The sequence below is a fragment of the Hydrogenophaga taeniospiralis genome, from assembly GCF_020510445.1.
Classification (GTDB): domain Bacteria; phylum Pseudomonadota; class Gammaproteobacteria; order Burkholderiales; family Burkholderiaceae_C; genus Hydrogenophaga.
Genome location: NZ_JAHBAG010000001.1, coordinates 831394 through 887258 on the forward strand (window position 1 = coordinate 831394; position 55865 = coordinate 887258).

Below are 55865 nucleotides of genomic sequence, written 5' to 3' on the forward strand. Positions count from 1 at the left end.
CACATTTGGTATTCAAGTATAGCCACCCGCGTCGTGCCAGGGCCCGGGAACAGGCCGCCGCAGATGGCGACGAAGCTGCTCTGATACCCCATTCGGAGGACGCCTGCAAGTCGCGGTGCAGCAAGCGCCGCTCAGAGCGCGAAGATTTTGCCGGGGTTCAGGATGTTGTCCGGGTCGAGCGCGCGCTTGATGCTGCGCATCATGTCCACCGCGCCCGTGCCGGCCTCGGTGAGCAGGAAGTCCATCTTGTGCAGGCCCACGCCGTGTTCGCCGGTGCAGGTGCCTTCCAGGCTGAGCGCGCGCGCCACCAACTGGTGGTTCAGCTGCTCGGCGCGTTCGCGCTCTTCGGGGATGGCCGGGTCGATCAAATAGCCGAAGTGGAAGTTGCCGTCGCCCACATGGCCGACCAGGAAGTAGGGGATGCCGGAGGCATCGGCCTCGGCCACCGAGTCGAGCAGGCAGTCGGCCAGGCGGCTGATGGGCACGCAGGTGTCGGTGCTGATGGCGCGGCAGCCGGGCTTGCTCTGGATGGCCGCGAAGTAGGCGTTGTGCCGCGCGGTCCACAGGCGCGTGCGTTCTTCGGGCGTGGTCGCCCACTGGAAGGCCTTGCCCTCGAAGTCGGCGGCGATTTCCTGCACCGTCTCGGCCTGTTCCTTCACGCTCGCGGGCGAGCCGTGGAACTCCATCAGCAGCATGTGTTCTTCGCGCAGGCCGAGCTTGCTGTGCGCGTTGACCATGCGCACGGTGTTGGCGTCGATCAGCTCGCAGCGCGCGATCGGCACGCCGAGCTGGATCACCTGGATCACGGTGCGCACGGCGGCCTCGATGGTGGGGAAGGAGCAGGTCGCGGCCGAGATCGCTTCGGGCAGCGGGTAGAGCTTGAGCGTCACTTCGGTGATCACGCCCAGCGTGCCTTCGCTGCCCACCATCAGGCGCGTGAGGTCGTAGCCGGCGCTGCTCTTCTTGGCGCGGGTGCCGGTGCGGATCACTTCACCGCTGGCGGTGACCACTTCGAGCGCCAGCACGTTTTCGCGCATGGTGCCGTAGCGCACGGCGTTGGTACCGCTGGCGCGCGTGGCGGCCATGCCGCCGATGGAGGCGTCGGCGCCTGGGTCGATGGGGAAGAACAGGCCCTCGCTCTTCACCGCTTCGTTCACGGCCTTGCGCGTCACGCCGGGCTGCACCGTCACGGTCAGGTCTTCGGCGTTGATCGACAAGACCTGGTCCATGCGGCTCACGTCAATGCTGATGCCGCCCTGCACCGCGAGCAAATGGCCTTCGAGCGAGGAGCCCACGCCGAACGGGATCACCGGCACGCGGTGTGCGGCGGCCAGTTTCACGGCGTCGGCCACGTCCTGCGTGTTCTGGGCAAACACCACGGCGGCGGGCGGTGGCACGTCGTACACCGACTCGTCGCGACCGTGCTGTTCACGCACGGCCTGTGCGGTGGAGCACTGGGCCTTGAAGCGGTCCTGCAGGGCCGCCATCAACGCGGCCGGTACCGCACGTTGCCGGATCTCCGGGGTCAGATGGGCGAGGTGTTCGGGGGCGTTCATGGCGGTCTCCGTTCTGGGCCAGTCCTGGGGCCGCCCAGTTTACCGCCGGGGTTGTGCGCCGACACAGGCACCGCGCAGAGCCCCCGATGGCCTGCATGGTGCCCCGATGGTTCAGGCCATCAGCCTTTGCTGTCTTTCATGGCGCGCATGAACTCGGCCATGGAAATGGCGCCATCCTTGTTGACATCGATCTGCGCGAAGCTCTCCGCCACGGCGGGCAGGCTCTTGGCCTCTTCGCGGCTGAGCGATCCGCTGGCGTCCTTGTCGGCGGTGGCGAACGCGGCGCTGATTTCGCTGTTGCTCACCGGGGCCTCGGGCATGGAGGACTGGGCGAACGTGGCGCCGGCCGTGCCCAGGGTGAGGGTGGCGAACAGCATGACGCTGCGGGCTTCAAACAGGTCGATTCGTTTGCGGTCAAACATGGGGTCTTTCTCCTTGGGTGTTGAACGTGAACCCGCCGTCGAGGTGGCGGGGCAGTCCATTTCAAGGGAAACGGGCCTGTGGGGCCAATGGTTTTGCCTGCGGTTGCCTCACTGACAGCTTGCTTGCCTCAGACACATTTCCCTGCCCGCTGTAACCGCACCCGAATCCCCTCCACAATGCGTGGATTCGCACCACCCCATCGACCAAGGAGACCCCCATGGGCAATCGCCTGACACAGATCGCCACCCGCACCGGGGACGCCGGCACCACCGGCCTGGGCGACAACACCCGGGTGTCCAAACACAGCCTGCGCGTGCACGCCATGGGCGATGTGGACGAGCTCAACTCGCACATCGGCGTGCTGCTGTGCGAAGCCATGGCCGACGACGTGCGCGCGCTGCTGGTGGAGATCCAGCACCAGCTGTTCAACCTCGGTGGTGAGCTCTCCATCCCGGGCTATGAGCTGCTCAAGCCCGACGCGGTGCTCGCGCTGGACGAAGCGCTGGCCACCTACAACGAACAGCTGCCGCGCCTGCAGGAGTTCATCCTGCCCGCGGGCAACCGCGCCGCGGCCCAGGCCCATGTGTGCCGCACCGTGGCGCGCCGCGCCGAGCGCGCGGTGGTGGCGCTGGGCGATGAAGAGGCGATCAAGGAAGCCCCGCGCCAGTACCTCAACCGGCTCTCGGACCTGATGTTCGTGCTCGCGCGCGTGCTCAACCGCATGAACGGCGGCGACGACGTGTACTGGAAAAGCGAGCGCCTGGCGCGCGGGGCCGCCGAGTGAACGCGGTGCGCCGCCCGCCCATGGCCCCGGTGCTGTGGGCTGCGCTGGCGCTGGCCGGCGCCCAGGCGCCGGCCAGCGCCGCGGGCCCACTGGAACGCCCGGGGGCCGACGCGCAGCGCGTCGGCCTCGTGTGCGAGGCGGTCTACCTGCCCGCGCGCGCGCCCTGGGTGCGCACCGTGGACATCGGCTACGACCAGCGGCGCGTGCGCAGCGTGCACATCGACGGCATACCGGTCTACACGTTCACGGTCCAGGGCACGCTGATCCTCACGGCGCTGGACAACGAGCGCATCCAGATCGACACCGCCACTCAGACCTGGACCAGCGATTTCCGGGGCCTGGCGACGGCGCAAGGGCGCTGCGAACGGGCCCGCTGAGGCCCCACCTTCACGACCGGTCGGCCGCTGGGGTGGGCGCCCGAGGCCCGACCTCCATTTCTGGGCTGTATTTGATCTGGCGCAAATCTGTGCCTGGCGATAAGCAGGATAGTACGCATCGCTTGTTTCAAAACAGGCATTAAAGTGCATCACATCCACCCAGGAGACCCCATGAGCTCAGAAGACACCTTGATCGAAGCCCCGGAATCGGTGAACAGCGACCGTTTCGTGGAAGTCAGCTACGACGACGCCATCCCCAACAACGTGGATCTGTCGTCCGACCGCACCCTGCTGCGTGCGCTGGAGAGCTGGCACCCCGGCTACCTGGACTGGTGGCAGGACATGGGCCCAGAGGGTTTCCAGGACGCCGACGTGTACCTGCGCACCGCCGTGGGCGTGGACCCGGCCGGCTGGGCCAAGTTCGGCTACGTGAAGATGCCCGAGTACCGCTGGGGCATCCTGCTGGCCCCCCAGGTGGAAGGCCGCACCATTCCCCATGGCAAGCACAAGGGCGAGCCCGTCTGGCAGGAGGTGCCCGGCGAGTACCGCGCGCTGCTCAAGCGGCTGATCGTGGTGCAGGCCGACACCGAGCCGGCCTCGGTGGAGCAGCAGCGCTACCTGGGCAAGACCGCGCCCAGCCTGTACGACATGCGCAACCTGTTCCAGGTGAACGTGGAAGAAGGTCGCCACCTCTGGGCCATGGTCTACCTGCTGGTGAAGTACTTCGGCAAGGACGGCCGGGAGGAATCGCAGGCTCTGCTGGAGCGCCGCAGCGGGCAGCAGGACAACCCGCGCATCCTCGGCGCCTTCAACGAGCGCACGCCGGACTGGCTGAGCTTCTTCATGTTCACTTACTTCACCGACCGCGACGGCAAGATGCAACTCGCCGCCCTGGCCGAAAGCGGCTTTGACCCGCTGAGCCGCAGCTGCCGCTTCATGCTGACCGAAGAGGCGCACCACCTGTTCGTGGGCGAGACCGGCGTGGGCCGCACCATCGAGGCCACCTGCGCCGCCATGAACAAGGCCGGCATCACCGACCCCTTTGACACCGAGCGCATCCGCGCGCTCGGCGTGGTGGACCTGCCGTTGCTGCAGCGCAAGGCCAACTTCCACATGAGCGTGACGCGCGACCTGTTCGGCTCCGAAATCTCGTCCAACGCCGCCGACGCCTTCAGCGCCGGCCTCAAGGGCCGCTTCAACGAAGCCAAGCTCACGGGCGACGACCACCAGTTGCAGGATGCCACCTACAAGGTGCAACGGGTGGTCGATGGCGAGCTGGTGTGGGAAGACGTGCCCGCGCTGCGCGCCATCAACAGCCGCCTGCTCGACGACTACATCGCCGACTGCCAGGGCGGCATCGACCGCTGGAACAAGGCGATCGAGAAAGCGGGCATCCACTTCCGCTTCACCCAGCCGCACAAGGGTTTCAACCGCAAGATCGGCGAGTTCGCCGGCCACGCCATCAGCCCCGCTGGCGAGCTGCTGGGCGCCGAGAGCTGGGCCGCGCTGAAAGACGAGTGGTTGCCCAATGGCGACGACATGGCCTTCATCCACTCGCTCATGAAGCCCTGCCTCCGGGCCGGCGAATACGCCAGCTGGATCGCACCCCCGCGCATGGGCATCAACCAGCAGCCGGTGGACTACGAGTACGTGAAGATCGACTGAGCGATCAGTCGATGCGAAGGCCCTGCGTGTCCGGCCGCTTGCCCGCGTTCAGCCGGATGCGCAGCGACAGGTCGGTGCGCGAGTCGGCGTTGTCCACCGCCTGCTCGGCGGTGATCTCGCCCTGCTGGTACAGGTCGTAAAGCGACTGGTCGAAGGTGGCCATGCCCAGCTCGTTGCTCTTGGCCATCGCTTCCTTGATCTCGTCGGTTTGGCCCTTCTGGATCAGATCGGCGATGTAGGGCGAGAGCAGCATCACCTCCACCGCGGGCACCAGCTTGCCCACCGCGCCACGGATCAAGCGCTGGCCCACCACGCCCTTGAGGTTGAGCGACAGGTCCATCAGCACCTGGCGGTGGGCCGCTTCGGGGAAGAAGTTCAGCACGCGCTGCACCGCCTGGTTGGCGTTGTTCGCGTGCAGGGTGGACACGCACAGGTGCCCGGTTTCGGCGTAGGCCATGGCGTGCTGCATGGTCTCGCGGTCGCGGATCTCGCCGATCATGATCACGTCGGGCGCCTCGCGCATGGCGTGGCGCAGGGCTTCGTCGAACGACTGGGTGTCCAGCCCGACCTCGCGCTGATCGACGATGGACTTGCCGTGGGCGTGTTCGAATTCCATCGGGTCTTCCACCGTCAGGATGTGGCCGCTGGTGGACTGGTTGCGGTGGTTGATCATCGCCGCCAGCGTGGTGGACTTGCCCGACCCCGCGGCCCCCACCACCAGCACCAGCCCGCGCTTGAGCATGGACAGCTTCTTGAGCACCGCCGGCAGCTTGAGTGCGTCCAGCGTTGGAATCTGCGCATTGATGTGCCGCACCACCACCGCCACGTCGCCGCGCTGGCGGTAGACGTTCACGCGGAAGCGGCCCAGGCCCTCGATGGCGATGGCCAGATCGCATTCAAGCGTGGACTCGAAGTCGCGGATCTGCGTCTCGCGCATGACCGAATAGGCCAGCCGCTGCACGCGGGAGGCGTCAAGCTCGGTTTCGGACAGGCGCTTGACCACGCCCTGCACCTTGATCGAAGGCGCGGCGCCGCTGGAGAGGAACAGGTCGGACGCCCCCTGATCCACCATGATCGACAGGTAGTGGCCGAGGTCGTCGTTGTGGGAGGCTGGGGTGGGGTCCATGGCGGGAGCTGTGAGGTAAGCCGGACTGTACGCCCTGCATATCGGCACGAACCAGAAAAAATGTCAACCCTTGCAGCCCAGCGCGCCCGTGTCATCCGCTGGGCCGGGTCGTCGGTGCGGCCGCTGCGCACCGGCGGCCGCGTCATCGGGATGGCGTGGCGCTGGCGGGGTTCAGTGGAGCGGGTAGCTCGCGCTCGCCGCGCCGAGTTGCGCGGGGCTGAGCTGCACGGTCGCCTTCGCGCCGTCCACGTAGTTCACCGTGATCAGGAACTTCGCGGCGCTGGACTGCAGCACCGCGCCGACGGGAACCTCGTACGCGTTCTCGACGTTGGTGGTGTCGAAGGCGAAGCTGCCGTGCGCTGAACTGCCGGTGTCCTGGTAGTCGATCGAGGCCACCCCGGTGGCGGGGTTGTGCACGCGCACGCGCGACCACCAGGGGTTGCTGCCGTCCTTGACGTTCAGCGTGGGCGCGCCGTCGGACACGCCGGGGTGGCCGCCGCAGGCCACGAAGCGCCACTGGCCCGCGTAGCGCCCGAAGCCGTCGGCCATCACCGCGCTGGGGGCGGTGCCCCCCAGGTCGATGCCGCAGTTGCCGTCGGGGCATTTGTCCACGATGCGCACGGTGGTGGTCTTGAGGCCCTGCGAGGTGAGCACGGTGACTTCGGCGCACTGGCCACAGACCTTGCCATGCTGCCACGGCCCCTGGCCATCGCCGGGCGCCACGTTGGCGTGGATGGCGGCGTAGGACTGGATGCTCGTTGAACCGTAGCCGCAGGCGCCGCCGTTGCTTGGGCCCGTGCTGTACAGGGTGACATTGCCCTCGCCCCCGGTGCTGGAGACGGTGGGCGGCACCGGCGTGGCCGCGTTGCACGAACCGGTGCACTGCGAGGGCAGGGCGCTGCTGGTGCCGGTGCCCGCGCCGCCCGTGCCGCTGTCGGTACTTGCGCTGCTGCCTCCGCCGCAGGCGGACAGCGCCAGCAACAGGGCGGCGCAGAGCGCGACAGCGCCGGTTTTCAGGCCCGAGACCCGTGTGGAAACGAAAGACCGATGCATGATCATCGCGGCGCCAGCACCGCCATGGTGATGCGCGAGACGCAGGTCAGCTCGCCCGCGTCGTTTGTCAGGTCGATCTGCCAGACCTGGGTGGTGCGGCCGATGTGCACCGGCCGCGTGACGCCGGTGACCCAGCCGCTGGTGGCGCCCTTGAGGTGGTTGGCGTTGATGTCCAGGCCCACGGCGCGGTGGCCTTCGGGGCAGCTGTAGGCGGCGCCGCAGCTGCCCAGCGTCTCGGCCAGCACCACGCTCACGCCGCCGTGCAGCAGGCCGTAGGGCTGCTTGGTGCGGGTGTCCACCGGCACCCGTGCGCGGATGAAGTCGTCGCCGACCTCCAGGAATTCGATGCCCAGGTGTTGCACGGCGGTGCCCACGTGGATGGCGGTGAGTTCTTCGACGGAGAGGGGTTTTTTCCAGAGGGTCATGGGGGGCTGAACGGGCGGTGGGTTGGGAGACGAATCGCCACACTGTAGCGGCCTCCCGCCGGCTCGCACAGCGCCGGGTGTCGCCTGCGCCCGCGCCGTGGCAGTGTCAGCCCTTGCGGCGCAGCGCCACCACCTTGCCCGACGCCGCCGCGGGCGGCAGCGCCCAGTGCGCCGGCAGCGCGTGCAGCACGGCGCGCGCGTCCAGCGAGCGGATCGGTACCGCGTTGTCCATGGGGATGCGGTCGTGCGCCTGCAGCGCCATGTAGCGCAGCGCGCTCACGCGCAGGAAGGACGCGAAATTGCCCACCCCGCCACGCGCGGCCACCAGCTCGTCGTACAACTTCTCGATCAGCTGCACCACCGCCATGCCGTCGCGCTCGCCGATCTCGCTGAGCACGTCCCAGTACAGGTTCTCCAGCCGGATGCTGGTGACCACGCCGTGCAGCCGCACCGAGCGGGTGCGGCTGGCGTAGCTCTCGGGGTCGGCGCTGATGAAGACTTCACACATGGCAGCACTCCTGCGTTGGCGGACGAAGCCGCATTGTCGGCGGCTTCGCACGGGGGATGCGCATCAATGCGTGATGCGGGTGCCCAGCACCGCCAGGAACTGCGCGATCCAGGCCGGGTGGGCCGGCCAGGCGGGTGCGGTGACGAAGGGGCCGTCGGTCACGGCTTGGTCCACCGCGATGGGGGCGTAGATGGCGCCCGCGAGCTCCACCTCCACTTGGCAGGCGGGGTAGGCCGAGATGGTGCGGCCCTTGATGTCGCCCGTGGCCGCCAGCAGTTGCGCGCCGTGGCAGATGGCGGCCACCGGTTTGCCGCTGGTGGTGAAGTGTTTCACCAGCGCCACCACGCTGGCGTGCATGCGCAGGTACTCGGGGCCGCGCCCGCCGGGAATCACCAGACCGTCGTAGGCCTCGGGCTTCACGTCGGCGAAGCTGGCGTTGAGCGTGAAGCGGTGGCCGGGTTTTTCGCTGTAGGTCTGCGCGCCTTCGAAATCGTGGATGGCGGTGTGGATCCAGTCGCCGGCCTTCTTGTCGGGTGCGACCGCGTGCACCGTGTGGCCCACCGCCTGCAGCGCCTGAAACGGCACCATGGTTTCGTAGTCTTCGCAGTAATCACCGCAGATCATCAACAGTTTCTTGCCCATGGGAGTCTCCTTGGAAAACGGGTTCGGGCTTCGATTGTTGGGCGGTGGGTGGCGGCTGGGGTAACAGCCCGTTGCTGCAGGGCTGAGGGTTTGCCCGCATCGGGGCCGGCGAGCCGGCGAAAAAAAGGCCTGCCGCCCCGGCGGGCGGACAGGCCGTGAGGTGCCGTGCGGCGCTCAGCCCTTGCGGTTGAGCAGGGCGTAGAGCCCGATGGCGCCGAAGGTGGCGGTACCGATGCCGCCGAGGGCGAATTCGCCGAAGCGCAGCGTGTAGTCGCCGGTGCCCAGCACCAGGGTGATGGCGGCCACGAGCAGGTTTTTGTTGTTCGAGAAATCAACCTTGTTGTCGACCCAGATCTTGGCGCCGGCCACCGCGATCAGGCCGAACACCACGATGGACACGCCGCCCATCACGGCCAGCGGAATCGCCTGGATCAGCGCGCCGAACTTGGGGCTGAAGCCGAGCAGGATGGCCATGATGCCGGCCACGAAGAAGATGGCGGTGGAGTAGATCTTGGTGGCGGCCATGACGCCGATGTTTTCGGCGTAGGTGGTCACGCCGGTGCCGCCCGCGCTGCCGGCCACGATGGTGGCCACGCCGTCGCCCATGAAGGCGCGGCCCATGTAGCGGTCCAGGTTCTTGCCGGTCATGGCGGTCACGGCCTTGATGTGGCCCAGGTTTTCCGCCACCAGGATGATGGCCACCGGCGCGATCAGCAGCATGGCGTTGCCGCTGAAGACCGGCGCGCTGAAGTTGGGCAGGCCGAACCAGGCGGCGCTGGCGATGCCGCTCAGGTCCAGCGGTTTGCCCAGCCCCAGGCCGTTGGTGAGCACGGCGTAGATGACGCTGGCGATGATCAGGCCCATGAGGATCAGCAGGCGCTGCAGCATGCCGCTGCTGAACACCGCCACCAGCGCCACGCAGACGAAGGTCACGCCCTGCATCCAGGCGTCGAAGCCGGTGGGCGCCATGTTCTTGATCGGGATGCCGGCCAGGTTCAGGCCGATCACGGCCACTACCGAACCGGTCACCACCGGGGGCATCAGGCGTTCGATCCAGCCCGTGCCGATGGCCTGCACCAGCGCACCGATGAGCGTGTAGACGACGCCGCAGGCGACGATGCCGCCCAGCGCCACGCCGATGTTGGCGTTCGGGCCCGGGCCGGCGTAGCCGCTGGCCGCGATCACCACGCCGATGAAGGCAAAGCTCGACCCCAGGTAGCTCGGCACCTTGCCGCCGGTCATGACGAAGAAGATCAGGGTGCCGATGCCGCTCATGAGGATGGCGACGTTGGGGTCGAAGCCCATCAGGATGGGGGCGAGCACGGTGGCGCCGAACATGGCGATCAAATGCTGCACGCCCATCACGGCGGTCTGTGGCCAGGGCAGGCGTTCGTCGGGGCCGATGACGCCGCCGCCCGTGAGCGTGGCCGATGATTTTTCCGTCCAGTGGAACAGACCCATGAAAACTCCTTGTTGTGGTGGTGAAACCGGGTGTCGGGTGGCCGCGATTCTGCCGGGTGGCCCGCAGGCCCGCACGCTGCGTTGCAGCAGGCGCGGGGCGGGGCGGGTGTGACGCAGGCGGGACAGGGCTGCGGCGATCATGGCGCCGCGGCCGGTGCGCGGGCCTTGATCCGCGTCAGGCCACGCGGAAGAAACGCAACTCCACGCGATCAGGCGAGCGCCGGCAGCACCTCACCCCGGCAGTCGCCAAAGCCGATGCGCGCCGCACCCGGCTTCTCGCACCAACCGCGCAGGATCACGTTGTCGCCGTCTTCCAGGAAACGGCGCTGTTCGCCGGTGCCGGGCAGATCAATGGCCACCGTGCCGCCACGGCTGAGCTCGACGATGGCGCCGGCCTCGGGCGGTGTCGGGCCGGAGATGGTGCCCGTGCCCAGCAGGTCGCCGGTCATCAGGTTGCAGCCGCCCACGGTGTGCTGCGTCACCATCTGGCCCAGGGTCCAGTACTGGTGGCGGAAGCTGGTGGCCGAGAGGCGGTCGGGGGCCACGCCTTTTGCGCGGTGCAACGCGGTTTCCAGCTGCACTTCGAGCTGCACGTCCAGGCCGCCGTGGTCGCGGTTGGCCGCGCCGTCCAGGTAGGGCAGGGGCTGGGGCTCGTCGGCCGGGTGGGCGAAGGGCACGCGGTAGGGCGCGAGCGCCTCCAGGGTGACGACCCAGGGCGAGACGCTGGTGCAGAAGTTCTTGCCCAGGAAGGGGCCCAGCGGCGCCATTTCCCAGAACTGGTGGTCGCGCGCCGACCAGTCGTTGAGCAGGCTCACGCCGAAGATGTGGTCTTCCGCCTTCTCCAGCGGGATCGGCTCGCCCAGGGCGTTGCCCGGGCCGATGTAGAAGCCCAGTTCCAGCTCGAAGTCCAGCCGCGCGCAGGGCCCATAGACGGGCGCCTTGGCGCCCGGGGGCAGGGCCTGGCCCATGGGGCGGTGGAACGGTGTGCCGCTGACCACCACGCTCGACGCGCGGCCGTGGTACGCGATGGGCAGCCACTGGAAGTTGGGGGTGAGCGGGTCGTCGGGCCGGATCACGCGGCCCACGTTGCGGGCGTGGTGGATCGAGGTGTAGAAGTCGGTGTAGTTGGCGATGTGCGTGGGCACGCCGTGTTCCGCTTCGGCCTGCGGCAACAGGCAGCCGTGCAGCAGGCCCACCACATGGGCGTCGGCGTCGTGGCGCAGCGCGGCGAACAGCGCGTGGCGCAGCGCGCGCCAGGCCACCGGGCCCATGGCCAGGAAGGGATTGAGCGCCGTGCCCGAGCAGGCCTGCGCGGCGAGTTGCGGCAGGCCTTCGAACACCCCGGCCCGGGCCGCGGCGGCCAGGTCGACGATCTGGTCGCCGATGGCCACGCCACCGCGAAAGGCCTCGTCCGAGCCCGCGCGGCGGAACACGCCGAAGGGCAGGTTCTGGATGGGAAAGTCGGTGCCGGCTTCGTTGGCCGAGGCCAACCAGCTGCGGGCTTGGGCGTCGTGGGTGTGGTTGAGTTCCATGGGGTGATTCCTGTCAGTTGTTCACGCTGCCGCAGCACCACTCACCTCGCATGGAGAGGCCCAACCGGGGATGCCGCCGAGCCGGCTTTGCCGGTCGGCTGGCATCGCCCCCTGGGGGGTGACGCCGAAGGCGGCGCAGGGGGGTCACAGCTTCTCGTCAAAGATCGCGACCGCGCGCGTCCAGCCGGCCGAGGCCCCACGGATCTTGTGCGGGAAGCAGCTGATGATGAAGCCCGTGGGCGGCAGCGCTTCGAGGTTGTGCAGCTTCTCGATGTGGCAGTAGCCGATGTCGCGCCCGGCCTTGTGGCCTTCCCAGATCAGGCTGGCGTCGTGCGTCTCGCCGTACTTCTTCGCGGTGTGCACGAAGGGCGCGTCCCAGCTCCAGGCGTCGGTGCCGGTCAGGCGCACGCCGCGCTCCAGCAGGTACATGGTGGCCTCGTAGCCCATGCCGCAGCCGGCGGCCACGTAGTCCGGGTGGCCGTAGCGCGAGCCCGCGCGGGTGTTGACCACCACGATCTCCAGCGGCGAGAGCGTGTGGCCGATGCGCTTGAGTTCGGCCTCCACGTCGTCGGCCGTGACCACGTAGCCGTCGGCGAAGTGGCGGAAGTCCAGTTTCACGCCCGGCTGGAAACACCACTCCAGCGGCACGTCGTGGATGGCGATGGCGGGCTTCTTCTCACCCAGCGCCTTGTCCATGGTGGAGTGGAAGTGGTAGGGCGCGTCGAGGTGGGTGCCGTTGTGGGTGGAGAGCTGCACCAGCTCCACCGCCCAGCCTTCGCCGTCGGGCAGGTCCTCCTTTTTCAGGCCGGGGAAGAAGGGTTCGATCTGCTCGAAGGTGTGCTCGTGGGTGAAGTACTGGATCTTGGGCGCGAAGGCCGGCGGGTCGCTGAGCACGTCGTTTTCCAGAAAGATCGAGAGGTCGACGAATTTGCGGGGCATGGGGGACTCCTTGAAAACGGGTGGACAGTCAGGGGCGCTGCCAGCGCAGCAGGCGCCGCTCGGCCAGGGCCAGCGCGGCGTTGCTCGCGAAGCCGATGGCGCCCAGCAGCACGATGCCGGCGAACAGCTCGCTGGCCTGGAACGAGCGCGCGGCCAGCAGGATGGCCTGGCCCAGGCCGGCCTGCGAGGCGATCATTTCACCGACCACCGAGACGATCAGCGAGACCGTCATCGACAGCCGCATGCCCGAGAGGATGTCGGGCATCGCGTTGGGCAGGCCGATCTTGGCGATGAATTCGAGGCGGCCCAGCTGCAGCGCCTGCGACACCTCGCGCAGCCGCACATGCACCTGCGCCAGGCCGTGCAGCGTGGCCAGCAGCACCGGCCACATGGAGCCGAAGGCCACCACCGCCAGCACCATGCCGCCCGAGAGGCCGAACAGCGCGATGGCCAGCGGCATCACCGCCGAGGCCGGCAGCGGGCGGATGAATTCGAGCGTGGGCGCGATCCACTCGCGCGCCGCGCGCGAGCTGCCGATCAGCGCGCCCAGCGCGATGCCCAGGGCGCTGGCGAGCACCCAGCCGAGCAGCATGCGTTGGAGCGTGGCCCGGGTGTAGGCCAGCAGGTCGCCGCCCGCCAGGCCCTGCACCAGGCTGACCAGCGTGGCGGCCGGCGAGGGCAGGAAGGCGCGGTTGACCCAGCCGCTCTGGCTGGCCAGCCACCACAGGGCCACGAAGCCGCCGAGCACGGCGATGGAGCCCGCGGCGCTGCCGAGGGCGTTGAGGCGTTTGAAGGATGGAAGGCTCATGCGGTTTGCTCCCCCATGCGGCGCGCCACCCGCTGCTGCAGCGCGAGCGCGCCGGCGTTGACGGCGTAGCCCACCCCGCCGATCCAGGCCAGCCAGCCCAGCATGAGCGCCGGGTCCAGGCTCTGCTGCGCGATCATCATGGCGTAGCCCATGCCGTTGGGGTTGGCCGCGATCTCCACCGTGACCGCCACCACCAGCGCGATCGCCACGCCCAGGCGCAGCGCCACAAAGAGGCGCGGCACGATGGCCGGGCCGACGATCCAGGCGAAGCGCTGCAGCGGCGTGAGCTGCAGCGCCCGCGCCACCTCCAGCAGCCGGGGCTCGACCTGCTGCACCGCCGCCTGCGTGAGCACCAGCATGGGCCACAGGCAGGCAAAGGCGATCACGCTCACCTCCATGCGCAGGCCGAAGCCGAACACCAGCATGGCCAGCGGGATCAGTGCCACAGAGGGAATGGGCCGCGCGACTTCCACGCTCAGGTAGGCCGCTCGCGCCGCCCGGCGCGACAGGCCCAGCAGTGTGCCCAGCAGCAGCCCGCCGAGCGCGCCGATCAGCAGGCCCAGCGCGGCGCTGCCCAACGTGAACGCGGTCGCGCTCCAGAGCGAGCCGTCGGTGGCCGCGCCCGCCAGCGCCTGGAGCGCCGCGCTCGGCGGCGCGATGGCGTCGCTGCCCTGGCCGACGGTGCGGGTCCACAGCTCCAGCGCGCCGATCAGCACGGCGGGGAAAACGAGGGCCTTCATGCATGCCCCAGGTAGTGGTAGAGCTCGCGCCGCAGGCGCAGGAACTCCGGGTGCTCCTTGGTGCCGATCTGGTCGCGCGGCTGCGGCAGCGGCACGTCGATCACCGCCGCCAGGCTGGGGCGCTCCGGGGTCGGGTTGGCGCGCAACGCGATCACCCGGTCGCCCAGGTACAGCGCCTCTTCCAGGTCGTGCGTGACGAACATGACCGTCAGCCCCTCTTCGCGCACCAGCCGCGCCAGCTCGTCCTGCAGCGTCTCGCGCGTCATCGCGTCCAGCGCGCCGAAGGGCTCGTCCATCATCATCACGTCGGGCCGCTGCGCCAGGCAGCGCGCGATCTGCACCCGCTGCTGCATCCCGCCCGAGAGCTGCGCCGGGTACTTGCTCGCGTGGGCGCCCAGGCCCACGGTGTCCAGCACCTTCGCGATGCGCGCGGGCCGCTCGGCCTCGGGCACCTTCGCCGCCTCCAGCGCCAGGCTCACGTTGGCCGCCACGCTGCGCCAGGGCAGCAGGGCGCGGCCATAGTCCTGGAACACGAAGGCCACCTCGCGGCTCGGGCCGGTGATCGGCCGGCCCTGGCGCATCACGGCACCGCTGCTGGGCGCCACGAAACCGGCCGCGGCGCGCAGCAGCGTGGTCTTGCCGCAGCCCGAGGGGCCGATCACGCAGACGAACTCGCCGCGGCGCACGCTCAGCTCGGTGGGCGAGAGGATTTCACGGCCGCCGAGGGTGATGGCGACCTGATCGAAATGCAGAACGGTTTCGGACACCCGGGCCTCACTTCGCGATCAGCCGGGCCACATCGGGTGTGGTCTTGAGCATCTCCTGGTCCTTCATCAGGCCGACCCAGTAGTTCAGCTGCTTTTCCGTGACGATGGGCGAGGGCGGGGAGATCTGCACCTTGGCCAGCACCTCGGGCGGCAGCTTGATGTATTTGCCAACGGCCGCGCGCACGGCCTCGTTGTTCCTGGGCTGCAGCATGAAGGCCGCGCCCTGCTGCACGCCCTCGCGGAAGGCCTTGACCGCAGCGGGGTTCTTCTCGGCCCACTCGCGCCGTGCGGTGTGGATGATGGTGGGCTGGTTCTCGGGCAGGAAGGTCGAGTAGTAGCTGGCCACGTAGCCCGCGCCGCTGTCGGTGATGCGGCTCATGAACGGGTCGGCGCTCACCACGGCGTCGACCGAGCCGCCGCGCAGCAGGTCGCCGTGCTGCGGGAACGAGGCCTCGATGAAGTTCACCTTCTTGTGGTCCACGCCTTGCTTCTTGAGCCAGGCGCGGAAGGTCACGTGCAGGAAGGCGCCCAGGCCGGGCACGCCGACCTTCTTGCCCACGCAGTCCTGCGCGGTGCGGATGCCGCTGCCGGCCTTGGCCACCAGGCCGAAGCCGGTGATGGTCTTGGAGGTGGCGCCGCCACCGGCCACGACCACGTGGTCCAGCCCACCGTCCACCGACTGCAGGAACACGCTGGGCGTGGGGCCGCCGATCTGCAGCGAGTCGGCCTGCACGGCGGCGGGGATGGTGGAGTTGATGGGGATGAATTTGAGCTCCACCTCCAGCCCGCGCTTCTTGAAAAAGCCCTGCTCGGCGGCGACGAACACCGAGGCGAAGTCGGTCACGGCGGTGAAGCCGAACACCACCTTGGGCAGGGTCTGGCCGAGCGCCGGCAGGCTCGCGGCGGCGGGGAGAGCGGCCAGTGCGGCCAAGGCGGTGCGTCGTTTCATGCGGGTCTCCTACGGGATGGTGGGGTGGTTTTTTTCGGGACGGGGAAAGTGGGGGCGGGCAGGGCGGCCTGCAGGCCGCCCACGATGAATCGCACGAGCCGGTCCGCGGCTTCGGGGTCGCCGGCCCGGCTCTGGTTCTGCGACAGCCGCGTCACCCGGTCGTCGACCAGGTGGTGCAGCAGGGCGCCGAGCGCGAACTGGTAGCCCCAGGCCACGTCGGCCAGGCGGGCGTGCGGCAGGGCGGCGTGCATGGCGGCGATGAAGCGGTGCGCCATCGGGTCGAAGAACTCGCGCAGCACGCGGTCGGCTTCGGCGCTGCCGTAGGCCAGCTCGCGGCCGACCAGTTGCGCGTAATAGAAACCCTCTTCGCTGTTGCGCAGCCGGATCACGGGCTTCACGAAGGCCTCGACGATGCGGGTCAGCGTCTGCGGGTCTTGCGGGTTCGCCGCCGCCGCGTCCAGTGCGGCCAGGCGTTCCTCGATGGTCTGGTTCCAGTGCGCAAAGATGGCGTGGAACAGCTCGTGTTTGGGGCCGTAGTAGTAGCCCACCAGCGCCAGCGGCACGCCGGCTTCTTCGGCGATCTGCCGGATCGTCACGCCGTGGTAGCCGCGTTGCGCGAACAGCTTCTCGGCCGCCAGCAGGATGGCCTGCTGGCGGTCGGGCCGGGGGGCGCCGCGCGAGGGCGCGGGTCTGGAGCGGGTGGGGGCGGGGCCGGTGACCATGGCCGGTATTGAACGGTTGTACAAAAATATTGAACATCCGTACAAACCCTTGTGCAGCTGCGGCAGGCCACGAACCAGAATGGCGCACCCTAGGAAGCCGTCCGCATGAACCCCACCGCGCCCCACATCCCCCAGATCCGCCTCTACCAGCAATGGCTGGCCGAACACCGCGGCCTGCATTTCGACAGCTACGACGCGCTCTGGCGCTGGTCCACCACCGAGCTCGACGCCTTCTGGCAGAGCATCTGGGACCACTTTGAACTGCGCTCGCCCACGCCGCACACGGCCGTGCTGGCGAACAACGTGATGCCCGGCGCGCAGTGGTTCCCGGGCGCGCAGGTGAACTACGCGCAGCAGGTGTTCCGCCACGTGGCGCCCGCGCACGCGGCGGGCTTCATGGCCATCGAGAGCCGCAACGAGAAGGGCCGGCGCGTCGAGCTGTCGTGGCCCGAGCTGCGGCGCCAGGTGGCTTCGCTCGCGCTGCACCTGCAGGCCCAGGGCGTGCGGCCCGGCGACCGCGTGGCGGCCTACCTGCCCAACATTCCCGAGACCATGGTCGCCTTTCTCGCGGTGGTCAGCATCGGCGCGGTGTGGAGCGTGTGCGCGCCCGACATGGGCACCAACGCGGTGCTGGACCGCTTCAAACAGATCGAGCCGGTGGCGCTGATCGCCTGCGATGGCGTGACCTACGGCGGACGGGACTTCGACCGCCTGGGCGTGGTGGCCGAGCTGCGCGCGGCCCTGCCCACGCTGCGCCATGTGATCCTGCACACCAACCTGGCCGAGGGCCCGGACGCGGTGGACCGCGCGCTGGCAGCCGCCCAGCCCTGCGCCGCGTTCAGCACCGCCGTCGCCCGCAGCGACGCAGCGGTGCAGGCCTTCGAGCCGCTGTGGCTGCCCTTCGACCACCCGCTGTGGATCGTCTACAGCAGCGGCACCACCGGCCTGCCCAAGCCCATCGTGCACGGCCACGGCGGCACCATGATCGTCGCACTGGCGCTCAAGACCCTGCACAACGACGTGGGCTGCAGCTACGCGCCCAACAGCTGGGGCGAGCGCTACCATTGGTACAGCTCCACCGGCTGGGTGATGTGGAACGCGCAGGTCAGCGGCCTGCTCAACGGCACCACCTGCGTCATCTACGACGGCAATCCGGGCGGCAGCAAAGAGAAACCCGACTGGACCGTGCTCTGGCGCTTCGCGTCCGAACTCGGCGTGAGCTTCTTCGGCGCCGGCGCGGCGTTTTTCGCGAACTGCATGAAGGCGGGCGTGGACCTGGCGGCGTGTGGGGATCTGTCCCAGGTGCGGGCGCTGGGAACGACGGGATCGCCGCTGTCCGAGGACGCGCAGAACTGGGGCACGGCGCAGTTTCGCAAGCTGCGAGGAAGTTCACTCCCTCTCCCTCTGGGAGAGGGCGGGGGTGAGGGCCTCGCCGCGCCCAGCCCTCACCCTGACCCTCTCCCAGAGGGAGAGGGAAATGAAGCCGGCGACATCTGGTGGTGCAACATCTCCGGCGGCACCGACTTCGCCGGCGCCTTCATCGGCGGCCATCGCGAGCTGCCACAAACCCCGGGCCGCATGCAGTGCCGCCTGCTGGGCTGCGCGGTCGAGGCCTGGAACGAGCAGGGCCAGCCCGTCATCGACGCCGTGGGTGAACTGGTCTGCGCACAACCCATTCCCTCCATGCCGCTGTATTTCGTGGGCGACAAAGACAACCAGCGCCTGCTCGGCAGCTACTTCGACATGTACCCGCCCGGCCACGGCAGAAAGCCCGGCGGCGGTGATCTGGACAAGGAAGCCGGCGCCGTCTGGCGCCACGGCGACTGGCTGCGCATCCACCCCGACGGCTCCTGCGTGATCTACGGCCGCTCCGACGCCACCATCAACCGCCACGGCCTGCGCATGGGCACGAGCGAGCTGTACAGCGCGGTCGAGGCGCTGCCCGAGGTGCTGGACTCGATGGTGGTGGACCTCGAATACCTCGGCCGCGAGAGCTACATGCCGCTGTTCGTGGTGCTGCGCCCGGGGTTGGCGCTGGACGATGCGATGCGCGAGAAGATCAACGCCGCCATCCGCACCGCGCTCTCGCCGCGCTTCGTGCCCAACGCCGTGTTCCAGGTGGCCGAGATCCCGCGCACCCTCTCGGGCAAGAAGCAGGAGCTGCCGATCAAGAAGCTGCTGCTGGGCCAGCCGCTGGAGAAGGTGATCAACAAGGAAGCCATGGCCAACCCGGGCTGCCTGGACTGGTACGTGGACTTCGCCGCCCGGCAAGCGGCGGAGTGAAGTCGTGCGTTCAGCGGCAGGCGAAGCTGCTGGCCTCTTCGAGGCTGCCCGAGCCCTTGTAGGTGGCGACCTTGGGGTAGGCGCACAGCGGCCGCGAGCGGTTGGGCGCCCAGCTGGCGGGCACATCGGGGTTGAGCTCGCCGGCGTTGCCCGGGCCGCGCGCGGTGGCGATGATCTGCTCGGGCGCGATGCCTTGCTCCACCCACTGCACCAGCGGGCCGAGCGCGTCGAACTGGTCGGTGGACGGGCCGGCGCGGCAGTGGTCCATGCCCGGCACGCGGAAGAAGCGCGCGAAGCCCGACGGGTCGCCGCCGGTGCGCCGGTCCAGGCCCTCGTACCAGGCCTGCGTGTCGTGCGGCGAGAAGATCGCGTCGCTCATGCCGTGGTAGACCAGCAGCTTGCCGCCCCTGGCCTTCACGCGGCCCAGGTCGGTGGCGTCGGGCGGGGTCATGAAGTCCATGGCCGATTCGGTGAACGGCCCGGCCGTGGCCTGCACCGAAGCGAGCATCGCGTCCACGTCGCCGTTGAGCGCGAAGGCCTCGCCGTTGAAGCTGGCCGGGTTCTGCGGCGGTGCGCCGAAGATGAGGCCCACGGCGCCCGAGTCGCGCTGGATCGGCGCGCTGAACTCCCAGTTGGCCACACCGGGGCTGGCCAGGCCGGCGTCGTAGGGGAAGCTGGCGTAGAAGGGTTTTCCGTCGCGCGTGGTGGCGCCGCTGAAGATGGGCGCGATCGCCGCCTTCTGCGCGCTGCTCAGGCAGCTGCCGTTGCGCTCGCCGTTGCAGGTGGGCACGTCGCGGGCCAGGTTGAACGCGGCCTGGCAGGCGGTGGGGTGTTGCACCATGCCGTCGCGGGCGCCGTCGAGCGCGTCGCAGCGGTCCAGCACGGCCCGGACCACGGTCTGGCGTTCGGGCTGGGTGAAGGCGCTGCCGAGGTCCTTGGGGTTGGTGGCGACCTTCTTGTACTGCTGCGCGCCCCAGATGTTGGCCACGGCCGCCTTGGGCAGGTTGTAGCCCGGCGCGCCGGCCAGGAAGCCGTCGAACATCTCGGGGTAACGCGCGGCGGCCACCAGCACATGGCGACCGCCGTTGGAGCAGCCGGCGATGTAGGAGCGGTCGGGCGCCTTGCCGTAGGCCCGGCGCACCACTTCCTTGGCCATGGGGGTGAGCTTGCCCACCGCCTGGTAGCCGTAGTCGAGCCGCGCCTGCGGGTCCAGGCCGAAGCCGGGGCCGCGCGTGAGCTGGTTGTCGTGGCCGGCGTCCGAGCTGATCACGGCGAAACCCTGGTGCAGGGCGGAGGTGATCGGGCCGCCGCCGAAGGCGCCCAGCGCGGGCTGCACCGAGCCGTCGATGCCACCGTTGCCTTGGTACAGGAAGCGCCCGTTCCAGCGCAGCGGCAGGCGCATCTCGAAGCCGATGGCGTAGGGCGTCTTGCCGTCGGCGCCCATGCGCTCGTGCATCGCGCCCAGCACCACGCAGTGCGCGGCCACGTCCTGCGCGCCGGCCTTGAGCGCACCCGCGGCCACCGCCGTGACGCTCTGGATGCGGGTGTGGGCCAGCCCGGCGAGCCGGCCCGCCAGGGCCTCACAACCGGCCATGCTCGCCGGCCGGGCCGGCGCCAGTGCGGCGCCGGGGGCCAGGTGGGGTGCGGTCGAACAGGCCGCGAGCGTGGTGATCGTCAGCGCGGTGAGCGCGACCGAGGCCCAGGGGCCGCGAGGGTGGGGGCGTGTGTGCATGCAGGTCTCCTGGGTTCTTGTGGGCGGTTCGAACCGTTCCGCAGAATAGTTACTCTAGATAACCAAGTCAATGGCCGAATCGGGGAGAACCCGACACCATCTACCCACCGTTCCATCCGTCGGCGCTGTGCCGGTCAGGCGCGCCGTGTGGCCAGCACCATGCCACTGGCCCAGGCCAGTTGCGTGGTGTGGAAGTCGGTGCGCCCGTCCAGCGTGTCCAGCAGTTGCCGGACCTTCTCGGCGTGGCCCTCGGGCCAGTTGGCTTGCGGCAGCATGTCGTCGATGACATAGATGCCCCCCGGCTTGAGCAAGGCCAGCGCTTCGTCGAGCAGGCGGTATTTGCCCGACCAGGTGTCGGCAAAGACGAGATCGAACGAAGCGACCGGCAACGAACACAGGAAGGGATCGCCATCGGCGCAGACGGCGGTGAGCCGCGGATCGTGGCCCAGGTGGCGGTGCAGCACCGCGAGCAGAAAGGGGTCGTTGTCCACCGTGGTGAGGTGTGCCCCCGCGTCCATGCCGTCGAGCAGCCAGGCGGTGGACAGACCCGTGCCGGCGCCCAGCTCCAGCAAGCGGCCGCCGGGCTTCGCGGCGGCCAGTGTGCGCAGCAGGCTGCAGGTCAACGGATCGGACGCCATGGTGAAGCCGGTGGCGCGGGTGTCGGCCCAGAGGGCGGGGATGGGTGCAGGTTCGCGAAGAAGGTGTTCGTTCATGTTGTGCAGTGGGCAAGCGTCGCACCTGGTCGGTGCCGGGTGATGGGGGGGAGAGAAAACGCGCACAACGCCCTGCGGCCCACCGGGATGGTGACCGTTGTGGGGCCGGGGTTCGGGGAGATCAGAGGGTGGCGGAAGGCCACACCTGGCGCGCGAACAAACCCCGGCCCTGCGCTAGCAGGCTCGACGGCAGGGGAGGGGTGTGGCGCATCAACATGAGGCATCCATGCTAACGCCTGCGGCCATGCAGATCCGCGCGGTTCCTCCCTGGGATGGCCAGCCCGCGTCGGTGGGCGGCCTCCAGTCGCGTGTGCGACCCAAAATCGGCATGCCATGGGGCGGCCCCGGTTCACGGCGCAGGCGTGGCGGGCTATGTTGTGGGGCTGTCCATTCCATCCCGCAGGAGACACCCATGAACACCCATCGCCCCGCCACCCTCAACCGCCGTCAGGTGCTGACCACCGTGGCCGCCATCGCCGCACCGGCCATCCTGCCGGCCCACGTGTTCGCACAGGACAAATACCCCTCACGCCCCATCAAGCTGATCGCGCCCTGGCCCGCCGGTGGCAGCAGCGACGGCGTCATGCGCGCTTTCGCCGACAGCGCCGGCAAGACGCTGGGTGTGCCCGTGATCATCGAGAACAAACCCGGCGTGGGCGGCACGCTGGGCGCGGCCGCCATGGTGGGCGCCGTTCCCGACGGCTACACGCTCACGCAGCTGCCGCTGGGCATCTACCGCCTGCCGCACATGCAGAAAATGCCCTTCGACCCGGTGGCCGACCTCACCCACATCGTCTGCCTCACCGGCTACACCTTTGGCATCGCCTGCACGGCCGACGCGCCGTTCAAGACGCTCAAGGAGATGGTGGCCTACGCCAAGGCCAACCCCGGCCAGCTGGAGTACGGCCACACCGGAACGGGCACCACGCCGCACCTGGCCATCGAAGAGTTCAGCGAAAAGGCGGGCATCCGGCTCAACCCGGTTCCGTTCAAGGGTTCGGCCGAGATCATGCAGGCCATCCTGGGCGGCCACATCCGCATGATGAGCGGCACCACCGAGTTCGCGCCACATGTGCAGAGCGGCAAGCTGCGCCTGCTCGCCACGCTGGGCAGCAACCGCAACAAGGCCTTTCCTGACGTGCCCACGGTGAAGGAAAGCGGCTGGGACACCATCAGCGAATCGCCCTTCGGCATCGGCGGCCCCAAGGGCATGGCCCCGGCGGTGGTGAAGGTGCTGCACGACGCGTTCAAGAAGACGCTGGAAGACCCGGCCGTACTCGCCACGCTCGACAAGTTCTTCCAGCCTGTGATCTACATGAACAGCGCCGATTACACGGCCTACGGCGAGCGCACCTTCAAGGCCGAGAAGGCCACCATCGAGCGGCTGGGGCTGGCGAAGAAGGGCTGATTGAAGAAAGCTTTTCCACCGATGCTTCTGAAGGCCATCCAGGGCGACATCACCCAGCTGCGCGTCGACGCCATCGCCAACGCTGCCAACTCTTCGCTGCTCGGTGGCGGCGGGGTAGACGGGGCCATCCACCGGGCCGCAGGGCCCGAGCTGCTGCACGAATGCCGCCTGCTCGGGGGCTGCAAGACGGGCGACGCCAAACTGACCAAGGGCTATCGGCTGCCCGCCCGGTTCATCGTGCACACCGTCGGGCCCGTGTGGCGTGGCGGCGCGCATGGAGAGCCAGCAATGCTCGCCTCGTGTTACCGGCGGTCGCTGGAGGTGGCCGCTGCCGCCGGGGTGGCATCGTTGGCGTTTCCCAGCATCAGCACGGGCATCTTCGGCTACCCCATCGAAGAAGCGTCAACGGTGGCAGTCGCGACGGTTCGTCAGGTGCTGGCAGCGGGCTGCCCGGTGCAGTCCGTCATCTTCTGCTGCTTTTCGGCGGCCGACGTGGCGGTGTACCAGGCGGCGCTGGCCTGAGCTGAAACCCGGCGGGTCTCACCCCCGCACCAGACAAGCCGCGATCCGCGTCCCCTCCGCGAACACGAAGTCCTTGAAGGCCTGGTTCACGCCGTTGAGCGTGACGTCGCGCCGGTGGATGAAGCACCAGTCGATGTACTTGGGCATGTCGGCGAGGTCGAGCACGGCGATGCGGCCGGCCTCCAGCTCCACCTGGAACACGTGGGCCGACAGGAAGCTGATGCCCAGGCCCTCCATCACCGCGTGTTTCACCGTCTCGTTGCCCGAGAGTTCCAGCCGCTGGCGCACCTGGATCGATTGCGCCTGCAGCAGTTGTTCGAGGAACAGCCGGGTCGACGAACCGGGCTCGCGGAAGATGAAGTCTTCCTGCCGCAGGTCGGTCCATTCCAGCGCGCCGCGCCGCGCCAGCGGGTGGTTCACCGGCGCCACGATGCAGTGCGGATGCCGGGCGAAGCTGTGCGCTTCCACGTCGGCCTCGGACGGCGGGTAACCGGTGATGGCGATGTCCAGCCGCCGCTCGGCCAGCATGGCCAGGATCTCCGAGCGCTTGCCCACCGTGAGCTTGAGGTGCACGTCGGGGTGGCGCCGGTGGAATTCGCTGAGCAGGCGCGGCGCGAAGTAGTTGGCGGTCTGCACCACGCCCAGGTGCAGCAGCCCGCGCAGGCCACGCGAGGCCTCGGTGCTGCCGCTCTCGGTGTAGAAGGCCATGGCTTCTTCGGCCGCGCGCACCTGCGCCAGGATGATGCGGGCGTGCCCCAGCAGCTCCTGCCCGGCGTCGCTCAGGCGCTTGCGGTCGGTCGGGTCGAACAGGGCGGTGCCCAGTTCCTGCTCCAGCTGGCGCACCACCATCGAGACGGCGGGCTGCGTCAGCGCCAGCTGCTCGGCCGCGCGCGAGAAGCTGCCGCAGCTGGCCACCGCCTCGAACACCCGCAAGTGGCGGACCTTCAATTCCATCATCTCGATTTCTCCTCAGGACATTCCCGGATAAAAGCAGCGCCCCTGCTGGCCGTCACCCGGCTGCCGACCCGGCCAGGGCTGGAATATAAGACTTCGTTATCGATTTGATCAATTTCCATCAATAGCCGGGACTGGGGGCGCGGCCTAGCATCCCGTCCCATGAACACAGCCACCCCCCCAGCCTTTCCCCAGTGGGACGACGCCGCGACCGCCGGCATGGACCAGCCCCACCTGCTTCTGTACCGCTCCAACCTGCTCGGTTCGGACCTGCGCATCACCAACTACGGCGGTGGCAACACCTCGGCCAAGATCTGGCAGCGCGACCCCCTGAGTGGCGCCGACGTCGAAGTGCTCTGGGTCAAGGGCTCGGGCGGTGACGTGGGCTCCATGAAGCTCGACGGTTTCTCCACGCTCTACATGGACAAGCTGCGCGCGCTCAAGGGCCTGTACCGCGGCCTGGCGCACGAAGACGAGATGGTGGCCTACCTGCCGCACTGCACCTTCAACCTCAACACCCGCGCGGCCTCCATCGACACGCCGCTGCATTCTTCGCTGCCCTATGCGCACGTGGACCACATGCACCCGGACGCCGTGATCGCGATCGCGGCCATGGCCAACGGCGAAGCCATCACCCGGCAGGTGTACGAGGGCACCGTGGGCTGGATGCCCTGGCTGCGCCCGGGCTACGAGCTGGGCCAGCAGCTCAAGGCCTACAACGAAGCCCACCCGGGCCTGCGCGGCATCGTGCTCGGTGGTCACGGCCTGTTCAGCTGGGGCGAATCGTCCCGCGCCTGCTACGAAAACACGGTGGACCTGATCGAGCGCGCGCAGGCCTGGTTGTCGCGGGAGCGCGAGCGCCGCCAGGTGCAGGTGTTCGGCGGCACACGCTTCGACACGCTGGCCACCGAGGCGAGCGAGGCCACGCTGGCGCGTGTGCTGCCCGTGCTGCGCGGCCTGGCCGCCCAGGGCAGCCCCAAGCTGCTGCACGTGAACACCTCGCCCGAGGTGATGCAGTTCGTCAACTCGGCCGAGCTCGAACCGCTGGCCGCGCTGGGCACCTCCTGCCCCGACCATTTCCTGCGCACCAAGATCCGCCCGCTGATCGTGCCCGAGGCGGTCTACACGCTCGAAGGCCCGGCGCTCAAGACCGCGCTGGACGGCCTGCTGGCCGCCTACCGCGCCGACTACGCCGCCTATTACGAGCGCTGCCGGCGCGCCAACAGCCCGGCGTTGCGCGACCCCAACCCGGTGGTGATCCTGCTGCCGCGCATCGGCATGGTGACGATTGCCAAGGACAAGGCCACGGCCCGCATCGCCGGCGAGTTCTATGTGAACGCCATCAACGTGATGCGCGAGGCCAATGCGGTGGACCAGTACGTGGGCCTGCCCGAGCAGGAGGCCTTCGACATCGAATACTGGCTGCTCGAAGAAGCCAAGCTGCAGCGCATGCCCAAGCCCAAGCCGCTGGTGGGCAAGGTCGCCCTGGTCACCGGCGGGGCCGGTGGCATCGGCCAGGCCATTGCCCGGCGCATGCTGGCCGAGGGCGCCTGCGTGGTGCTGGCCGACATCGACGAGGACGCGCTGGCCAGCGTCACCGCCGACCTGGCCAAGGCCCACGGCAAAGACCACGTGCGTGGCGTGCGCTGCGACGTGACCGACGAGGCCAGCGTGATCGCTGCCTACGGCCGCGCGGCCCTGGCGTTTGGCGGGGTGGACATTCTGGTGAGCAACGCCGGCATCGCCTCGGCCGCGCCCATCGACGAAACCACGCTGGCGCTGTGGAACCGCAACCAGAGCATCCTGGCCACGGGCTATTTCCTGGTGGCGCGCGAAGCCTTCAAGCTGATGAAGGCGCAGGGCACGGGCGGCTCCATCGTCATGATCGCCAGCAAGAACGGCATGGTCGCGAGCAACCAGGCCACGGCCTACTGTGCCGCCAAGGCCGCCGAGATCCAGCTTTCGCGCAGCTTCGCGCTCGAAGGCGCGCCGCTGGGCATCCGCTCCAACGTGGTCAACCCCGACGCCGTCATCCGCGGCTCCAAGATCTGGACCGGCCAGTGGAGCGCGGAGCGTGCCCAGGCCAACAAGATCGGCGAAGACGATCTCGAAGCCTTCTACCGCGACCGCTCCATGCTCAAGCGCAGCGTGTTCCCGGAAGACATCGCCGAGGCCACCTACTTCTTCGCCTGCGAAGACCTCAGCGCCAAGAGCACCGGCAACATCCTCAACGTGGACGCCGGCAACCTCGCCGCATTTACAAGATAACCCCCCGAGGCGCCTGCCGGCGCTTCCCCCCAGGGGGCGACACCAGCGGCCGGGCAAAGCCGGTTCCGCGGCGTCCACTGGACGAGATGGGCGCTCAGGCACCCGCTCAACAAGGAGACAACATGAAGACCATCGACAACGGATTGCTGGAGGCGCACAACGAACCCCAGTTGCGCCATGTGCAGAGCGACTACGAGCACCTGGGCGAGCAGCTCGCGCGCCGCCAGATCGACATCGAGACCGTGCGCCAGCAGGTCGCGGCCTTCGGCGTCGCCATCCCCAGCTGGGGCGTGGGCACTGGCGGCACGCGCTTCGCCCGCTTCCCTGGCCAGGGCGAGCCGCGCCACGTGTTCGACAAGCTGCAGGACTGCGGCGTGATCCAGCAGCTGGCGCGCGCCACGCCCACGGTCAGCCTGCACATCCCCTGGGACAAGTGCAGCGACTGGAGCGAGCTGCGCCAGGCCGCTGCCAGCGCCGGCCTCGCCTTCGACGCCATGAACTCCAACACCTTCAGCGACCAGCCCGGCCAGGCCCACAGCTACAAGTACGGCAGCCTGAGCCACACCAACGCCGCCACCCGCGCGCAGGCCGTGGCGCACAACCTCGAATGCATCGCCATCGGCCAGGCGCTGGGCTCCAAGGCGCTCACCGTGTGGGTCGGCGACGGCAGCAACTTCCCCGGCCAGCAGCACTTCCGCCGCGCCTTCGACCGCTACCTGGAGAGCGCGCAGCAGATCTACGCCGCGCTGCCGGGCGACTGGCGCATGATGCTGGAGCACAAGATCTGCGAGCCGGCTTTCTACGCCACCGTGATCCAGGACTGGGGCTCCAGCTTCCTGGCCGCGCAGACCCTGGGCCCGAAGGCGCAGTGCCTGGTGGACCTGGGCCATCACGCGCCCAACGTCAACATCGAGCTGATCGTGGCGCGGCTGATCGCCGCCGGCAAGCTCGCGGGCTTCCACTTCAACGACAGCAAGTACGGCGACGACGATCTGGACGCGGGCAGCGTCTCGCCCTACCGCCTGTTCCTGGTGTTCAACGAGCTGGTGGCCGCGGCGCACGAAGGCGTCGCCTTCGACCCGGCCTACATGCTGGACCAGAGCCACAACGTGACCGACCCCATCGAGAGCCTGATGACCAGCGCCATCCAGGTGCAGCGCAGTTACGCGCAGGCCCTGCTGGTGGACCGCGCCGCACTCGACGCCGCGCAGGACGCCAACGACGCGCTCACCGCCACCCACCTGCTCAAGCAGGCCTTCCAGACCGACGTGACCCCGCTGCTGCAGCGCGTGCGGCTGGACGCCGGCGGCGCCATCGACCCGGTGGCCGCCTACCGCGCCAGCGGCTACCGCCAGCGGGTGGCCGGCGAGCGCCCGGCCGCCGTGGGCGGTGGCGGTGGCATCGTGTGAACCCATTCCCCGGCCGGGGCTGCGCGCGAGACGCCCCGGCCGGCCACCCATCTTGACCGCTGGCGTTTCCCATCACCAACGGCAGGACATCGACCCCGACAGGTCGGCCTTTTTCAACCGCGACGACATCCTTTGGAGACATACATGAAAAAATCCCGCTTCGCACTGACCGCAGCCGCCCTGGCGCTTGCCCTGGCCCAGCCCGCCTTCGCCGCCGACAAGATCGCCCTGGTGGTCAAGAGCCTGGGCAACGGCTTCTTCGACGCCGCCCACCAGGGCGCGCTCGAAGCCGCCAAGGAGCTCAAGGACGTGGAGATCATCTACACCGGCCCCGCCAAGGCCACCGCCGAAGGGCAGATCGAGATCGTCAACTCGCTGATCGCGCAGAACGTCAAGGCCATCGTGATTTCCGCCAACGACCCCGACGCGCTGGTGCCCTCGCTCAAGAAGGCCATGCAGCGCGGCATCAAGGTCATCTCGTTCGACTCGGGCGTGAAGAAGGAAGGCCGCCTGATGCAGCTCAACCCCTCCAACAGCGCGCTGATCGGCGAGAAGCTGGTGAAGATGAGCGAGCAGGTGGTGGGCAAGACGGGCGAGATCGCCGTGCTCTCGGCCACCGCGCAGGCCACCAACCAGAACATCTGGATCGGTGAGATGAAGAAGGTGCTGGCCAAGCCCGAGTACGCGGGCCTGAAGCTGGTCAACGTGGTCTACGGCGACGACCAGACCGACAAGAGCTACCGCGAAGCGCAGGGCCTGTTCAAGAGCTACCCCAACCTCAAGGCCATCGTCGCCCCGACCACGGTCGGCATCGCCGCGGCCGCCAAGGCCGTGCAGGACGAGAAGAAGGTCGGCCAGATCTTCGTGACCGGCCTGGGCCTGCCCTCCGAGATGGCCGGCCACGTGCAGAGCGGCGCGGTGAAGTCGTTCGCGATCTGGAACCCGATCGACCTGGGCTACTCGTCCATCCACGCCGTGCACGCCTTCATGAAGGGCACGGCCAAGGGCACCAAGGGCGAGATGATTTCGCTGGGCCGCGTCGGCAAGGCCACGCTGGACGAAAACGGCGAAGCCGCCATGGCCGAGCCCTTTACCTACGACGCGACCAACGTCGAGAAATTCGCAAAAATCTTTTGAAGCACCCCCCGCGCCGCTTCGCGTCACCCCCCTCAAGGGGGGCGGGGCACTGGCCGTCCGGCAAAGCCGGCCCGGCGGTGCCCTGCGGTCAGACCGCTTCATGCGATGCGGGGCGCGCGCCGGAGCCTTGGAAAACCCAGGCCTCGACTCCTGACGGCCGGCAACGGCGCTGCGGGGGAACCTGCCGTACCCTTGCCGAGCCTCTTGTCTCCACAGCGTGACCATGAATCCTGATTCCCCCTCCGCCTGGCTTCGGCTGCGCGGCATTCACAAACGCTTCGGCCCCACCCACGCCCTCAAGGGCGTGGACCTGGAGCTGGTGGGCGGCGAAGTTCTTGCCCTCATCGGCGAAAACGGCGCTGGCAAGTCCACGCTGGTCAAGACGCTGACGGGCGTGCACCAGCCCGACGAAGGCCGCATCGAGCTGGGGGGCCAGCCGGTGCGCTTTGCCCGCGCGCAGGACGCGCAGGCGGCCGGCATCGTGGCCGTGCACCAGGAAACCGTGATGTTCGAGGAGCTGAGCGCGGCCGAGAACATCTTCATCGGCCGTCAGCCCATGCGCCGGCTGGGGCCGCTGTCTTTCATCGACTGGGCGCGCATGAACACCGAAGCCCAGACCGTGCTCGACCAGGTGGGTGCCGGCTTTGCCGCCACCACCCCGGTCAAGCAGCTGAGCCTGGCCCAGCGCCACCTGATCGAGATCGCCCGCGCGCTGTCGCAAAAAGCGCGCGTGGTGATCCTGGACGAACCCACCGCCGCGCTCTCACAGGCCGAGATCCGCGACTTCTACGGCCTGGTGCGGGGCCTGAAGGCGCAGGGCGTGGCCGTGCTCTTCATCACCCACAAGTTCGACGAAATCTTCGCCGTCGCCGACCGCTACGTGGTGCTGCGCGACGGCGCCTCGGTGGGCCACGGCCGCATCGCCGACGCCCGCGAGGGCGAGCTGGTCAAGCTCATGGCCGGGCGCGAGATCGAGAAGATCTACCCCCACATTCCGCGCCGCGCGGGCGACGTGGTGCTGGAGGTGCAAGGCCTCTCGCACCCCACCGAATTCGACGGCCTGGGCTTTTCGCTGTGCGCCGGCGAGATCCTGGGCTTCTATGGCCTGGTGGGCGCGGGCCGCAGCGAAGCCATGCTCGCGCTGATGGGCCTGAACCCGCTGGCGCGCGGACAGATCCGCGTCGGCGGCAAGGCCCTGAAGGTGCGCGAACCGGCCGACGCCATCGCCGCCGGCCTGGCCTATGTGCCCGAAGAGCGCCAGCGCCAGGGCGGCATCCTGGACTTTTCGGTGCGCCACAACATCACGCTCGCCGGCCTGGCCGGCCCGGTCACGAACGCCGCGTCCCTCGCGCGCGGACCCTGGTTGTCCCGGGTCCGCGAGTCCGCGCTGGCCGAGTCCATGATCGCGCGCCTGCGCATCAAGACCGAGAGCCAGGACACGCCGCTGTCGGGCCTGTCGGGTGGCAACCAGCAGAAGGTGGTGATCGCCAAGTGGCTGGGGCTGAACCCGCGCATCGTGATCCTGGACGAACCCACCAAGGGCATCGACGTGGGCGCCAAGCAGGCGGTCTACCAGCTGATCGCCGAGATGGTGGCGCAGGGCCTGGCGGTGATCCTGGTGTCCAGCGAGCTGCCCGAGGTGATGCACCTGGCGCACCGCACCGTGGTCATGCGCCGGGGCCGCATGGTCGCCACCTACGAACAGGGCCAGGCCGACGCCGAAACCATCGTCGCCGCGGCCTCGGGCATCGAGCCCGAGGCCCTCCACCAACACGTGCTGGAGATGGCCGCATGAGCTTGTCTTCCCATTTCCATACGCGCCGCCGCGAGTGGCTGCTCGCGGCCATCATCGTCCTCATCGTGCTGGCCGTGGGCTGGCGCGCGCCGGTGTTCCTGAGCTGGCGCAACGTGCTCGACATCGGCAACGATTCGGCCATCCTCGTGATCCTGGTCATGGGCCAGATGCTGGTGCTGCTCACCCGTGGGGTCGACCTGTCGGTCGCCTCCAACCTGGCGCTCACCGGCATGCTCTGCGCGCTCGCCGCGCGCGCCTGGCCGGGCATGCCGCTGCCGGCGCTGCTGCTCATGGCCTGCGTGGTGGGCGCGCTGCTGGGCGCCGTCAACGGCTGGCTGATCATGCGGTTCTCGCTGCCGCCCATCGTGGTCACGCTGGGCACGCTCTCGGCCTACCGCGGCGCCACCTTCGTGGCCAGCGGCGGGGCCTGGATCTCCGACCACGAAATCCACCCGCTCATCAAGGGCCTGCCGCGCGAGGACTGGCTGGGCCTGCCCGCGCTGATCTGGTTTGCGCTGGGCGTGTTGCTGGTCAGCGCCTACCTGCTGCGCTGGCGCCGCGAAGGGCGCGAGCTCTACGCCTACGGCGGCAACCCGCACGCGGCGCTGTACGCCGGCATCCCGGTGCGCCAGCGCCTGGTCATGGCCTACACCTTCTCGGGCCTGCTGGCCGGGCTGGCGGGGCTGCTCTGGGTGGGGCGCTATTCGATCGCCTTCACCGAACTGGCCTCGGGCTACGAGCTCACGGTGATCGCCGCCTGCGTGATCGGTGGCGTGAGCATCGGTGGCGGCGTCGGGACGATTGCCGGCGCGCTGCTCGGCGTGCTGTTCATCGGCGTCATCAACGGCGCGCTGCCGGTGATCCAGGTCTCGCCGTTCTGGCAGCAGGCCATTGCCGGCGCGGTGATCCTGATCTCGGTGGTGCTCAACGCGCGGGCCGACCGCACGCAGGGGCGCCAGATTCTCGAAACCCCGCAAGGAGCCCAAGCATGAAGGCGCTGGACACCTGGGAGCGCATCCTCATCGCGCTGATCGTGCTGGTGTACCTGGGCTTCGGCCTGGGCATCGAAGGCTTCTTCACACCTTATGCGCTGGCCGACACCACCTACAACTTTTCCGAGAAGGCGCTGATCGCGCTGGCCATGGCCCTGCTGGTGATCGGTGGCGAGATCGACCTGTCCATCGCCGCCACCATGGCCCTGGCCTCGATGGCCATGGGCTTTGCCATGCAGGCCGGCGCGGGCGTCGGCACCATGGTGCTGGCGGCCCTGGCCATCGGCGCGGCCTGCGGCGCGCTCAACGGCTGGCTGGTCACGCGCTGGAAGCTGCCCGCCATCGTCGTCACCATCGGCACGCTCTCGCTGTACCGGGGGCTGGCGCAGGTGGTGCTGGGCGACCAGGCCATCACCGGCTACCCCGAGACCCTGGTCACCTGGGGCAACGGCTACCTGGGCGACCTGCTCGATATGCCGTGGCTCATCGTGCCGATCGAGTTTGTCGTCATGCTGGTCGCGGCGCTGCTGGTGGGCCTGTACCTGCACGCCACCGTGCACGGGCGGCGCATCTACGCCATCGGCGCCAACCCGGTGACCGCGCGCTTCTCCGGCATCGCGGTGGACCGCTACCGCCTGGGCCTGTTCGTGTTCGCCGGCATCATGGCGGCGCTGGCGGCCGTGCTGCTCACCGGGCGCATCGGCAGCACGCGGCCCAACCTGGCCATGGGCTGGGAGCTCGACGCCGTGACCATCGTGATCCTGGGCGGCGTGTCCATCCAGGGCGGGCGCGGCAGCGTGGTCGGCACCCTGCTGGCGGCCGTGCTGTTGGGCAGCTTCACCTTCGCCATGGGCATGCTCAACGTCACCGGCATCGTGGTCTCCATGGTGGTGGGCGGCCTGCTGATCGTGGCCATGGTGCTGCCCCAGTACCTGCGCCGCCTGGCCTCGCGTTTCCAGAAGCCACCGGCCGCCGGGAGTGCCTGACATGCCCACCGAAAAACACGCCTTCCGCATGTTCCTCAAGCCCGGCTGCGTGGCCGAGTACCGCCGCCGCCACGACGCCATCTGGCCCGAGCTGGTGGCCCTGCTCAAGGACGCGGGCATCGAGGACTACAGCATCTACCTCGACGAAGAACACGGGGTGCTGTTCGCCGTGTTGCGCCGCCGCCTGGGCCACACCATGGCCAGCCTGCCGCAGCACCCGGTGATGCAGCGCTGGTGGCAGCACATGAAGGACCTCATGCGGTGCCACCCCGACGGCTCGCCCGTGGCCGAGGATCTGCCGTGCCTGTTCCATCTCGATTGACCATGGACAGCGGCACACACACCCTGGTGCTCGACATCGGCAAGAGCAACGCCAAGCTGGTGCTGTTCAACGCCGAAGGCGACGTGCTGGCCCGCCGCGTGCAGGCCAACGCGTCGGTCGAGGCCGACGGCTACACCGCGCTCGGCACCGAAGCCCTGCGGGCCTGGCTGCTCGACGCCATGCCCACGCTGCCCGAGCGCCGGCAGATCGGCCGCATCGGCATCACCACCCACGGCGCCGCCTTCTGCGCCATCGGCGAACACGGCCTGGCCCTGCCGCCCATGGACTACGAATGGGACGGCTACGGCCCCTGGCGCGAACGCTACACCGCGCTGCTCGACGGCTTCGACGTCACCGGCTCGCCGCTGCTGCCGCTGGGCCTGAACGCCGGCCTGCAGCTCTACTGGCTGCAGCAGAACCGACCCGAGGACTGGGCGCGCCTGCGCCACTGGCTGCCGTATCCACAGTACTGGGCCTGGTGGCTCACCGGCGCGGTCGCCAACGAAGCCACCTCGCTGGGCTGCCACACCCACCTGTGGCAACCGGCGCGCAACGCCTTCGCCCCCTGGGCCGTGCGCCAGGGGCTGACCGAGCGCTTCGCGCCGCTGCGCCTCGCGCACGAAACGCTGGGCCCGCTGCGCCCCGAACTCGCCACCGCGCTGGGCCTGCCCGCCGGCTGCCAGGTGCACGTTGGCCTGCACGACAGCAACGCCTGCCTGGCGCGCCACCTGCACGCGCTGCCCGGCGCCAGCGTCGTCTCCACCGGCACCTGGACGGTCATCATGGCGCCCGGCGTGCCCGCCGACACGCTCACGCTCGACCCGCTGCGCGACCAGCTCTTCAACCAGTCCATCGAAGGCAAACCCGTGCCCACCGCGCGCTTCATGGGCGGGCGCGAGTTCGCCCACCTCTGCCACGGCGCCGACCCGGCGCTGGCCACCGAGCGCGCCCTGCACGAGGTGCTGGAAGCCGGCTGGCTGGCCTTGCCCGGCAGCGACGCCGGGCCCAACACCCTCTTCGGCCAGGCCGGCGAGATCCTGCGCGGCGACCAGCCCATGGGCGTCGCGCCCCAGGTGGTGCCCCTGCACCTGCGGCCGGCCCTGGCCGCGCTCTACTGCGCCATGATGACCACCCGCATCCTGCTCGACCTGCTGCCCCCCGCGCTGCGGGCGCGCGCTCCGAGGGGCGATGCCTCGTCCGTGGTGATCCTCGAAGGGCCGCTGGCCGACAACCCGGCCTACGCGGCCGCGCTCAGCGCACTGCTCGCACCCCTGGCGGTGGTGCGCAGCCAGGACGAAGTCGAGGGCACGGCGCGCGGCGCCTGGCTGAGCACCCGCTGGGCCATGCCCCCGCACGGCCGCGACGCCTACGCCAGCGTCCCACCACCCGCCGCCCCGGTGGCGCAGCGCCTGCAGGAACGCTTTCGGCGGTGGTCCACCGTGGCGGACGACGCGCTGGTGTGAGCGGCTGAGCCCCGCCGCCTGCAAGGGATCGCGGGGGCGCGTAGCATGCGCTCCCGACCCTTTCATCCCTTTCAGGAACCCCCATGGCCATCACCCTCTCGTCCGCCAGCCTGCCCGTCTTCCAGACCGCACTGACCAACCTGCTGCACTGCCTGGAGAAGGCCGAGGCCAGCGCCACGGCGCGCAAGTTCGACGTCAACGTGCTGTGCGCGGCCCGCCTGGCGCCCGACATGCTGCCCTTCACCGCGCAAATCCGCATCGCCTGCGACGCGGCCAAGAACGGCGCCGCGCGCCTGGCCGGCATCGAAGCGCCGAAATTCGAAGACAACGAAACCACCTTCCCCGAACTCAAGGCCCGCATCGCCAAAACCCTGGACTGGCTGGCCACCGTGCCCGCCACGGCCATCGACGGCCGCGAAGCCGCCGAGATCGTGTTCCCGGTGGGCCGCGACAAGACCCGCAGCATGCCCGGCGAGGCCTACCTCAAGCACTACGCCCTGCCCAACATGTTCTTCCACGTCGTCACCGCCTACGCGCTGCTGCGCCACAACGGCGTGGACCTGGGCAAGGTGGACTACCTGGCGGGGCCGCAGGGCGCTTGAGATAACGTGAGCGGGAGACCACACCCATGCCCCGCTTCGTCGTTCTGCTCCGTGGCGTCAATGTCGGCAAGGGCAACCGCGTGCCAATGGCCGACTTTCGGGCCATGCTGGAGGAACAGGGTCATACCGAGGTGCAGACCCTTCTGAACAGCGGCAACGCGGTGTTCTCGACCAAGAGCCGCAGCCCGGCCAGACTGGCGGCGGACGTGGCGTCCGCCCTTCAGGCGCGCTTCGGTGTCGCGACGCCGGTCATCGTCAAGACCACGGCCGAGTTCGCGGCCATCGTGGCCGACAACCCGATGACGCCACCGGAAGCCGAGCACCCACGCTTCCTCGTGGCCTTCGCGATGGACCGGGCCCGGCTGGCGGAACTCGACGCCCTGCGACCGCTGCTGCAACCCGGCGAGCGCCTCGCCGTCACGGAGCACGCCGCGTACCTGCACTGCGCGGGCGGGCTCCTGGAGAGCAGGGCGGGAGAGGCCCTGCTGGGCAAGGCCGGTCGGGGGATCACGACCCGCAACTGGGGCACGACGCTGAAGCTGGCTTCCCTGCTGGGTGTCTCGGCGTAAAACCCCTGCGGTGAGGTTTGCCCCAACTTGCATCGCGCCTGAGCGGGTTCCCGTCATCACGCGGGGATCGACGAGAGTTTGTGCCCGGAGGGCTGAGATTCCTCGGGTGGCTGGCCTGAGATGCCCTCATCCAGACCGTTGAGGAGCTATGTAGACAAAGCCAATGCGTTCAAGTCGGCTCGTGTCCGCCGCCATCAGCTTCTGCAGGGCTTGCGATATGTGCGCGTCGCCGTGGCCGCGCTGCTGCAGGTTGGCCCGCAGGTGCTCGGCCTCGATGCAGCGGTTGCCTTCGCGCTTGCTCCAGTTGCCCAGGTGGGTATAGCCCAGGCCGCCTACGGCTGGGCTGGCGGTTGGCCTATTCCTTGGACGCGTGGGATCGCAGGCAGTTTTGCCCGGCGGCGGTCAAACGGTACCGCTGAAGGCTGCTCTGAGGTTTGTCGGGTACTGTCATCTCGACGAAGCCCCCCGCCACTGCGGGCACCAGATAGACCGCCCGGAAGTGCTCTCGGTCTTTCAGCCCCAGTGCCATCTGGACGTCGGCGCGCTTCATCTCGCCTTGCATGACCGCCAGCAGGCTCAGAACTTCGGGGGTGACTTGCGGGGTGACTTGCGGGGTGACTTGCGGGGTGACTTGCGGGGTGACTTGCGGCGTCGCCACCCGCCACACCACCGCGCGGAACTGGTTCGCCTCGCGCTCGTCCACCAAATCAATCTTCGGCCAAGCGCCCAGTGCGCGCGGCACCCCCGTGCCCAGCCCCCGGTACGGCAGGATGTGCGCCGCGTGCTCGGCCAGCACCTTGTTGCGGCGGTTGGAAACACCGGTGCGAATCTGTTCCGGCGTCAGGCTGTCGGGCAAATGGCCGGGGCTGATGATCTCCACCCGGTCGGTGAACACAAACAGGCGGATCGTGGCGCTCACCAGGAAATCCCGGTGCACCAGCGCGTTCACCAGCAACTCGACGAAAGCCTCTTCCGGCACCTCCAGCTGCCCCAGCGTGTTGAAGCCCCTGCCGCCCTGCACATGGTGCAGGCTGCGCTTGATGAACGCCATGCCGCGCTGAAACTGCTCTTCCAGCGTGCCGTCGATGTTTTCGCTGTCCAGGTAGCGCGTATCGCCCAGGTAGGTGCCCGGGAACCACACTGCGCCGATCTGGCACACCTGCAGCAGCCGCTGCGGCTGCTTGCCAAACAGCAGCAGCCCGGCCAGGTTGGGCACGCCGTCCTGCGCCAGTTGCAGGTTCTCCATCAGTTGCACCACCGGCAGGCCCGCCGCATCCAGGCTCTGGCCATAGCGCCGCTCGAAATAGCGGCCAAAGGCCCGCTCGTCAATGTCGGCCGCCGTGGCGTTGTGCACCGGCACCTGATCGGCCTGCAGCAGCCCGGCGCGCTGAAACATGCGCTGCATTTCCTCGCGCGCCGTCACATGCCGCTTGTCGGCCCCGCTCTTCACCCACACCCGGCCCTGCAAGTCCATGTAGGGCTTGTTCAGCCCGTCGGGCACATTGACGACCATCACCAGCCCCTGGGCGGTCAACACGTTGTGGCTCACCGGGCTCAGCGGCGGGCGCACATGCTGGCTGGCGGCGTTGCTCAGCAACTGGTTCAGCCGCCGCACGGCTGCGGCATCCAGCCCGGAAATGGAGCCATCGTCTGCCACACCCAGCAGCAAACACCCGCCGCCGCTGTTGGCCAGCGCCGCCAGTTCGGCGGCCAGGCTGTCGGCGTTGGTGGCATCGCGCTTGAACTGGTGGCGGCTGTCTTCGCCACGGGTCAGGATGCGCATGAGTTCGGCCTCCGTCATCTGCCTGGCTCCTCGTGTTCAATGTGATAGACGTTCACTTTTATGCCCCTGAACCTTCGAGGCGGTGCAACTCACTCACCCAACTGCAGTTCTCAGGCGCTTTACTCCTGGCGGATTCAAGTCTGAAGTGCAACACCCCGGGGTTCAATGAACGAGGGTGGAATGTTGCGGGCTGTTGAGCAGGAGCTCCCGATAGACCGCCAAGGGTGATCGTACGCCCAGCCCTTTGCGAGAGCGGTTGTGATCCGATCTGTTCCCCAACTGCCGCTCTCCCTCGTTTGGGCCGACGATGACCTTCATGAGTTCGTCGTCTATGCCTCCAGCGAGCACTTCTCCGGCGCGACCAGCGTGTACGTGGCTCCGGGAGATATGTCCAAACTTGCATCGCGCCTGAAATCCATGCTGCAGCTGCTGCAGGAAGCGGACCCGACCTTTGTGCGCAAAGACATGCACGCTGAGACCGCCATCAACGCCAAAGGCTTCGAAGTGGACTTTCTGCGTCGCATGCAAGAGGGCGACGACCCCCACCCCTTCAAGCTGTCAGCCGCAGAAGACGAGCTCTGGCCCGTCATGGCCGAAAGGGCCAAGATCCTGACCGAGGCCCCCTGCTTCCAGCACGTGGTGATCGGTGCCACGGGCAAGATGGCCGTGATGCACACCATCTCGCCAGTCACTTTTGTCGAATTCAAGCGCTGGCTGGCGGACCGCCCCAACCGGGAGCCGGCCAAACGCAGGCGGGATGCGCTGCAGGCGCAGACCGTTCAAAGTCTCATGGACGAGGGCTTGCTGCACGCGCCCTGAACCTCAAACCGCCGTTCGCCAACGGTCACGCAGACCACCGCCGCGCGGCCGCCCCGCCGGTGGCGCATTCAGCACAAACGAAGGGAGCCCCATTGATCGGCCCCACCGACTGGTTTGACACCCCCAAGAGCATCCTGCTCGCCGCGCTGCGCGTGCTCCGGTGGCTGGCCATGGACCTGCTCATCCAGACCGTGGGCTGGTCGATTGGGTGGTTTGTGCTGCGGGTGCTGACGCTGGGGCGTTGCCCGGGGGAGCGGCTGGGCGGGGTGGATGAGGCTGCGCCCGGCACGGCGTTCGTGGTGGAGGTTGTGGGGCTGGGGGTGCTGGCGGTGGGGATTTGGGGGTTGGCTGGGGCTTTGCCTTGAGGGTTGGCTTGGGGCCGTTGTCTCTTGTCGACCCGAAGCCAGCGTCCGGCTCTGCGTCACATAGCTTTCATTCCGGTTGTATTGGTCGGCAGCCTCAGCTGAGGCGAATGTGCATGCTCGAGTAAATTGGCGAGCGGCATATGGGACCGACGGACCATATCGGTCGTGCGCCTGGAGCTTGTTCAGGCTTGTCGGATCTGTTATACCTATCCAATTGCCTGACTGCTTGAGCCAACTGGTCGATTTCAATAACCTCTTGGGGGCCACATGCAACGGTGTTTAATGACTGCAGCTGTGGGTATCCGACGTTTTGTCGGCTTAAATCAAAGATAGCGATCATATGAGCGACCCCAACGCCGAACGACTCCATCGTCTTGAGGCAGCAACGGAACGAATTGTTCACTACCCTCCAGCAGGCAGTTTTGGGGGGCTCATTGACGGAAGTGGGGCGCTACTTGATGGATTCCGTCTTGTATACGCAACAGACAACTTAGAGACAGAATTTAACGGTGTATCGCTAGCTGACATTGAGGCGGAGTGCCCCTCGCTGACGCGATTCTTTTCCGGCACAGGTCTATTGTTTCATTCAACAGAGATTTATGAAGAAATAGTCCGCTCGGGGAAGACTCAACTTCCCATCGACTACTCGGTCGGTTTTGATACGCAGGTTGCGGAGGCTTTTCGTTTGTATGAGTCTGGCAGAACAATTTCTGACTGGGACCGTTTCTGCAACTTGATTCAGTACGTCACTAGACATAACTTCAATTTCGACTATTCTTTCTACATCATCGAAGATCTCGTCAACGCGGCAGATAAAAAAAATACTCGCCCATTCAATGCAGTTCGCGCACTCAAGCGATTTGATTTCGTTCACTCCGCATCTTTACTCGAAAATCCAAAATACCCAATATTTACTGAATCAAGGGAAGAGGCGGGGCGACGAGCCTGCGACACTCTTTCCTCTTTTCTTTCGAGCGAAGAAATAAAACACAGCCTGGCTCGTCGTAAGGCACTTCTCACCGTGCTAGTAAAGGCGACATGCCTATTTTGGCAATCCCCCACCGAGTTGATCCGCAACTTGTCTACTCTCATCAAATTTTCCCTAGATCACTTAGGTAGATTTGCGAAGCTAGAACTATATTTCGCATGGAAGCTTCTCAAGCATGGTGAAGACCTGCGGTTTTTTGCACCGATATGTCAGCCCAGCGAGGGAGCATTGTCAAAACTGAGCGGCATGAGTTGGGACCTCTACTCGATACGCCACCAAGAAACGATGGCAAGCTGCGCACGGAAGGGTGCGTTTTTGTCCCTTTCTTTGCAACGCTAGATCGCCGTCTCAAGGAGCTACGAGATGCATGCCCGATTCGATGCCTATTAATCGATGACCAAAATCAACGTTTGAATACGATATTCGCTGACGAACTTGAATTCTTCACAGACGTAAATGCAGCCTTGGACATTTCAACGGCGGCTAGACTACGAAATCCATGGGCAAAGATGCAAAGACTATCACTGCAGGTTGCAGATGGTGATATTGAGTTGCTGCTTAGTGAGGCGATAAACGAATGTCGAAGCGCAATAGTGTGATCGCCAACCCATCATTCCACCGGGTCTACGCGAAAAGCTGCGCAGGCCGGTGAATTTAAATGTTAGCTGCTTTGCAACACATTGAGGATGCTGTGAGTGATAAATCATTATCGGAATATATTGATATCCATTTCGCTCTGCACTTTGCGAAGAGGCTCGCTCACATCGATGAGAATGGCAGCCCCCCAAATTGGATCCTGACCGACCCACGGCATATGTATGTTCAAATGGCTAGCCACCGGCTTACACTTCTGCGTACGGCTGTCGCTGACGCTAAGGGGCTGATTACACAAGCTGAAAATCCGCCGCCCGATGATTGGCTCGGTACTGTCGGACTGACTCGCGATAAGTACGTCCAGCAAGTGGTGGATTTATTCACCCTTCTCCTGCACTCTACAGCCGATCGAGCGCTACTGCTAACAAATGCGGTTCTATGTCTAGGAATTGATCCACGGAAGCTAAGCATCAAGGAAATATCCAAGAAGCTGCATAATCAAGGCGATATTATTGCCGCTCTTCGCTCGGTGCACTTCTGCATTTCTCACTTATCTGACCCTAGAAATCAATTCGCGCATAGGGGCGAACGTAGATACGTTGGCCAGTTTTCGGATGTTGCCCGCATGAAGGTGATTCTGAAAAAATTTGAATGTCCGTCAGACCAAATTCAGTTGGCGGACTTAGAAGCTTTTCAACGATTGAAAGCGGACATGCTGTCCGAACTCATCGCTGTGGAGGCAGTGTTGGAGCCGGTGGTTGAAAGTCTATTGCCTAGCTATTTAGCAAAAATCGAATCGCTCGGTGGTCCCGACACCCCGAACGACGAAGAAACGGCCCGCGCAAATGCTGCTCTAGCGTACTTCAAAGGCGGAATTCGCCCAGCCTTCATGGATGCAGCCACTCTCTCAATGCACCGGCCTGCGCGAAAAACCGCGCAGGCCGGTGATTTCAACGGTTAGGCATCTGATATGACTTCAATTCGTACACGACTTGGGTCGGTCATCTCGTTGTGCTGGATAGCGGGCATCGTTTACTTGGCTGTCAGAGACACAGCCGTGCTCGCCAAAATGAGCCCAAATGAATGGGGAGATTTTCTGGCCGGTTCCTTTGCGCCTCTGGCTTTTCTCTGGCTTGTGCTTGGCTACCTCCAACAAGGAGATGAACTTCGCCTCAGCACAGACGCCCTTCTCCTACAAGCGGAAGAACTCAAGAATTCGGCGCAGCAACAACGCGAATTGGTCGAGGTGGCGCGACTGCAGGTCGAAAGCGAGCGCGAGGCGCTAGCTTTCGAGAGACGGCTCAGAGAAGACCTCTCAGAGCCCAAGTTTTCGGTGCTCGGGGGTGGAGGAACATTCCGAGGAGACGGCCAGTCGACCTACAACATCACCATCACCAATACTGGTCATGACGCGACGACCTTCTCTGCAAGGATCAACTTTCTGGAGGCTGGCTGGCGAGTTATCGCGTCCCTTCCTCTATTCGAAAAAGGACTTAGCCACAAGGCACGTGTAGAGCATCCAACGCCGCTAGAAGAAGGCAATTCATTTCTTGTCCTTAGTTTTGTCGATGGGCTTGGTCGAGCGGAGGAGAGGACATACCGTGTCAGCCGAGAAAGTGATCATCCTCATGCAGGCCTCAAGTTCCAGCGCGTTGATTCCTAACCTCTGTGCAACCGGACCCGCTACGGCAGGTCGGTTAGCCCGAACGTTGAACGACTGCTTTTCTCTTTGAGCACTGGCCGCTCCTGGTCGCCCTCGTTCACTCCTCCTCGGATAAACCCTCCATTGACACCACCCCGCGCTCCCCCGAAGGTGCAAGGCCCGCCCGCCAGCCTGTCACCCGGAGCCGCGCCATACCCTCTACCCCGCACCAGCACATCGCCACCGTGATGCAGGTGGCCTCCGACGGCGCGGGGGTGCGGGCGGCGGCGGGGCATGAGCAGGTGATTCGCGATTCGTGGCACCGCAGTACCGGCTGGACCGTCACCCCCTCCGGCTCACCAACACAATCCCCGCCGCCACCCCCAGCAGCGCCAGCACCAGCTGCAGCGTCAGCGGCTCGCCCAGCAGCACCACGCCGAACACCAGCGCGAACACGGGGGTGAGGAAGGTGAAGGTGGACATCTGCGTGGCGGGGTAGTGGCGCAGCATCCACATCCAGGTCAGGTAGCTGGCGAAGGCGCCCACGGCGGTCTGCAGGAACACCGAGCCCCAGGCCAGGGCCGAGTAGTCGAAGCGCCAGGTCTCACCCAATGCGAGTGAGAGCAGCGGGGCCACCGCGGCGGTCACGCCGAGTTGGTAGAACAGCGATTTTTCGGCCGCCACCGCGGCCACCCGGGTGGTGCGGATGGCCAGCGTGGTCAGGCCCCAGAGCATGCCGGCGGCCAGGCCCATGGCGTCGCCGATCCATTGGCCGGGGACCGGCGCCGGGCCGCCCCAAGCCGGGCCAGCCCCCCCGGGGGGCAGCGACCCGCGCAGCGGTGGAGCGTGGAGGTCCATCGGTATCGAGCCATGGAGGAAGGCTTCGCTGAAAGCCACCGCCACGGCGGCAAAGGCCAGCGTCAGGCCGATCCACTGGATGCGCCGCAACCGTTCGCTTTTCACGAAGCGCGGCAGCAGCAGCGCGACCCAGAACGGGCTGGTGTAGAGGAACACGGTGAGGCGCGAAGCGCTGGTGTGGGTGAGCCCGATGTAGATGAAACAGAACTCGCCCGCGAACAGCAGGCCCACGATCAGCCCGCCCCACAAGGAGCCGTCGCGCCTGAACAGCGGCACGCCGCGCAGTTGGCACCACAGCCAGAGCAGGGCGGTGGCGCCCCACATGCGCACCGAGGCCTGCCACAGCGGCGGGATCTCGCGCGAGGCGAACTTGATCAGGATCTGCTGGAAACCCCAGAAGGCGCAGCAGGCCACGAGCAGGGTGATGGCGAGGGTGTCGAGGTGGTCTTTGCGCTGGACGGGGGTCATGGATCGGGATGGTTGGGGCGCGCGCCGTGCTGGCGCCATCGCACGGGCAGGGGGCGTTCAGCGCCCTTCGGCCAGGCGCTGCAGATGTCTTTTGAGGGCCTCGGCTTCGCCGGGCGACCAGCGCGAGAGCAGGGTGGTTTCCTGTTGGCGCGCCTGTTCGATCAGCGCGGCGGCGATGCGGCGGCCGTTGGCGGTGGTGGCCACCAGGGTGCGGCGCTGGTCGGCCGGATCGGCCAGCAGCTCGACCAGCCCGTCTTCGGCCATGCGCTGGACCAGCTTGGTGACGGTGGGTTGTTTGGCGAGCACGTCGTGCGCGAGCTGGCCCAGGGGCAGGCTGCCCTGCAGGCCGGCGGCGCCGGGCGCGAGCGCCGCATCGTGCAGCACGGCCAGCACGCGCCAGGCGATGTGGGTCAGGCCCTGCGCGGCAATCGCGTTCTCGAAGTCGCGGTACACGGCGTGGCTGGCCTGGCCGAGCAGGTAGCCCAGGTAGCTGCCGACGAAGCGGCCGTCGGTGGGCTGCGGCGCGCTGGGGTCGGCCTGCAGCGGGTGCTCGGTGTAGAAGCGCCCGCCGTGGTAGAGCAGGGGTGAGGCGGAGGCGCGGCGCGTGCAGCGCTCGACCTCGCCGACGAAGATCACGTGATCGCCCTCGGTGTACTGGCTGCGGTTGAAGCACTCGAAGGTGGCGACGCAGCCCGTGAGCAACGGCGCGCCGCTGACGCCTTCGACGAAATCCACGCCCTGCCAGCGGTCCACGTCGCGCGCGGCGAAGCGCTCGGCCAGCGCCTGCTGGTCGGCCGCGAGCACGTTGATGGCGTAGTGCTGGCCGTTGGCAAACACCGCCATCGAGCCGGCCGCGCGCCCCAGGCTCCAGAGCACCAGCGGCGGGTCCAGCGAGACCGAGTTGAACGAGCTGGCGGTCAGCCCCGCGAGTTCACCGGACGCGGTGCGCGCGGTCACGATGGTCACGCCCGTGGCGAACATGCCCAGCGCCGTGCGGAAGTCGCGCGGGGAAAAGTCGGGAGGCCGTGCCTGGTGGCCGGCGGAGCGGGCAGGGGACATACGTGGAATTTATATGAAAATTCATGAATAATGCGCTTCGGACCTGTCTCAACCTTAAGAGCTCAGGGTTGATCAAACCATTTTTCAGCGCACGTGCCTTCGTCAAGGATGCCGTGGAACCGGCTCCGCCGGGCCACAGGCATCGCCCCCCGAGGGGGTGACGCCGAAGGCGGCGCGGGGGAGACCATATGCTTCAGGAGCGGACCGAACCCGCCTGGATCGACGCTTTCGAAACCGTGTTGCGGCGCTGCGCACTGCAAACCGGTGACACGGTGGCCATTCTCGGCGAAACACAAAGCCGCCCGGTGCTGCTGGAATTGGCGCGGCTGGCGGCGGCCCGCATCGGTGCCGATGCCTTCACGCTCACCCTGCCGTCGGTGTTCACCCGCGGCGAGCCGGTGGCGCGCTCCACCGGCGCCACACCCGCCATCCAGCAACTGGGCCCGGTGATCGCGGCGCTGCAGGCCTGCACCCTGGTGGTGGACTGCACCGTCGAAGGCCTGATGCACGCGCCCGAGCTGCCCGCCATCCTGCGGGGCAACGGCAGCACCCAGCCGCGCATCGTCTACGTGAGCAACGAACACCCCGAGGCGCTGGCGCGCCTGCTGCCCGACGACCCGACCGAAGCGCGGGTGAAGGAACACGTCAAACGCCTGCGGGGCGCGAAGGCCATGCGCGTGACCTCATCCGCGGGCACCGATCTCGCCATCTCGCTGCAAGGCGCGGTGGCCGGCGGCAACTGGGGCAGCACCACCCGCCCGGGCACGCTGACCCACTGGCCCGGTGGCCTGGTGCTTGCGTTCCCGGCGGCGGGCAGCGTGAACGGCACGCTGGTGCTCGCCGAGGGCGACGTGAACCTGACCTTCAAGCGCTACATCGAGCGGCCGATCACGCTGACCATTGAAAACGACCACGTGACGCGCATCGAGGGTACGGGGGTCGATGCCGAGCTGCTGCGGTCGTACTTCGCCGCATGGGGCGAGGCGGATGGTTTTGCCGCCGGGCCGCCCCAAGGCGAAACGCGCCCCCTCGGGGGGCAGCGACCCGCGCAGCGGCGGAGCGTGGGGGCCCCCGGTCCTGCGTATGCGGTGAGCCACGTCGGCTACGGCCTGAACGACGCCGCTCGCTGGGACAGCATGGCGCTTTACGACAAACGCGACTTCAACGGCACCGAACTGCGCGCTTTCGCCGGCAACTTCCTCTACAGCACGGGGGCCAACGAAACCGCCGGGCGCTACACGCGAGGCCATTTCGACTGGCCGATGCGGAACTGCAGCGTGGCGCTGGACGGCACCGTGGTGGTCGACGCCGGAAAGGTCGTGGCGTGAACAGCATTCCCCGATTCACCACCCTGGGCGACGGCGCCACCACCGTGCTCATGCTGCACGGCATCGGCGGCGGGCACCTGGCGTTTGCGCCGCAGGTCGAGACCCTGGGCGAGGTCGGCTATCGCGCCGTGGCCTGGGACATGCCGGGCTACGGCCACAGCGCGCCCATCGAGCCCTACACCTTCAAGGGCCTCGCTGAGGCGTGCATCAGGCTGATCGATGCGCTGGTGGGGGAGAAAGACGAATCGGCGCCGGGGCGTGCGGGCTCTGTCGTGCTCGTCGGCCACAGCATGGGCGGCATGGTGGCGCAGGAGGTGATCGCGCGGCGACCCGATCGCATCAGCAAGCTGGTGCTCTGCGGCACCTCGGCGGCCTTTGGCAAACGGAACGACGGCCGCGACGCCGAGGCCTGGGCGCGGCAGTTCATCGGCCAGCGCACCGCGCCGCTGGACGCCGGCCAGTCCATGGCCGACATGGCTTTGAGGCTGGTGCCGCAGATGGTCGGCCCGGGTTCGCTGCCCGAAGGCGTGCGCCTGGCCGAGCAGTGCATGGCCCGCGTGCCGGCCGCCACCTACCGGCGCGCGCTGGAGTGTCTCGTCACCTTCGACCGGCAGGCCGCGCTGGCCCACATCGGCGTGCCCACGCTGCTGATCGGCGGCGAGTTCGACCGCGTGGCCGCACCGTCGGTGATGAAGCGGATGGCACAGCAGATTCCGAACGCGCGCTACGTGGAGATGGCCGGCATCGGCCACCTGATGAACCTCGAAGCCCCCGACGAGTTCGACCGCATCCTGCTGGACTTCCTGCGCGAGCGGCCGCCGAAGTCGCGGCCCGATCTGCACTGAACACGACCCACCCGAAGAGGAGACAAGACCCATGAACAATCCCGTCAACCCCCACACCGGCCTGGACTTCACCCCCGCCGTGGGCGACATGGCCTTCACGCCGCTGCAGCGCGAGCTGCTGGCCAAGGCCCACGCGCTGGGCCGCGACAAGTTCGCCGCGCGCGCCCCGCAGTGGGACACCGAAGCCAGCTTCCCGTTCGCCAACTACGACGACCTGCGCGAGGCGGGTTTCCTCAAGCTCTGCGTGCCCACGTCGCACGGCGGCCTGGGCGCGGACTACACCACCTACATGATGGTGGCGGCCGAGATCGGCCGCTTCTGCGGCGCCACCGCGCTCACCTGGAACATGCACATCTGCTCGACCATGTGGACCGGCGTGCTGGCCGACGGCATTCCCATGACCGACGATCAACGCCGCGAACACGCGGCCCGGCGCGAGCTGCACTTCGGCCGCATCGTCAACCAGGGCGCGCTCTACGCCCAGCCCTTCAGCGAAGGCACGGCCGCCGCAGCCGGCCGCGCGCCCTTCGGCACCACGGCGAAGAAGGTCGAGGGCGGCTGGCTCATCAACGGCAAAAAGATCTGGGCCAGCCTCTCCGGCGCGGCCGACTACTACGGCGTGCTCTGCACCGAAGACAAGGGCGACCACCACCCCGACGCGCGCGACACGCTCTACATCAGCGTGCCGGCCACGTCCGAGGGCTTCAGCATCAGCGGCGACTGGGACCCGCTCGGCATGCGCGGCACGGTCAGCCGCAACCTGGCGTTCAAGGACGTGTTCGTGAGCGACGCCGAACAGCTCATGCCGCGCGGCATCTACTTCAAGGGCGCGCAGACCTGGCCCGCCATGTTCTTCACGCTCTCGCCCACCTACCTGGGCGTGGCCAACGCGGCCTACGACTTCACGGTGATGTACCTGCGCGGCGAGGTGCCGGGCGAGCCGCCGGTCAAGCGCCGCCAGTTCCCCACCAAGCAGATCGCGGTGGCGCAGATGCGCATCCAGCTGGAGAACATGAAGAGCATCTTCGCCCGCGCCATTGCCGAAGCCAAACCCAACCCCAGCAAGGACGAGAAGATGCGCCTGTACGCCGCGCACTACAGCGTGATGGAAGGCGCCAACGACATCGCGCGCCTCGCCATCCGCACCTGCGGCGGCCAGAGCATGCTCAAGCACCTGCCCCTGGAGCGCCTGTACCGCGACAGCCGCTGCGGCGCGCTCATGCTGCCCTGGACGGCCGAACTCATCCTCGACCGCATGGGCCGCGAGACGCTGTACGAAGCCGGCGAAAAGGACGAGTGACAAGAACCCGTGAAAAGGGCGGGTGCGCCCGGGGCCATTGCCCCGCGCCCCCCGGCCGCGCGGGGCGCTCCCTAGAATGCCCGGATGCGATTTCCCCTCCCGCCCCGACCCCTGCGTGGCCTGGCCCTGAGCCTGTTGTGGCTGCCGGCCGTTGCCATGGCCGCGGCCGGTGCCCGCGGCGGCCCCGGGCAGCCACCGGCTGCGAGCACCGGCGGCCACGACCCCTGCACCGAGTTCGTGGCCCGGCTGCCCAACGTCAAGGCGCCGCTGTGCGCGGCCGCCCAGCTCAGGCCCACGGTGGGGCGGTCCTTCCAGGGACGCACCCTGTACGCGCGCGATGTGGTCGCGCCCGAGGCCCGCATCCGCGTGCTGGTGATCGGGGCCATGCACGGCGACGAACTCTCGTCCGCCTCGGTGGCGCTGCACTGGATCCAGCGCGCGCTGGAGACGCCGTCCAACGCCCACTGGCGCTTCATCCCGGCGCTCAACCCCGACGGCCTGATGGTGCGGCCCGCGACCCGCATGAACGCGCGCGGCGTCGACCTGAACCGCAACTTTCCCACGCCGAATTGGGCGCGCGACGCCAAGGTCTATTGGGAAAAACGCACCCGCAAAGACCCGCGCCGCTGGCCCGGGCCCAGCCCCTTGTCGGAGCCCGAGTCGCGCTACCTGCACGACGAGATGGAGCGCTTCCAGCCGGACCTGATCGTCAGCATCCACGCGCCCTACGGCGTGCTCGATTTCGACGGCCCGGGCGTGCCCCCGCCCCAGCTCGGGCGGCTCTACCTGGACCAGGTCGGCATCTTCCCCGGCAGCCTGGGCAACTACGGCGGCGTGCACAAAGGCATGCCGGTCGTCACCATCGAACTGCCCAGCGCGTTGCGCACCCCGCTGGACGCGGAAGTCCGCCAGATGTGGCTGGACCTGCTGCGTTGGATGAGCGAGCGCATCGTGCCCGGAGAGTCGGCCGGCCAGGCGGTGCCGGTGAAGGCGAAGAAGACCGGCTGAGGGGCCGGGCGCTTTCGCACGCAAAAAAGCCCGCGACGCGGGCTTTTCCTTGGGTGAGGGGCAGCCACCGGGCGGAACCGGTTTCCCTCAGGCCTGGCTGGTCAGGGCGGCGGGGGCGCTGGTGGCCTGGACCGGGGCGCTGCGCGGCGCCATGCCATAGAAGCCGAAGTTCATCGCCGGCACTTCGCCGCTGATGAGTTCGGCCAGGGCCTTGCCCGAGCCAGCGCCGTGCGTCCAGCCCAGGGTGCCGTGGCCGGCGTTGACCCAGAGCTTGCCCACCTTGGTGCGGCCGATCAGCGGGATGTTGGTCGGGGTGGCCGGGCGCAGGCCGCACCAGAACTGCGGGTCGCCGCCTTCTTCGGGCGTGCGGGTGTCGGCCACGCCGGGGAACACCTGCTCGATGCGTTTGACCAGCATCTGCGCGCGGGTGCGCGCCAGCGGCGTGTCCAGCGAGAGGTCGAAGCCGCCGAGCTCGATGGTGCCGGCCACGCGCAGCTGGTTGCCCAGGCGCGAGATGGCGATCTTGAGCTGGTCGTCCAGCAGGCTGACCTGCGACGCCGCTTCCGGCTTGAGCAGTTTGAGCGTGGCGCTGTAGCCCTTGCCGGGGTAGATCGGCACGCGCACACCCACCTGTTGCAGCAGCGCGGTGGAGTAGGAGCCGGCGGCGACCACGAAGGCGTCGGCCTTGAGCTCCCGCGTCTGGCCGGTGGCGCGGTCGCGCACGCTCACCGCGTCCACCTCGTTGCCCCGTGACTGGATGCGCAGGATGTCGTGGCCCATCAGGGACTGCATGCCCTTGTCGCGGCACAGCTGGGCGAGCTTCTGGGTGAAGAGCAGGCAGTCGCCGGACTCGTCGCTCTCGGTGTAGGTGCCGCCGACGATGCGGTCGGCAAAACCGCGCAGCGCGGGTTCGATCTTCAGCAGCTCGTCCTTGCTGACCACCTTGCGGTTCACGCCGTGGCGGCGCATCAGCTCGGCGGCGCTGCCCGCCTCGTCAAACGACTTCTGGCTGGTGTAGTAGTGGGCGATGCCCTTGGTCAGGCGGTTGTACTGCAGGCCGGTGGTGGCCACCACGTCTTTCAGCGCCGCGTGGCTGTAGCTGCCCAGCGCCACCAGCTGCGCCACGTTGCGTTCGAAGGCGGCGTCGTTGCACTGGCCCAGGAATTGCATGCCCCAGAGCCACTGCGCCGGGTCCAGCTGCGGGCGAAATTTGAGCGGGCCTTCGGGGTCGAACAGCCACTTCAGCGCCTTCAGGGGCGCTTCGCGGTTGGCCCAGGGCTCGCAATAGCTCACCGAAATCTGTGCCGCGTTGCCAAAGCTGGTTTCCAGCGCGGCATCGGCCTGGCGATCCACCAGTGTGACCGCGTGGCCCCGCTGCAGCAGATGCCACGCGGTGCTCACACCAATGATGCCTGCACCCAAGACGACGACTTGCATGATCCGCTCCAGAAAAATAATGGGACAACTGGACGCGAGTATGGGAAAAACCCCGACGCAAGTGAAGCGAAATTAACCTAAAATTTTTGTCATCAGATCTGCTAATGAAGACCGATCGCCTCCACACCCCTTTCACCGCATGAGCACTTTTGATCCCGACGCCCTGGAATGCCTGGCCGCCATCATTGAAGAAGGGGGGTTCGAGCGCGCCGCGCAGCGCTTGTCCATCACCCAGTCGGCGGTCTCGCAGCGGCTGCGCGCGCTCGAAGCGCAGGTGGGCACGGTGCTGATCGTGCGCAGCCGGCCCCTGAAGCCCACCTCGGCCGGGCAGCTCATGCTCAAGCACGCCAAGATGATGCGGCTGCTGCGCGCCGACCTGGAAAAAGACCTCAAGGAGCTCGCACCGAGCTCCACCGGCAACGGGCGCGAGGAAGAGCGCATCTCGGTCGCCATCAACGCCGACAGCATCGCCACCTGGGCGCTGCCCGCGCTGGACGCCCTGGCCCAGGGTGGCCTGCCGATCGAGATCATCACCGACGACCAGGAGTTCACCCACGAGTGGTTGCGCGAAGGCCAGGTGCTGGGCTGCGTCACCTCGCTGGGCCAGGCGCTGCGCGGCTGCAAGATGGAGCCGCTGGGCGCGATGGACTATGTGGTGGTGGCGCGGGCCGACTACGCCGCGAGCCACTGCCCCAAGGGGCTGAACGCCCACAACTTCCACAAGGTGCCGTTCGTCGCCTTCAACCGCAAGGACCACCTGCAGCACGAGTTCGTGACCCAGTCCTTCGGACTGCCGCGCGTCATGCTCAAGCAGCTCTTCGTGCCGTCCAGCGAAGGCCAGGTGCGCGCGGTGCAGGCGGGCTGGGGCGTGAGCGTGTTGCCCGAGCTGCGGGTGCGCGAGCTCATCGCCAGCGGTGAGCTGGTCAACCTGGCCCCGCGCCACCGGCTGGGGGTGGGGCTGTACTGGCACTGCTGGAACCTGAGTTCGGACGTGCTGGACGCCCTGAGCAGCGCCCTGCGGCAGGCGGCGGCCCACAGCCTGCGGGTCGGCAAGGCCTGATTCATCGGGTATCGAAATAGACCCGGTCGGCTGCAAAGGTACTTCCTGGTCGGATAATCGACCTCACCGTCGAGTCGGGGGCTCTGAATCCCCGCTCCATCCAGAGGACCCCCATGGCCAGCGCCGCCCCCACACCCCGCCCCGGCACCCCGCCCAAACGCAGTTTCCGCGAGCAGATGCACATCGCGCGCGAAGACGCCATCGTTGCGGCCGTGAACCGGCTGCTGGCCGAAAAGGGGTTCGACGCCATGACGGTGGACGAGGTGGCGGTCGAGGTCGGCATCGCCAAGGCCAGCCTCTACAAGCATTTCCCGAGCAAGGAAGACCTGGCCGCCGCGGCCATGGCGCGCGTGATGGAGCGGGCCCGTGCGTTTCTGGAAGGGCTCGATGCCTCGCGTGCGCCGCTGGCGCTGCTGCGCGACGCGGCGCGCTGGACCATGGAGGTGCAGCTCGCCGGCGAAATGCCGTCCCTGCCGAGCGAAAACTCCAGCCTGCGCGCGACCCTGACCACCCACAAGGGCTACGTGGACGGGCTGATGGAGGTGAGCGAACGGCTGGGCGCCTGGATCAGCGCGGCCCAGGCCGATGGCAGCCTCAACCCGGCGCTGCCACCGATCGCGGTGCTCTACACCCTGTACGCCCGCGCCTGCGACCCGGTGCTCGGCTTCCTCAAAGGGTCCGGGCTGTACAGCCACGAGCAGATCATCGAGATGGTGCTGAGCACCTGTTTCGACGGACTGCGGAAGAGGTGACCCCGATTCGACTCCCCCCGCGCCGCCTGCGGCGTCACCCCCCAGGGGGCGATGCGAGTGGCCCGGCAAAGCCGGTTCCACCGCATCCTGGGTCAGGGCACGCGCTCCGGAGAGACCCTGTGTGCGCCGAGGGGGAGCTCATCCCAGGGCACCGCGGAACCGGCTTTGCCGGGCCGCCAGTGCCGCCCCCTGGGGGGTGACGCCGCAGGCGGCGCGGGGGGAGCTCTACCTCACCAGCAGAACCGGCACCAAGCAATGGGCCAGCACCTGGGTGGTGACCGATCCCATGACGAGGTTGCCCAGGGCGCTGTGGCCGTGTGACCCCATCACCACCATGTCGAACTTGCCGGCGGTGGCGGTCTTGGCGATCAGCTCGCCCGCCGAGCCCACCTTGTGCACCACCTTGGGTTCGATGCCGTGCCGCTGCAGGAACTTGACCACCGGGGCCGTGACCTTGGTGGCTTCGTCGGCGTAGTAGCTGTTGGCGATTTCGGCCCCCACGGCGGCGCGCGCGCGCGGTGGCAGCGCCGCTTGCACGGTCAGGATGGTGAACTCGTTTTTGGCGCTGAACACCTCGTCGTGCGTGGTCAGGTAGGCCAGCATTTTTTTGGTGTAGAGGCTGCCATCCACCGCGAGCAGGACTTTCATCGGGGTCTCCTTGTCAGTTGAACTGGGTCGAGTGTAGGGTCATGGGGCCGGGCCGGCGTAGGTACTTTCCGACGGAGCCGACTCGGACGACGCGGCCCCAGGCACCCGGATCAGGCCCGTGGGCTGGAAACCGTCCTGCTCGTTCTTGTGCGCATAGCCCAGCGGGTTGGCCACAATGCGGCAGCGGCCCACCTGTTGGTCCATCGCGTGGTGCAGGTGGCCGTGCAGCCAGACGTCGGCCAGCGGCAGGAGCTCGTCGAGCGCGTTGCAGAAACCCGCCGTGCCCGGGCTCAGGCCGTAGCGCGGGTCCACGCTGTGCAGCGTGGGCGCAAAGTGCGTCACCGCCACGGTGGGGCCGTCAAACGGCTGGGCCAGGGCCTCGCGCAGCCAGCGCTGGCATTCCAGCCCGAGTTCGCGCATGGCCTGGGCGTCAAACAGCCGGCCATGGCGCTGGCCGGCCATCTTGCTGAGGTAGAAGTTGGCGGCGCGGAACGCCTTGTCGCGCTGTTCCAGATCCCCGTTGCCGGGGGGTGTCACCGTCTTGCCCAGCGCGTCGTAGTCGCTCCAGAGTGTGGTGCCGACAAAACGGATGCCGTCCAGCACCAGGGTCTCGCGCTCCAGCCAGACCATGCCCAGCCGCTCGCAGCTGCGGCGCAGTTCGCGGTGCGCGTCGTCCACGTCGAGCGCGTCGTATTCGTGGTTACCGGGCAGGAACAGCACCGGCACCGGCCAGCCCGCGTACTGGGGCAGCGGGGAAAAGCGCTGCAGCCCCCAGTCGGGTTCGGCCATCACGCTGCCGTCGCGCCGGGTCTGGTACGAACCGACGTCGCCCGCGAGCACCAGCAGGTCGGCGCCGGGCGCCGGGGTGGCGATGAAGTCCGGGTTGGCTTCGAGGTGCAGGTCGCTCAGCAGCTGGATGTTCATGGGCCCATTGTCGGATAGGTGGGCGGATGATCGGCACGGAACCCCAGGATCGACGCCCGCTCCACGGTCTGCCGCAGCCAGCGGTGGGCGCTGCTGTGCGAGGCCTGGCGGTGCCAGAGCGCGTCCACGTGCACCGCCGGCACCGGCAGTGGCAGCTCGCGCAGCGCCAGTTCGTGCTCCATGCCGGTGGCGCCCACGAAATGGCGCGGCAGCACGGTGAGCAGGTCGGTGGTGGCCACGACCCGGCCCGCGGTGAAGAACTGGTTGACCGTGAGCACCACGCGCCGCTGGCGCGACAGCCCGGCCAGGGCCTCGTCCACGAAGCCGAACGGCCGGCCTGAGAAGCTCACCAGCAGGTGGCGCGCCTGGCAGTAGTCGTCCAGGCTCAGCGGCCCCTGGGACAGGGGGTGGTCGCGGCGCATCACCACCACGTACTCGCCGTCGTACAGGCGCTGGTGCAGAAAGCGCGGGCTGTTCTCCTGCAGGTGCAGCGCCCCGAGTTCGGCCAGCACCCCGGGGAAATGGCCGATGGCGAGGTCGGCCGAGCCGGACTCCAGCAGGTCGCGTGGGTCGCGCGTGGTCAGGGGCAGTATGCGCAGGTTCACCCCCGGGGCCTCGTTTTCCAGGATGTCGACCAGCCCCGGCACGAGCTTGGCGGCGGTGGCGTCGGCCATGGCCAGCACGAAGGCGTTGTGCGCGGTGGCCGGGTCGAAGGTGCCCGGGGCGAGCACCTCGCGCAGCTGTTGCAGGGCGTCGCGCACCGTGGGCCACAGGGCCGTGGCCAGCGGTGTGGGCTCCACGCCGTAGCCCGAGCGCCGCACCAGTTCGTCGCCCAGCGTCTCGCGCAGCCGCTTGAGCGCGTTGCTCACCGCCGGCTGCGTCATGGCCAGGTTGTGGGCGGCCCGGGTGAGGTTGCGCTCGGTCATCACCTCGTCGAAGACGCGCAGCAGGTTCAGGTCCAGGGTGCGGAAGTTTCGCTCATTCATCATGAATGTGAATGTAATACATCACAAAAATAAATTGGCGTGACATGAGGGTTTACCCTAAATTCTCCCTGTCCACAAGACACTTTCCTTTTCAAGGAGTCTTCCATGAGCAGCATTGCAACCTCTTCTTCTGTTTCCCTGGGTCGGCCCTCATCCGGTGCCGGCACCAACACGGGCACCTACCAGGCCCGCCGCCATTTCGACGGTTCACGCGGTCTGGCCGCCCTCTTGCTCGCCGCCGCCGTGGCGGCGATGGTGGTGCTCGCCGACCGCCTGATCAGCACCTGGGCCGACGGCCACCTGTTGCTGGCCTGGGTGTTCCTGTGGGTGGTGGTCTTTGCCGGGCTGGCCCTGTTCGCCGGTGCCGCACGCAACCTGGCGCGCAGCGCCCTGCGTTCGCTCGACGGCTGGTCCCAGGCGCTGGCCGAAGCCCGCGCCGAGGCCCGCATGTGGGAAATCGCCCGCCAGGACCCGCGCGTGATGAACGATCTGCTGTGTGCCCGCATGCGCGCCGAAGAACCCAGCACCGAGGTGGTGGCCGAACCCGCCGGTTTCAGCGAAGCCCTGGCGCCGCTGGGCATGGAGGCCGAGGCCGCACCCGCTGCCCCGCAAGGCGGGGCCTGGGACCGCTTCGTGAGCCGCCAGGTCGAACAGCGCAGCCGCAGCGCCTATCTGTACTACGTCTGACGCTCCAGCCGGCGAGCCGCCGGCCCGGGCACCGACCCGCAACAAAAAAGCCACCGGAACCCGGTGGCTTTTTTTTTGCCCGTGGCACGTGTGTCCGTGCGTCCGCATGAAACGGTCCAGCCCGGGCCGCCGCCGGGCCACCCTTCGACAAGCTCAGGACGGCTGGCCGGTGTCGCCCCCGTGCCGGTAGCGCGAAGCGCTGCGGGCGGGGGCGTGATCAGGCGAGCGAAGCCAGGCGCTTCTGCAGCTCCGCCTTGGTGTCCACCAGCGCCTGGGGCAGGTGGTAGGCCAGTTGCTCGAAGTGCGCGTCGTGCAGTTTGAGCTCTTCCACCCAGGCGGCTTTGTCGATGCTGGTCACGGTCTTGAATTGTTCAGCGCTGAAGTCCAGGCCGGTCCAGTTCAGTTCGGCGTAGTTCGGGGCAATGCCGAACATGGTGTCCGTGCCCTGGGCCTGGCCTTCGAGGCGGTCGATCATCCACTTGAGCACGCGCATGTTGTCGCCGTAACCCGGCCAGACGAACTTGCCTTCGGCGTTCTTGCGGAACCAGTTCACGCAGAAGATCTTGGGCAGGGTGTGGCCCGATTCCTCCAGCTTGTGCTCCATGTCGAGCCAGTGCTGGAAGTAGTCGCTCATGTTGTAGCCGCAGAAGGGCAGCATGGCGAACGGGTCGCGGCGCACCAC

The 55865-nt window shown here is 67.8% G+C and carries 53 protein-coding genes and 1 pseudogene (1 of these 54 running past the window's edge); 28 read left to right on the forward strand and 26 right to left on the reverse strand.

What is annotated here, in order from left to right:
* Window positions 1-131: 131 nt before the first annotated feature.
* Together KIH07_RS04020 and KIH07_RS04025 are read right to left on the reverse strand one after the other, a co-directional pair.
* Window positions 132-1556 (reverse strand): FAD-binding oxidoreductase, encoded by a 1425-nt coding sequence (locus KIH07_RS04020; RefSeq protein ID WP_226490740.1) that lies wholly within the window; start codon window positions 1554-1556, stop codon window positions 132-134.
* A gap of 119 nt (window positions 1557-1675) precedes the next feature.
* Complete coding sequence (locus KIH07_RS04025) at window positions 1676-1978, reverse strand: EF-hand domain-containing protein (protein WP_226490741.1); 303 nt, start codon at window positions 1976-1978, stop codon at window positions 1676-1678.
* Between the two features lie 218 nt (window positions 1979-2196).
* On the opposite strand from KIH07_RS04025, the gene KIH07_RS04030 reads away from it, so the two are divergent.
* The 3 genes from KIH07_RS04030 to boxB all read left to right on the forward strand — a co-directional run bounded on the left by KIH07_RS04030 (window position 2197) and on the right by boxB (window position 4805).
* Entirely contained in the window at window positions 2197-2763 is a 567-nt protein-coding gene (locus KIH07_RS04030) for a cob(I)yrinic acid a,c-diamide adenosyltransferase (RefSeq protein WP_226490742.1), read from the forward strand.
* Complete coding sequence (locus tag KIH07_RS04035) at window positions 2760-3140, forward strand: hypothetical protein (protein ID WP_226490743.1); 381 nt, start codon at window positions 2760-2762, stop codon at window positions 3138-3140. The genes KIH07_RS04030 and KIH07_RS04035 overlap by 4 nt, the downstream gene beginning before the upstream one ends.
* A 171-nt stretch (window positions 3141-3311) precedes the next feature.
* Window positions 3312-4805, forward strand: a complete 1494-nt coding sequence (gene boxB, locus KIH07_RS04040) for a benzoyl-CoA 2,3-epoxidase subunit BoxB (RefSeq protein ID WP_226490744.1) — start codon at window positions 3312-3314, stop codon at window positions 4803-4805.
* A gap of 4 nt (window positions 4806-4809) precedes the next feature.
* Here the strand turns inward: boxB and KIH07_RS04045 are convergent, their stop codons facing one another.
* From KIH07_RS04045 to KIH07_RS04105, 13 genes are all read right to left on the reverse strand, one after another.
* Window positions 4810-5931, reverse strand: coding sequence for a PilT/PilU family type 4a pilus ATPase (locus KIH07_RS04045; protein ID WP_226490745.1), 1122 nt, complete (start codon window positions 5929-5931; stop codon window positions 4810-4812).
* Window positions 5932-6102: 171 nt separating this feature from the next.
* Entirely contained in the window at window positions 6103-6984 is an 882-nt protein-coding gene (locus KIH07_RS04050; protein WP_226490746.1) for an expansin-like protein, read from the reverse strand.
* A 2-nt stretch (window positions 6985-6986) separates the two neighbouring features.
* Window positions 6987-7409 carry a hotdog fold thioesterase gene (locus tag KIH07_RS04055; RefSeq protein WP_226490747.1) on the reverse strand — a complete coding sequence of 141 codons (423 nt, stop codon included), beginning with the start codon at window positions 7407-7409 and terminating at the stop codon, window positions 6987-6989.
* A 106-nt stretch (window positions 7410-7515) separates the two neighbouring features.
* Entirely contained in the window at window positions 7516-7917 is a 402-nt protein-coding gene (locus KIH07_RS04060; RefSeq protein ID WP_226490748.1) for a ribbon-helix-helix domain-containing protein, read from the reverse strand.
* A gap of 63 nt (window positions 7918-7980) precedes the next feature.
* The gene (locus KIH07_RS04065) at window positions 7981-8559 is read right to left on the reverse strand and encodes a DJ-1/PfpI family protein (protein WP_226490749.1); all 579 of its coding nucleotides are present in this window, start codon (window positions 8557-8559) and stop codon (window positions 7981-7983) included.
* 174 nt (window positions 8560-8733) lie between these two features.
* Entirely contained in the window at window positions 8734-10020 is a 1287-nt protein-coding gene (locus KIH07_RS04070) for a solute carrier family 23 protein (protein ID WP_226490750.1), read from the reverse strand.
* 209 nt (window positions 10021-10229) lie between these two features.
* Window positions 10230-11552, reverse strand: coding sequence for a fumarylacetoacetase (gene fahA, locus KIH07_RS04075; protein ID WP_226490751.1), 1323 nt, complete (start codon window positions 11550-11552; stop codon window positions 10230-10232).
* A 144-nt stretch (window positions 11553-11696) separates the two neighbouring features.
* Window positions 11697-12491, reverse strand: a complete 795-nt coding sequence (locus tag KIH07_RS04080; protein ID WP_226490752.1) for a cyclase family protein — start codon at window positions 12489-12491, stop codon at window positions 11697-11699.
* A 28-nt stretch (window positions 12492-12519) separates the two neighbouring features.
* Window positions 12520-13299 carry an ABC transporter permease gene (locus KIH07_RS04085; protein ID WP_226490753.1) on the reverse strand — a complete coding sequence of 260 codons (780 nt, stop codon included), beginning with the start codon at window positions 13297-13299 and terminating at the stop codon, window positions 12520-12522.
* Window positions 13296-14039, reverse strand: a complete 744-nt coding sequence (locus KIH07_RS04090) for an ABC transporter permease (RefSeq protein WP_226490754.1) — start codon at window positions 14037-14039, stop codon at window positions 13296-13298. The genes KIH07_RS04085 and KIH07_RS04090 overlap by 4 nt, the downstream gene beginning before the upstream one ends.
* Window positions 14036-14806, reverse strand: a complete 771-nt coding sequence (locus tag KIH07_RS04095) for an ABC transporter ATP-binding protein (RefSeq protein WP_226490755.1) — start codon at window positions 14804-14806, stop codon at window positions 14036-14038. The genes KIH07_RS04090 and KIH07_RS04095 overlap by 4 nt, the downstream gene beginning before the upstream one ends.
* Window positions 14807-14813: 7 nt before the next feature.
* A complete protein-coding gene (locus KIH07_RS04100; protein WP_226490756.1) occupies window positions 14814-15755 on the reverse strand; it encodes an ABC transporter substrate-binding protein in 942 nt (313 codons plus the stop codon).
* Entirely contained in the window at window positions 15752-16477 is a 726-nt protein-coding gene (locus KIH07_RS04105) for a TetR/AcrR family transcriptional regulator (protein WP_226490757.1), read from the reverse strand. The genes KIH07_RS04100 and KIH07_RS04105 overlap by 4 nt, the downstream gene beginning before the upstream one ends.
* Before the next feature lie 105 nt (window positions 16478-16582).
* Between KIH07_RS04105 and KIH07_RS04110 the strand changes: the two genes are divergently transcribed.
* Entirely contained in the window at window positions 16583-18760 is a 2178-nt protein-coding gene (locus tag KIH07_RS04110) for an acetoacetate--CoA ligase (RefSeq protein WP_226490758.1), read from the forward strand.
* A gap of 10 nt (window positions 18761-18770) precedes the next feature.
* On the opposite strand, the gene KIH07_RS04115 is transcribed toward KIH07_RS04110, so the two are convergent.
* Together KIH07_RS04115 and KIH07_RS04120 are read right to left on the reverse strand one after the other, a co-directional pair.
* Complete coding sequence (locus KIH07_RS04115; RefSeq protein WP_226490759.1) at window positions 18771-20492, reverse strand: tannase/feruloyl esterase family alpha/beta hydrolase; 1722 nt, start codon at window positions 20490-20492, stop codon at window positions 18771-18773.
* A gap of 134 nt (window positions 20493-20626) precedes the next feature.
* Entirely contained in the window at window positions 20627-21205 is a 579-nt protein-coding gene (locus tag KIH07_RS04120) for an O-methyltransferase (protein ID WP_226490760.1), read from the reverse strand.
* A gap of 412 nt (window positions 21206-21617) precedes the next feature.
* Here KIH07_RS04120 and KIH07_RS04125 point away from each other — a divergent pair, with 412 nt between their 5' ends.
* A complete protein-coding gene (locus tag KIH07_RS04125) occupies window positions 21618-22613 on the forward strand; it encodes a tripartite tricarboxylate transporter substrate binding protein (protein ID WP_226490761.1) in 996 nt (331 codons plus the stop codon).
* Between the two features lie 21 nt (window positions 22614-22634).
* Entirely contained in the window at window positions 22635-23135 is a 501-nt protein-coding gene (locus KIH07_RS04130) for an O-acetyl-ADP-ribose deacetylase (protein ID WP_226494616.1), read from the forward strand.
* Window positions 23136-23153: 18 nt separating this feature from the next.
* On the opposite strand, the gene KIH07_RS04135 is transcribed toward KIH07_RS04130, so the two are convergent.
* Window positions 23154-24092, reverse strand: coding sequence for a LysR family transcriptional regulator (locus KIH07_RS04135; protein WP_226490762.1), 939 nt, complete (start codon window positions 24090-24092; stop codon window positions 23154-23156).
* 159 nt (window positions 24093-24251) lie between these two features.
* Between KIH07_RS04135 and KIH07_RS04140 the strand changes: the two genes are divergently transcribed.
* From KIH07_RS04140 to KIH07_RS04185, 10 genes are all read left to right on the forward strand, one after another.
* The gene (locus tag KIH07_RS04140; RefSeq protein ID WP_226490763.1) at window positions 24252-26357 is read left to right on the forward strand and encodes a bifunctional rhamnulose-1-phosphate aldolase/short-chain dehydrogenase; all 2106 of its coding nucleotides are present in this window, start codon (window positions 24252-24254) and stop codon (window positions 26355-26357) included.
* Window positions 26358-26479: 122 nt separating this feature from the next.
* Window positions 26480-27766: an L-rhamnose catabolism isomerase gene (gene rhaI, locus KIH07_RS04145; RefSeq protein ID WP_226490764.1), complete on the forward strand. Its 1287-nt coding sequence runs from the start codon at window positions 26480-26482 to the stop codon at window positions 27764-27766.
* A 144-nt stretch (window positions 27767-27910) separates the two neighbouring features.
* Window positions 27911-28903 (forward strand): rhamnose ABC transporter substrate-binding protein, encoded by a 993-nt coding sequence (rhaS, locus tag KIH07_RS04150; RefSeq protein ID WP_226490765.1) that lies wholly within the window; start codon window positions 27911-27913, stop codon window positions 28901-28903.
* Between the two features lie 223 nt (window positions 28904-29126).
* The gene (locus tag KIH07_RS04155; RefSeq protein ID WP_226490766.1) at window positions 29127-30698 is read left to right on the forward strand and encodes a sugar ABC transporter ATP-binding protein; all 1572 of its coding nucleotides are present in this window, start codon (window positions 29127-29129) and stop codon (window positions 30696-30698) included.
* Window positions 30695-31690, forward strand: a complete 996-nt coding sequence (locus tag KIH07_RS04160) for an ABC transporter permease (RefSeq protein ID WP_226490767.1) — start codon at window positions 30695-30697, stop codon at window positions 31688-31690. The genes KIH07_RS04155 and KIH07_RS04160 overlap by 4 nt, the downstream gene beginning before the upstream one ends.
* Complete coding sequence (locus tag KIH07_RS04165; protein ID WP_226490768.1) at window positions 31687-32676, forward strand: ABC transporter permease; 990 nt, start codon at window positions 31687-31689, stop codon at window positions 32674-32676. The genes KIH07_RS04160 and KIH07_RS04165 overlap by 4 nt, the downstream gene beginning before the upstream one ends.
* Before the next feature lies 1 nt (window position 32677).
* Window positions 32678-32998: an L-rhamnose mutarotase gene (gene rhaM, locus KIH07_RS04170; protein WP_226490769.1), complete on the forward strand. Its 321-nt coding sequence runs from the start codon at window positions 32678-32680 to the stop codon at window positions 32996-32998.
* A gap of 2 nt (window positions 32999-33000) precedes the next feature.
* The gene (locus tag KIH07_RS04175) at window positions 33001-34461 is read left to right on the forward strand and encodes an FGGY-family carbohydrate kinase (protein ID WP_226490770.1); all 1461 of its coding nucleotides are present in this window, start codon (window positions 33001-33003) and stop codon (window positions 34459-34461) included.
* A gap of 83 nt (window positions 34462-34544) precedes the next feature.
* Window positions 34545-35063, forward strand: a complete 519-nt coding sequence (locus tag KIH07_RS04180) for a DUF1993 family protein (RefSeq protein ID WP_226490771.1) — start codon at window positions 34545-34547, stop codon at window positions 35061-35063.
* Window positions 35064-35089: 26 nt separating this feature from the next.
* Window positions 35090-35632 (forward strand): DUF1697 domain-containing protein, encoded by a 543-nt coding sequence (locus KIH07_RS04185; RefSeq protein ID WP_226490772.1) that lies wholly within the window; start codon window positions 35090-35092, stop codon window positions 35630-35632.
* Between the two features lie 355 nt (window positions 35633-35987).
* Here KIH07_RS04185 and KIH07_RS04190 read toward each other — a convergent pair whose 3' ends face one another.
* Window positions 35988-37433: a Fic family protein gene (locus KIH07_RS04190; RefSeq protein ID WP_226490773.1), complete on the reverse strand. Its 1446-nt coding sequence runs from the start codon at window positions 37431-37433 to the stop codon at window positions 35988-35990.
* Window positions 37434-37673: 240 nt separating this feature from the next.
* On the opposite strand from KIH07_RS04190, the gene KIH07_RS04195 reads away from it, so the two are divergent.
* The 5 genes from KIH07_RS04195 to KIH07_RS04215 all read left to right on the forward strand — a co-directional run bounded on the left by KIH07_RS04195 (window position 37674) and on the right by KIH07_RS04215 (window position 41844).
* Entirely contained in the window at window positions 37674-38234 is a 561-nt protein-coding gene (locus KIH07_RS04195) for a GSU2403 family nucleotidyltransferase fold protein (RefSeq protein ID WP_226490774.1), read from the forward strand.
* Between the two features lie 92 nt (window positions 38235-38326).
* Window positions 38327-38599, forward strand: a complete 273-nt coding sequence (locus tag KIH07_RS04200) for a hypothetical protein (RefSeq protein ID WP_226490775.1) — start codon at window positions 38327-38329, stop codon at window positions 38597-38599.
* A gap of 340 nt (window positions 38600-38939) precedes the next feature.
* The gene (locus KIH07_RS04205) at window positions 38940-39926 is read left to right on the forward strand and encodes a hypothetical protein (RefSeq protein ID WP_226490776.1); all 987 of its coding nucleotides are present in this window, start codon (window positions 38940-38942) and stop codon (window positions 39924-39926) included.
* A gap of 319 nt (window positions 39927-40245) precedes the next feature.
* Window positions 40246-41142, forward strand: coding sequence for a hypothetical protein (locus tag KIH07_RS04210; RefSeq protein WP_226490777.1), 897 nt, complete (start codon window positions 40246-40248; stop codon window positions 41140-41142).
* 96 nt (window positions 41143-41238) lie between these two features.
* The gene (locus KIH07_RS04215; RefSeq protein ID WP_226490778.1) at window positions 41239-41844 is read left to right on the forward strand and encodes a hypothetical protein; all 606 of its coding nucleotides are present in this window, start codon (window positions 41239-41241) and stop codon (window positions 41842-41844) included.
* A gap of 321 nt (window positions 41845-42165) precedes the next feature.
* Here KIH07_RS04215 and KIH07_RS04220 read toward each other — a convergent pair whose 3' ends face one another.
* Both KIH07_RS04220 and KIH07_RS04230 read right to left on the reverse strand, forming a co-directional pair.
* Window positions 42166-43149, reverse strand: a complete 984-nt coding sequence (locus tag KIH07_RS04220; RefSeq protein WP_226490779.1) for a DMT family transporter — start codon at window positions 43147-43149, stop codon at window positions 42166-42168.
* A gap of 540 nt (window positions 43150-43689) precedes the next feature.
* Window positions 43690-44208 (reverse strand): annotated as a pseudogene (locus KIH07_RS04230) (flavin reductase family protein); the annotation flags it as partial.
* 188 nt (window positions 44209-44396) lie between these two features.
* Here KIH07_RS04230 and KIH07_RS04235 point away from each other — a divergent pair.
* The 4 genes from KIH07_RS04235 to KIH07_RS04250 all read left to right on the forward strand — a co-directional run bounded on the left by KIH07_RS04235 (window position 44397) and on the right by KIH07_RS04250 (window position 48689).
* Window positions 44397-45536, forward strand: coding sequence for a peptidase M29 (locus KIH07_RS04235; RefSeq protein WP_226490780.1), 1140 nt, complete (start codon window positions 44397-44399; stop codon window positions 45534-45536).
* Window positions 45533-46381: an alpha/beta fold hydrolase gene (locus tag KIH07_RS04240; RefSeq protein WP_226490781.1), complete on the forward strand. Its 849-nt coding sequence runs from the start codon at window positions 45533-45535 to the stop codon at window positions 46379-46381. Before KIH07_RS04235 ends, KIH07_RS04240 begins: the two co-directional genes overlap by 4 nt.
* A gap of 31 nt (window positions 46382-46412) precedes the next feature.
* Entirely contained in the window at window positions 46413-47681 is a 1269-nt protein-coding gene (locus tag KIH07_RS04245) for an acyl-CoA dehydrogenase family protein (protein WP_226490782.1), read from the forward strand.
* 84 nt (window positions 47682-47765) lie between these two features.
* On the forward strand, window positions 47766-48689 hold the full coding sequence (locus KIH07_RS04250) for a M14 family zinc carboxypeptidase (protein WP_226490783.1): 924 nt from the start codon (window positions 47766-47768) through the stop codon (window positions 48687-48689).
* Between the two features lie 87 nt (window positions 48690-48776).
* Here KIH07_RS04250 and KIH07_RS04255 read toward each other — a convergent pair whose 3' ends face one another.
* On the reverse strand, window positions 48777-50126 hold the full coding sequence (locus KIH07_RS04255; RefSeq protein WP_226490784.1) for a D-amino acid dehydrogenase: 1350 nt from the start codon (window positions 50124-50126) through the stop codon (window positions 48777-48779).
* Window positions 50127-50265: 139 nt separating this feature from the next.
* Here KIH07_RS04255 and KIH07_RS04260 point away from each other — a divergent pair, with 139 nt between their 5' ends.
* Window positions 50266-51186: a LysR family transcriptional regulator ArgP gene (locus tag KIH07_RS04260; protein ID WP_226490785.1), complete on the forward strand. Its 921-nt coding sequence runs from the start codon at window positions 50266-50268 to the stop codon at window positions 51184-51186.
* Between the two features lie 113 nt (window positions 51187-51299).
* Window positions 51300-51938 carry a TetR/AcrR family transcriptional regulator gene (locus KIH07_RS04265; protein WP_226490786.1) on the forward strand — a complete coding sequence of 213 codons (639 nt, stop codon included), beginning with the start codon at window positions 51300-51302 and terminating at the stop codon, window positions 51936-51938.
* Between the two features lie 225 nt (window positions 51939-52163).
* Here the strand turns inward: KIH07_RS04265 and KIH07_RS04270 are convergent, their stop codons facing one another.
* The 3 genes from KIH07_RS04270 to KIH07_RS04280 are packed head-to-tail and all read right to left on the reverse strand — an operon-like array spanning window position 52164 to window position 54496.
* Window positions 52164-52586 (reverse strand): universal stress protein, encoded by a 423-nt coding sequence (locus tag KIH07_RS04270; RefSeq protein ID WP_226490787.1) that lies wholly within the window; start codon window positions 52584-52586, stop codon window positions 52164-52166.
* Window positions 52587-52625: 39 nt separating this feature from the next.
* Window positions 52626-53510, reverse strand: coding sequence for a metallophosphoesterase (locus KIH07_RS04275; RefSeq protein ID WP_226490788.1), 885 nt, complete (start codon window positions 53508-53510; stop codon window positions 52626-52628).
* On the reverse strand, window positions 53507-54496 hold the full coding sequence (locus tag KIH07_RS04280; RefSeq protein WP_226494618.1) for a LysR family transcriptional regulator: 990 nt from the start codon (window positions 54494-54496) through the stop codon (window positions 53507-53509). Before KIH07_RS04280 ends, KIH07_RS04275 begins: the two co-directional genes overlap by 4 nt.
* 105 nt (window positions 54497-54601) lie before the next feature.
* On the opposite strand from KIH07_RS04280, the gene KIH07_RS04285 reads away from it, so the two are divergent.
* The gene (locus KIH07_RS04285; RefSeq protein ID WP_226490789.1) at window positions 54602-55183 is read left to right on the forward strand and encodes a hypothetical protein; all 582 of its coding nucleotides are present in this window, start codon (window positions 54602-54604) and stop codon (window positions 55181-55183) included.
* Window positions 55184-55400: 217 nt separating this feature from the next.
* Here the strand turns inward: KIH07_RS04285 and KIH07_RS04290 are convergent, their stop codons facing one another.
* Window positions 55401-55865 carry the 3' portion of a phosphoenolpyruvate carboxykinase (GTP) gene (locus tag KIH07_RS04290; protein ID WP_226490790.1) on the reverse strand. The gene runs 1413 nt beyond the window's last position, so 465 of the gene's 1878 nt are visible here — the last part of the coding sequence; its start codon lies beyond the right edge, outside the window; its stop codon occupies window positions 55401-55403.

Excerpts from the sequence above, each read along its gene's own strand:
- KIH07_RS04020 (WP_226490740.1), bottom strand. The coding sequence starts at position 1,556 with ATGAACGCCCCCGAACACCTCGCCCATCTGACCCCGGAGATCCGGCAA.
- KIH07_RS04025 (WP_226490741.1), bottom strand. The coding sequence starts at position 1,978 with ATGTTTGACCGCAAACGAATCGACCTGTTTGAAGCCCGCAGCGTCATG.
- KIH07_RS04030 (WP_226490742.1), top strand. The coding sequence starts at position 2,197 with ATGGGCAATCGCCTGACACAGATCGCCACCCGCACCGGGGACGCCGGC.
- boxB (WP_226490744.1), top strand. The coding sequence starts at position 3,312 with ATGAGCTCAGAAGACACCTTGATCGAAGCCCCGGAATCGGTGAACAGC.
- KIH07_RS04045 (WP_226490745.1), bottom strand. The coding sequence starts at position 5,931 with ATGGACCCCACCCCAGCCTCCCACAACGACGACCTCGGCCACTACCTG.
- KIH07_RS04050 (WP_226490746.1), bottom strand. The coding sequence starts at position 6,984 with ATGCATCGGTCTTTCGTTTCCACACGGGTCTCGGGCCTGAAAACCGGC.
- KIH07_RS04055 (WP_226490747.1), bottom strand. The coding sequence starts at position 7,409 with ATGACCCTCTGGAAAAAACCCCTCTCCGTCGAAGAACTCACCGCCATC.
- KIH07_RS04060 (WP_226490748.1), bottom strand. The coding sequence starts at position 7,917 with ATGTGTGAAGTCTTCATCAGCGCCGACCCCGAGAGCTACGCCAGCCGC.
- KIH07_RS04065 (WP_226490749.1), bottom strand. The coding sequence starts at position 8,559 with ATGGGCAAGAAACTGTTGATGATCTGCGGTGATTACTGCGAAGACTAC.
- KIH07_RS04070 (WP_226490750.1), bottom strand. The coding sequence starts at position 10,020 with ATGGGTCTGTTCCACTGGACGGAAAAATCATCGGCCACGCTCACGGGC.
- fahA (WP_226490751.1), bottom strand. The coding sequence starts at position 11,552 with ATGGAACTCAACCACACCCACGACGCCCAAGCCCGCAGCTGGTTGGCC.
- KIH07_RS04080 (WP_226490752.1), bottom strand. The coding sequence starts at position 12,491 with ATGCCCCGCAAATTCGTCGACCTCTCGATCTTTCTGGAAAACGACGTG.
- KIH07_RS04085 (WP_226490753.1), bottom strand. The coding sequence starts at position 13,299 with ATGAGCCTTCCATCCTTCAAACGCCTCAACGCCCTCGGCAGCGCCGCG.
- KIH07_RS04090 (WP_226490754.1), bottom strand. The coding sequence starts at position 14,039 with ATGAAGGCCCTCGTTTTCCCCGCCGTGCTGATCGGCGCGCTGGAGCTG.
- KIH07_RS04100 (WP_226490756.1), bottom strand. The coding sequence starts at position 15,755 with ATGAAACGACGCACCGCCTTGGCCGCACTGGCCGCTCTCCCCGCCGCC.
- KIH07_RS04105 (WP_226490757.1), bottom strand. The coding sequence starts at position 16,477 with ATGGTCACCGGCCCCGCCCCCACCCGCTCCAGACCCGCGCCCTCGCGC.
- KIH07_RS04110 (WP_226490758.1), top strand. The coding sequence starts at position 16,583 with ATGAACCCCACCGCGCCCCACATCCCCCAGATCCGCCTCTACCAGCAA.
- KIH07_RS04115 (WP_226490759.1), bottom strand. The coding sequence starts at position 20,492 with ATGCACACACGCCCCCACCCTCGCGGCCCCTGGGCCTCGGTCGCGCTC.
- KIH07_RS04120 (WP_226490760.1), bottom strand. The coding sequence starts at position 21,205 with ATGAACGAACACCTTCTTCGCGAACCTGCACCCATCCCCGCCCTCTGG.
- KIH07_RS04125 (WP_226490761.1), top strand. The coding sequence starts at position 21,618 with ATGAACACCCATCGCCCCGCCACCCTCAACCGCCGTCAGGTGCTGACC.
- KIH07_RS04130 (WP_226494616.1), top strand. The coding sequence starts at position 22,635 with ATGCTTCTGAAGGCCATCCAGGGCGACATCACCCAGCTGCGCGTCGAC.
- KIH07_RS04135 (WP_226490762.1), bottom strand. The coding sequence starts at position 24,092 with ATGATGGAATTGAAGGTCCGCCACTTGCGGGTGTTCGAGGCGGTGGCC.
- KIH07_RS04140 (WP_226490763.1), top strand. The coding sequence starts at position 24,252 with ATGAACACAGCCACCCCCCCAGCCTTTCCCCAGTGGGACGACGCCGCG.
- rhaI (WP_226490764.1), top strand. The coding sequence starts at position 26,480 with ATGAAGACCATCGACAACGGATTGCTGGAGGCGCACAACGAACCCCAG.
- rhaS (WP_226490765.1), top strand. The coding sequence starts at position 27,911 with ATGAAAAAATCCCGCTTCGCACTGACCGCAGCCGCCCTGGCGCTTGCC.
- KIH07_RS04155 (WP_226490766.1), top strand. The coding sequence starts at position 29,127 with ATGAATCCTGATTCCCCCTCCGCCTGGCTTCGGCTGCGCGGCATTCAC.
- KIH07_RS04160 (WP_226490767.1), top strand. The coding sequence starts at position 30,695 with ATGAGCTTGTCTTCCCATTTCCATACGCGCCGCCGCGAGTGGCTGCTC.
- KIH07_RS04165 (WP_226490768.1), top strand. The coding sequence starts at position 31,687 with ATGAAGGCGCTGGACACCTGGGAGCGCATCCTCATCGCGCTGATCGTG.
- rhaM (WP_226490769.1), top strand. The coding sequence starts at position 32,678 with ATGCCCACCGAAAAACACGCCTTCCGCATGTTCCTCAAGCCCGGCTGC.
- KIH07_RS04175 (WP_226490770.1), top strand. The coding sequence starts at position 33,001 with ATGGACAGCGGCACACACACCCTGGTGCTCGACATCGGCAAGAGCAAC.
- KIH07_RS04180 (WP_226490771.1), top strand. The coding sequence starts at position 34,545 with ATGGCCATCACCCTCTCGTCCGCCAGCCTGCCCGTCTTCCAGACCGCA.
- KIH07_RS04185 (WP_226490772.1), top strand. The coding sequence starts at position 35,090 with ATGCCCCGCTTCGTCGTTCTGCTCCGTGGCGTCAATGTCGGCAAGGGC.
- KIH07_RS04190 (WP_226490773.1), bottom strand. The coding sequence starts at position 37,433 with ATGACGGAGGCCGAACTCATGCGCATCCTGACCCGTGGCGAAGACAGC.
- KIH07_RS04205 (WP_226490776.1), top strand. The coding sequence starts at position 38,940 with ATGAGCGACCCCAACGCCGAACGACTCCATCGTCTTGAGGCAGCAACG.
- KIH07_RS04210 (WP_226490777.1), top strand. The coding sequence starts at position 40,246 with ATGTTAGCTGCTTTGCAACACATTGAGGATGCTGTGAGTGATAAATCA.
- KIH07_RS04220 (WP_226490779.1), bottom strand. The coding sequence starts at position 43,149 with ATGACCCCCGTCCAGCGCAAAGACCACCTCGACACCCTCGCCATCACC.
- KIH07_RS04235 (WP_226490780.1), top strand. The coding sequence starts at position 44,397 with ATGCTTCAGGAGCGGACCGAACCCGCCTGGATCGACGCTTTCGAAACC.
- KIH07_RS04245 (WP_226490782.1), top strand. The coding sequence starts at position 46,413 with ATGAACAATCCCGTCAACCCCCACACCGGCCTGGACTTCACCCCCGCC.
- KIH07_RS04250 (WP_226490783.1), top strand. The coding sequence starts at position 47,766 with ATGCGATTTCCCCTCCCGCCCCGACCCCTGCGTGGCCTGGCCCTGAGC.
- KIH07_RS04255 (WP_226490784.1), bottom strand. The coding sequence starts at position 50,126 with ATGCAAGTCGTCGTCTTGGGTGCAGGCATCATTGGTGTGAGCACCGCG.
- KIH07_RS04260 (WP_226490785.1), top strand. The coding sequence starts at position 50,266 with ATGAGCACTTTTGATCCCGACGCCCTGGAATGCCTGGCCGCCATCATT.
- KIH07_RS04265 (WP_226490786.1), top strand. The coding sequence starts at position 51,300 with ATGGCCAGCGCCGCCCCCACACCCCGCCCCGGCACCCCGCCCAAACGC.
- KIH07_RS04270 (WP_226490787.1), bottom strand. The coding sequence starts at position 52,586 with ATGAAAGTCCTGCTCGCGGTGGATGGCAGCCTCTACACCAAAAAAATG.
- KIH07_RS04275 (WP_226490788.1), bottom strand. The coding sequence starts at position 53,510 with ATGAACATCCAGCTGCTGAGCGACCTGCACCTCGAAGCCAACCCGGAC.
- KIH07_RS04280 (WP_226494618.1), bottom strand. The coding sequence starts at position 54,496 with ATGAATGAGCGAAACTTCCGCACCCTGGACCTGAACCTGCTGCGCGTC.
- KIH07_RS04285 (WP_226490789.1), top strand. The coding sequence starts at position 54,602 with ATGAGCAGCATTGCAACCTCTTCTTCTGTTTCCCTGGGTCGGCCCTCA.